Here is a 57671-nt window from a genome sequence, read left to right as displayed (position 1 = left end):
TGTTAAGCAGCCGGGTAATATCCCGCTGAAACAGATCAGTGTCCGAAATAAAGATCCCCCCCAGCTTGAGGTTGACAATCAGCGCCGCCAACAGCTCCCGCATCGCCCGAGGATCTTCCTCGATTAATTCCAGCCAGACCCGAATATTTTTAACGTGGTTCGAATCAATCAGAATCTGCCAGTCACTATTGAGACTTAATTTCCCCGGAGCGTTAAAACCCAGTCCGATCAGCGCTTTGGTAAAATAATCGATATTGGCTCGATCCCCGGTGGCAATGATTTCTTTACCCAACGTCAGCAGACAGTCCAGCACGGTATCGCCATGCTCCTGCCTGAGTTCCTGAAACTCGGCCATGATGGTGTTGATAAATTCGGTAATATCCTGGGAATCCAGTTCATCAAAAATATTGCCCAGATTCCGGTTGATATCGTAGATCAGATGGTCGTTCAGAGTTGCCATGCCCGGTAAATGCAGGAGATAATACAGATAATAGATGGTTTCGATATGAGTCGGAAATTTTTCTGAAAAACTGCGGAAATAGTTGGCGATGTCATTGAAGAACAGCTGCTCCTTAAGTTCCGGCCAATGAATCGCCTGTTGGCGACGGGTTCTGAGAGCTTCAAAAAATACCTGCCCAATGGCCTCAATATCGGTTGCCTGTAAATGGGGGAACAATTTCTGCCGGGAGTTAAACCAAACCTCGGCCTGAGAGCTTTGCTCCCAGAAATCAATGCACTGATCCAGAAGATGTGCAACGATCGCTTCCAGAATTTCAGCAAATTCAGGCTCTGCTGCCACCTTATTGAGATAAATTTTGAACACACCGGAATTCTTGACATAAAGCAGTTCATGCTGAGCCATATCCTCCTTAAGGACATCGATACATAAAAAAATAACCGCTTTGGGATACGCATCAAAACTGGCCAGCCGATCCATAAAACGGATCAGAACCTGGCTGAGCAGCGTCCGCTGGCTGTCTTTGAGTTTGGATCGCAGCACTGAGCGGATTATCTCCACCAGAACGGTGAAAGCCTGTTCTGACTCCGGTAGATCATGATAGAGCCAGATATCACCCAGACAAATGGTCTGCAGCGACTCGATGACATAGCGATTATTACGATATTTATGATTGAGCTCGATTAAAAATTCCTGGGTCCGTTTATGAATCCCCCAGTACTCTTTTGATAATTCACCGAACCACTGCTGTTGCTCCGGGATTTCAATATGGGTTTCCCGGGTCTGATTAAGATTGGCCTCTAAGGCCTTTGAAGAAAACACGTTAGCCATTTTATTATCCCCCTGATTCAATCTATTTGGGTAAATGTCGGCTTTACCTTTTCCTCAGTATAGCATAATCACTCACCGAATTGAAACCGTTTTCGCAGCCAATCCTATTTATTTACTACGTCAAACACCTCCGAATCGGCTTTGATTCGGAGGCGTTTGGTAAAATCATCGTTCGTCGAGCGCAACGTGAGTTATTTTTGTTGGGCTGGTTAAATAATTACCTTAACCGTATTTCGGCCCGCTTCATGACTCACGTCAAGCGATTTTGCATAGGTGTTGATGATCGCCAGGGATAGTTCATTTTCATTGCTCTGCGCCAGATCATAGGCATCCCCGGAAAAACTGGCCTGGATGGTCACCTCACCGCTTAAATCCGAATACTCAACTAAAAGTGTGACACTGGCTCTGGGAAAGGCCCGCAATAGAATGGCCAGCACCAGTTCTTCACAAACCAGCTGGACATTCATAATCTGCCGATCGGAAAACATCTGTTTTTTAAGGAAGCTTTCGATTTTGGCATTAAGTTCATAAAGATCAAAGCCGCTGCCTGCCGCCGTATATTCAAAGGCTGAAATCTTCCGGATAAAGGCCCGGGTCTTGGGCTTCTGTGGATGGTCAAAAATTTCTGCCGGTGCTCCGTCTTCGTAAATGCCCTGCTCATCCATATAGAAGACCCGGCTGGAAACATCCCGGGCAAACTTCATCTCATGGGTTACAATCATCATTGTCATCCCGGTTGATGCCAGCTTGCGGATCACCCCCAGCACTTCGCTGACCATGGTCGGATCCAGGGCCGAGGTGGGCTCATCAAAGAGCACCACCTCGGGTTTCATCGCCAGGGTTCGGGCGATCGCCGCCCGCTGTTTCTGGCCGCCGGATAATTCGTCCGGAAAGGCCAGCGCTTTTGACCGCAGCCCGACCATTTCCAGATAGGCCAGCCCTTCTTCATAAGCTTGCTGACGCGGGATTTTGAGTAGATTAACCGGCCCCAGCATCAAATTTTCGATGATCATCAGGTGGGAAAAGAGGTTAAAGGACTGAAAAACCATCCCCATTTTCTGGCGTAATTTTGCTACATCGGCATTTTTATCGAGAATATTCTGCCCTTCAATATAAATTTCTCCGGCAGTCGGCTTTTCAAGCAGATTAATGCACCGCAAAAAAGTCGACTTACCACAGCCCGACGGCCCGATAATCGAGATCACCTCGCCTTTTTTAATCTCGGTGTTGATATCCTTTAGCACCTGTAGCTGACCATAGCTTTTCGACAGATCTTTTATTTCAATCATTTTTGCACCTCAACAACTTCTGCGTCAATCTCAACAACGCCTTTGACTACCCGTTTCCGGCGTTTGGGGTCAATCTGTACTTCAATCTTTCCCAGTAACAAAATAAACAGGTAGGTGATGACAAAATAGATCGCCGCCGTTACCACCAGTGGAAAAAACGCTTCAAAGGTCCGGCTTCGGATAATATCGGTCATCTTGGTCAAATCCTGGATAGCAATATAACCGACCACCGAGGTCATTTTTACCATACTGATAAATTCGCCTTTAAAAATCGGCAGAATGTGCCGTAGCGCCTGGGGCAGGGTGACTTTAAAAAAGCTGGCCACTCTGGTAAACCCCAGTGCGTAGGCAGCCTCCAACTGCCCTTTATCGGTGGCGTCAATGGCGGTTCTGAAAATTTCTGCCGAATAGGCGGCAAAATTAATCGAAAACCCAACCACCGCAATCAGTACCGGATGGATGTCCACCGAAGCAAAAATAATATAGTAAAGGATCATCAACGTCAAAACAATCGGCACGCCCTGAATCAGCCGAATATAAACGACCGCCAAGCCTGAAATCAGGCCCACCCGGGAACGACGCATCGCACAGATGAGGGCCCCTAATAAACTACCAAAGAGCAATGACAACAGCGAAATGACAATCGTCGTTGAAAGTCCCTCCAAAATCAGTTGATACCGGTCTTCAACAACAAAGGTCTTGTTAAAGCTCTCCCCCAATGACGCTATCATACCAGCCCATTGTTGTCCTCCTGTCGAAGCAGCCACTGCCTGATTTCTGACAATCGCCACAGCCTGATCAGACTTTAGTGGTGTCAAAAAACGAATCGATGCAGCCCGTTCCGGAGTATACGCAAGATAGAAGGCCAGATCAATTTTTCCTGACGTGATACTAGGAATGATCGCTGAAAAATCCATTGGCTTTATCTCCACGTTCATTCCCATCCTGGCAGCCAGACTACGTGCCAGATCAACTTCAAGACCAACCAGTTCGTTATCCTTATAATAGGAATACGGATAATCGTCGCCTAAAACTCCGGCTATCAGGGTTCCTTTCTCGCCAGTCAGATCAACCGGCGTCAGCACTTTTTGGTCTTCGTTTTCGCCCATCCATTTTTCGGTCATCGCTTTTAAACTGCCATCATCGATCATTGTTTTAACCGTGGCATCAAGGGCATCGCCGAGCTGGGTATTGGTCTTACTGACTCCGATTGATGACGAGATATCCGCATAAGGCGGCAATGCAATCAGATCAGGGTTCTGCTCAATAATTTCGGCAACCTTTGACTGACTTGTCAGCAGCGCATCGATTTTTTTTGATTTTAGCGCTTCAAGCATCGACGAAAAATCATTGAATTCATATTCATCAGCCTGATAAAGTGGTCGAAAATTGTCAATATGAACCATCCCGGTAATAAAACCAACCCGCTTGCCATTCAGCTCCTCATTGGTTTTAATGGATTGATCAACCATTGACGCTGCCGCCATATCTTTTCTGATCAAAGCACTGTTGTGCAAGACCACATAGGCATCCGTGTAGAGCACCTCTTGCCCCCGCTCATCAGTCTTAAAGAAGTCAGAAATAATCACATCGCCCTTCCCGCTTTGGAGGGCTGGAATCATCGCCTGATAATCCATGGTAATGATTTCATAATCGAGATTGGCATAACTGGCAAAGCGTTTCATAAATTCAATATCAAAGCCGGTCAGTTGGCCATTTTCATAATAGTTCATCGGTTCGGTTAAACCATTGGTAATAATCGTGATTTTTTTCTCCGGATTTAGGGGCTTGGGTATATCCGGCATTTCCCCACCGGTGTTATTTATCCACCGTTTCACCATCGCTGCTGCCGTACCATCGGCCTGATATTGTTTAATAAAAGCATTGAGCTGCTCATTCATGGCCATATCATCTAGTCGGACAACGGCGGCAATCTCGATATTCCCCAGCTCTTCGTCAAGCTTGACCAGATCCGGGTTGCTTAACAAAATCCGATCAACCCCAGAGCTATCATAAATCACAGCGGTCACCTTGCCGCTTTTAAGCGCCGCCACCCCATCCATAAACTGAGTAAAGTAAGAAATATCAGCGTTGGGCATCAGTTCTTTAGCCACCTCTTCCGGCGGGGTTCCCTCCGGTACGCCAATGGTATAACCAGATTTATTCAAATCGCTACTACTACTGATCAATGTCTGGCTGCTCTGAGAGCCTTCAGTTGCCGCCTGCCGATCCGCTTTGACAACAAAAACCTGGGGATTGGGAAAATAACCGGCGGTAAAATCGACCTTCTCCGATCGCTCCGGGGTGTTATACATAGCCGCAACCACATCACTATTTCCCGATTGGAGACTGTCAATCATCGCTTTAAAGTCCATATCCTGAAATTCGACCTGCATCCCCAGTTCATATGCGATGCGGCTCAGTAATTCCACATTCATCCCGGTTAGCTCCCCATCCTGAACAAAGCAGCGGGGCTCAGTCAGGGATGTGACGGCTACCCGCAATACCGGGCCGCTGACATTTTTGGGCACGTCAACAATTTCATAGTCGCCGCCCGCTTCCGGAAACCAGTGACCTTTAATTTCCTCCATGGTGCCATCGCTTAAATAACGGTTTAACACCGCATTAAGTTTCTGGTTAAGCTCCGTATTCTCTTTTTTAAGGGCCATTGCTGTCACTTCATCAGTCAGTGCTTCTGGTAACACCATGGTTCCTTCGTTACTCTTTACAAAATTTCGCGCTGTTGCATAATCCATGATGGCATAATCAATTTTTCCCGCCATCAAGGCCGCTGACTCATCCACGTAATTGTTGAAGCGGTTGATTTCGGCCTCGGGGTATTTTTCTGGTGCCAGTGATTCGCTCACGGTTCCAATCAGCGTTCCAATTTTGGCCGTTTCCACCGGTGGAAGGGGCGTCACCGTCTGACTGCATCCGGCCAGCAATACTATCATTACGACGCATAAGCCTATAAAAATGCGTTTCATCAATCGCCTCCATTTTTCATTATTATTAGTTTCAAAGAAATCCCAGTGCTTTTTTCGGCCTAAATCGACCAGCTCTCGTATTTAGTTCTTATCTGCTCTTCATCTCAAAACAAGAGCCTGATTTAGGATACCAGTTTTTTAATGGTTAAAATGTTTTTGTTTTCTTCAAAACGATAGTCTACGGCATCCATACTTTTTTTAACCATCAGCACCCCTAGACCGCCAATTTGCCGTTCTTCGGCGGTTAAGGTAATATCCGGATCGGGATTTTCCAGGGGGTTAAAGGGATCGCCCTGATCAATAAACTGAATTTCCACCAAGGGCGGTTCCCCATAATTATCAACTTGAATGATGACGTTGCCGTCATCCGGAGCATAGGCATAGTTGGCAATGTTCACAAAAATTTCTTCCGCAGCCAAATCAATCTGAAAGATCATTTTCATACTGGCCCCAGCCGTCTCCAATTCGGTATCGATAAATTCAAGCACCTCCGGCAACTTATCTGTCGATGCATTTACAGTTAATTTCTTCATCTTATCTGATCTCCTTTACTGTTGTTCAACAAATCCACCAAAACGCCCAGAACTTCAATCGTCTTGATGGAATGGAATCCAAGCCTTTGATAAAAGTAGTTATTATCTTTTATGTTGCTGTTTTCAAGATAGATGGGACAATCCCTGAATTTTTCAATCGCATAGTCCATCAGGGCCCGCCCCGCCCCCCGATAGACTGAACCGATCATGAAGAGATAGTGATGTTCCTGATTATAATGGTAGCGTTCGGTAATCAGGGTTTCATTCCTCAGCCGGATCATGCTTTTTAACTGAATCAGTAATAAAAATTTGATTATTTGACCAATCATTCCACTGACAAAAACACTGCGGACACTAAAAAAAGGTTTTCCTTTATGATTCCAAATTGATGCCCCAACGATTTTTTCGTCAACAACCGCCACATGGATTTCGCCATTGCGATTATAGTACTCCACCATCAGTCTGATATAGCGGCATAAATCTTTCTCATTCTGAAAAACTGCCAGGTACAAGGGATCACCCTTAAAGGCCTGACCCAAGACTACCGCAACCTCTTCGAGACGATGTTGATCCAGCTTTTTATCGCTTATTGTGATCATAACTGCCCCAAAACGAGCTCTTGATCGAGTTCAAAAAGAGTCGTCTGATTTCTTGTCCAGATTGCTTGGCCGCCTAAATTTGACATACTTTTGCATCCTTCATTTGTTATTGCAAAACAAAACACCCGCTCAATTGGGAAGCCCTGATTCTGCTTTTGCTTAAGATAATCCCAGAGTTGATCATGCAACTGCTTCGAGATGCCCTGATGCCGGAAAATCTCATCCACCGCCAGATCCAGGATCAGGATGTAATTACCCCTTCCTTTCTCCAGCGGTACTACCTCATTTTCATTCAGATTGTCGTCGATATATTCCTGATTCGACACCGCCCGCTGATAGACAGATTCATCGACCCCAAAAAAACTGATAAAACCCGCCAGAACCTCACCGCTATATGCTACAATAATCCCCTCCGGAAACTTTATAAAGCGCTTTAGTGCCATCCCCTGATTGGTTAAAATGTCATCCCCATAAATTTTGCAATCCAGATCAAGAATCGCCTGAAATGCTTCTATTGACAATTCCTGCCCCACTTTAATGGTAATCTCCATCTGCTACGCCTCAAGCTTGAAGCCCAGCATGGTAATGTCGTCAAATTGCGGTTCCTGATCGGCAAACTCATCCACATCCTCAAGAATGTCAGCGCACAGCGCTTTAATATCATGCTCTTTTTTTGCCGCCACCAATGTTTGTAGCCGTTCCAGTCCATAAAACTCTTTTTTGGTATTATTCGCTTCAGGAATTCCATCGGTGTAGAGGTAAATAATATCCCCTTTTTCAATTTTTGATTCATTCATCTTATACTTGGCCGTTTCAATCCCGGCACAAACAAAGCCTTTTTTGCCAGTCAGCATTTCAACCTGACCATCTTTTTTCCAGATTATGGCCGGATCATGACCGGCATCACACCACTGGAACACCCCAGTCTTAACATTGATAATGGCAATCAGCAGGGTCACAAACATACCCTGTTCGTTGTTATTACACAGGGTGACATTGGCTTCTGTCATGACTTCATCAACTGGCAGACGCCGGAGCACCAGATCTTTCACCGTGGCTTTGGCCATGGCCATAAACAGTGCCGCCGGTACCCCTTTGCCGGAAACATCACCGATGGTAATACAGAAATGGTCATCATCGACAAAAAAGAAATCATAAAAGTCGCCGCCGACGTCCTTGGCCGCCCGCATTGAGGCATACAGGGTAAACTCGTTCCGGTCGGGATAGTCAAAGTTCCGGGGCAGCATCCCTTCCTGAATCAGGGTGGCAATTCGCAACTCCGTTTCGATTCGCTCCCGCTCCGAAGTGACACTGGTCAGCTCTTTAATATAACGGATAATGTCACTGGTCATTTTGTTAAAGGCTTCAGCCAGAATTTCGATTTCATCCCCAGTTTTAACATCGATATTCAAGGCCACTATCTCACTTAAGTTTTCATCAACATTGGTGTTAACAAAATCTGTAGCGTTATCCACAATCACCTGTAAGGGATCAATAATCGACTTATTGAGAAACAGCAGATAAATGGTGATGAACAAAAGTAAGATCAGGGCCGCAATGGATGACACCAGAATGATGTATTTAAAAAGGGTTGCGTTGATTTCCTTCATGGACATATCGGCCCCGACTACTAAAACCGGATTACCCTCACTGTCTTTTAATACATTAAAGGCCGAAATCAGATAGCCAAACTCACTTTCATTGGTGATGACCACTTTGGGCGCATCCGGATCGGTAAACAATCGATTGGCGGCGTCAATATCTTCCTGGGGATAATAGTCCGTTCCCAGAAAATCACCAAGCCCAAAATGACCGGCCATCCCGGGCGTGGTTCCCTGACCAAACACCTTAAATCCTTCTGCGGTTGGTACATAGGCATAAAGATATTCCAGATGATTCTGTTCCTGCAATGTCTGAAATTCTTTAATCAATAGCTCATAGTCGGCATCAGGCTGTCCCGTTTCATAGTACTGATTGACCTTGTCCACCGGTACAAAAACAGATGCCGTTTTGACGAGTGAGGTGATATTTTCTTCATAACGCTTAAACATTGAGTCCCGATAACTGAAATAGGAAATCAACACAATCACCAGCGAAAGCACCAGTGCCAAAATCATACTGGCTGAGGCGAACTTTGTTTTTAGGCTGATGCGACGAATATTCTTTTGATCTTTCATTCTTGCCACCTTTTTTATAGAATAATAAGTAAATTGTTAAATACCAGCGTCCGATTATAGGCAAAGGATTTTGCTTTCTTGCGGACAATCGATACCCCCAAATAATCCAGGGCTTCATCGGGTTTTTCCGATTCTTCAAAGGGATTATAGCTGGTGCTGTCATCCCGGAGCCTGATGTAGATGTCCTCCTCAAACAGGGCAATTTTTATATGTATATAATGGGGTTTCCCGTCATTGAAGCCGAAATTAATGATATTAGCTGCCAGCTCTTCAATGGTCAGATTGATAAAGTAAGCATTTTTGCTGTCGATATCCAGGCGTTCACAAAAAGCTTCGATCTCTAGCACACATTTTTCCAGCTCCTTTATATCCGCCGAAAGGGTGGTTTCATAAAGATTGTCTTTACTGATTACCGGCTCCCGAAACAGTAAAATATTTCGGTACCCCCCTTGTTTTTTGAGCACCAGGGCCGCAAAAAGCAGGATCACCATGGTCACGGTTTCTGCTGCCACCATCGCCAGTGCTGTCCCGACGACGCCAAACGCCGGAATTAACCAGGCGCAAAAGGCAACCAGCAGCAAAAACCCCCGTAAAAAATAAATAATCCCTGCCAGCGTCGGCCGCTTAATGGTCTGATAAAAATGGGCCATGACGCAGTTAAAACAGGTCTGCACCACCCCCAAAGCAAAGATCCGGATGGTCTGGGCTACCAGCGGCAGGTTATCGGTCACCCCAAACATCGCCGCAATCGGTTCAGCCAAAATTAGTAACAACAGGGCACATAAGCTACTAAGTAAAACCGCTGTCTTTAAGGACAGGCTCATGGTGTCATAAACCCCTTCAGTATCCTTTTCCCCGGCAAAGGTTGCCACCAGCGGCGCCAGGGCCAGTGATATCCCATCAAAGATCGCATAGGCAAACAAGGAAACATTAAACAGAATATTATAGACTGCCAGTCCCCCTACCCCAACCGTTGCACTGAGCAAATTGTTGATGACGACCAGGGTGATACCCTGATAAATAAAGGCCGAGGCGATTCCAAAACCGCCGTGAAAAAGCAGATAGCCAACTTTGGGACTCAGGGAAGTCTGCCCGAATTTAAGATGATTATGCTTTTTTAAAAAATGCATGCCATAAACGGCAATCGCACATAACTGTCCGATTACCATCGCCAGAGCGCCACCAAATACGCCCATATTCAGCCCAAAAATAAAGATAAGGTCCAGTACCAGATTGACGATCACCGAGACGCTAATACCCAAAGTGGACAAAAACGGATCAGCATCACTGCGAATCAAGAGAGAGATTACCGGCGCCAAAATGAATATCGGTGCGGTGATGACAATCGGCCACATATAGTCCCTGGCTGCATCAATTTCGGCCCCGCCGGTGAGACCAATGATGGTCGGAAGAAAGAGACTTCCCAACACGGCAATGGCCAGACCAACGATAGCAGCAAAAAATAATGCCTGGGTAAAATAGGCTCTGACCCCATCTTTATCCTCGGCGCCGATGGCCTCAGCTACTTTCAGAGAGCCACCAACACCAAAGGCATAACCGAACAGATTATAAACCATGTAGATCGGCATTGATACCGCCAGCACCGATAGTCCAACTTCTCCAAAAGCGTTCCCCAGAATAATGGCATCCACAAAGGTACCCAGCACCACTCCCGCTGAGGAAAGAATACTGTTGATGACAAATACGCGAAAAGCCTTGTTAACAAAATGTTGATTATTCATGATGCCCTCTCTCATTGCTTCCTTTTTTAGCCAGGATAGCCACACCCACTGGTTGCCGTTAAATGATCGACACGTCATTTTTGGTGATTAAATATATGATTGACTACAAACAAAATTGCCTGAACAGAATAAAGTTATACGAGGCTATTATAGCATATAAACGACTTTGATTGTCGAACATTTCTTTACTTCTGCTGTAAATTTTCTTACTCTTTGAATATTATACGCCATCACTAATGCTTATTTTTATAAGCCACTAAAATCACTGAATTCTTTATTTTTATTTTATATTTACCGGGTATCATTAATACGACTCACTTTTTCGATTATTTAATATTTACAAACGATGCGGAGGTCGAACATGCCCAAACAAATACTGGTCGCTGATGATGACAGCGATATTGCAGCAATCATTGCCGAGGTTCTGACGGACGAAGGCTATCTCGTCCACACTGCCAGTAATGGACTGGAAGTTCTGGATAAAATAAATACTCATGAAATCAGCCTGTTGATTTTAGATATTATGATGCCTGAAATGGATGGTCTGGAAGTTTTGACGCAGCTAAAAAAAGAGAGCAATATTCCGGTCATGATCCTCAGTGCCAAGGGCCGGGATATTGATAAGGTCATCGGTCTTCAAATCGGGGCCGACGATTACATGGCCAAACCTTTTTCCCTGGATGAATTGGTAGCCCGAGTTTCTGCCCATCTTCGCCGGGAACACCGTCGCGAAAAAATCAACGAAATAATCCGTCTGAGTACTATTGAACTGAACAAATCCACCTTTCAGGTTTTTGTCAAAGGAACCCCAAAGGATTTTTCCACCAAGGAATTTCTGATTCTCAGCTACCTGATCGAAAACAAAGGTCAGGTTCTGACCCGGGAACAGATTTATGAAGCCGTCTGGAAAGATGCCTACGGCGGTGATATGACAACTGTCACAGTTCACATTAAAAATATCCGTTCAAAGCTGGGATGCGAAAGCAATCTTTTGGAAACCGTCTGGGGTGTCGGTTATCGTATGACAGGAGGTCACTGATGTCGATCCGCTTAAAACTCTCACTTTCCTTTATTTTGCTGTTTTTACTGGTCGTTGGTCTACTGTTGGCAAGCTTTTTCTTTTTTTATCGCGGCGACTATCGGGATGGTCTGGTGGCCGATCGGGAACATTATGAAGCCCTGGCCGCTGATCTCGTAAAGCAAGCGGCTTCACTTGAGGAAGCAGACATTATTGCACTCCTGGCCGCCCAGACTGAAAACGGGGATCAGATGCTGCTTCTTGATTCCAATAATCAGTTAATCTGGTCCAGTGGTGAGGCGCCGCTCAGTACCCGGCTCAGTGTCAAAGACTTTGTCATCCGTGATGATAAAGTACGCTACGCCCTACGGATCAATTATAATTTTCACAGCCGCAATCAGGTTATTGAAGACTACATTTTTCAGTATCTCTGGCTGATTATTCTTTTAATCATTGCCTTATTTATGTCCATTGCCTATTTCCTTCACCGCTCCATTACTTACCCGCTTTCGGTGCTTCATGACCGGATGATTCAGGATCCTTTGCAGATCAAAATTCAGGCACGACATTACCGCAATGACGAGATCGGCGAACTGGAAAAGCGCTACGATGACATGCTGGTTCGCTTACAATCCTCAGACCGGGAACAGCAGACCATGCTGGCGGCCATATCTCATGACTTACGAACCCCACTCACCTCAATTGCCAGCTATACCGATCGACTCGCATCGGGAAAAATTACTAATGCTGAAAAAATAAACCACTATTACGCTGTTATCCACCAGAAATCCGAGGATATTCGACTGCTGATTGATCAATTTCAGGAAGCCGCCCAAATTATTCATCACGATCACACCATGAACTTTGAGGTAGTAACGGCGGCTCGTTTCTGGCAATCCCTCCTGAATCCCTATCTGTCAGACTGGGATGATGTGGATGCCAGTATGGACTATAACAGTCACCTTTCCGACACTGCCCAAATTCAGGTCAACAAACCGGCCCTCCAGCGGGTGATCGGCAATATTCTTTGCAATGCCGTTAAATATGGGGGCCATCCACTTTTTGTTGATGTTCATCTGTTTCAAACAAAACACTGGCTAGTCCTAAAAATAGAGAATAACGGGCAACCGGTACCTGGTGAACAACTGCCACTGCTTTTTGATCGATTTTACCGGATAGAAGCCTCCCGCTCCAAGGAAAAAGGGGGTAGCGGCTTAGGCTTGTACATCTGCCGGGAACTGATTACCCGGCATGGCGGCAGCATCCGGGCTTACCAGCCTACCCGGTATGATTTTGGCATTGAAATCCAACTGCCGCTGATTAGTTCTTAATTTTTCTTTATTGTTTCCATATTTTTATTTTATTTCCCAGTCATAAAATGGATTGTGTCAGGAACACCCGGCATAATCCATTTTTTATAGTCGTTTTTTTAAGCGACCGGGAAAGGAATCATTAATGATGAATGAAACAATGATTGAATTCAAAGGAATCACCAAAGAATACACCATGGGCGAAGTTAAAATAGCAGCGCTGGCTGGTGTCGATTTTACCGTAAACCGGGGCGAGTTTGCCATTATCGCCGGTCCCAGCGGTGCCGGTAAAAGCACGATTTTAAACATTCTGGGGGGTATGGATTCGCCCACTGGGGGTGAATTCACCGTCAACAAACAGCCCCTTCACTGCTACGGAAAAAAAGACCTGATTACTTACCGTCGTCAGGAGGTCGGCTTTGTTTTTCAGTTTTACAATCTGATCCAAAATCTGACCGCACTGGAAAATGTTGAACTGGCCGTAGAAATTTGCAAGAATCCTTTTAAGCCTCTGGAGGTATTAAAACAGGTCGGTCTGGAAAACCGGATGATCAATTTTCCTTCCCAACTTTCCGGCGGCGAACAGCAACGAGTTTCGATTGCCCGGGCGCTGGCTAAAAACCCCACTCTACTCCTCTGTGATGAGCCCACCGGAGCGTTGGACTACAATACTGGCCGATCAGTGCTGAAGCTGCTTCAGGATACCTGCCATCGTACCGGCATGACGGTGGTACTGATCACCCATAACCTGGCGATTGCCCCCATGGGTGATCGGATTATTAAAATCAAAAATGGCTGTGTCGAAAGTATGTCTGTCAACGCCACCCCCCTTCCAGTGGAAGATATTGCGTGGTAAGGAGAAAAGCAATGGGAAATACCATTATTAAAAACGCCTTTAAGGAAGTCCGTTCGTCCTTCTCACGATTTTTAGCCATCTTACTGGTCATCATGATCGGCTCCGCTTTTTATACTGGTTTGAAATCGGTGGGTCCTGATCTTGAGGCTTCCGCCGATCGATATTTTGAAGCAACTCACTTCATGGACTTTCGTTTGCTGTCATCTATCGGATTTAATGATGCCGATCTGGCCGCAGTCCGGAACAGTTCCGGCGTGGAAGATACCCAACCAATTTATACCATCGATGCGTTTTTGTCATATGGGCAGCAGACCAATGTTGCCCATGTAATTTCAATTCCAGATTCGACCGGGGCCATCAACGATCTTCACCTGGTGGAAGGCCGGTTGCCTCAACAATCGAATGAATGCATCATTGATAAACAGCGCTCCGAAGCCGGTCCAAAAATCGGCGACACCATAACGCTCTCGTCAGGAACCGAAACACCCATCAATACAAGTCTTAGTCAAACTGTCTACCATGTGGTCGGCCTCGCCGAAAGCCCCTCCTATCTGACCAAAGACCGGGGCATTACTAAATTGGGGACGGGTAAAATAAATGGCCTGGTGTTTTTGCCCGCAGCTAATTTTACGCTGCCTGCTTACACTGAAATATTGGTAACCGCTGCCGGAACGTCGGGCATTTCGACCTTTTCTGAGGAATATATCGAAATAACCACGCCACTGGAAGAATCGCTTAATACCGTCGCCAGCCAACGCGTCGAAATCCGCCAGCAGGAACTAAAGGCCGATGCCGAAGCTCAGCTGGCCGCACAAAAAACAGCCTTTGCCGCCGCGAATGGCATCGCTGATCCCAGTCTTCTGGATTCCTCCCCGGAATTTTTAGAAGCTCAAAAATCAATAAATGAGCTGGCGGCACCCCAATGGCATGTCCTCAACCGAGAATCCAATTCGGGTTATCTGGATTATCAAAATACCATTGAAAGTACCAATGGCATCGCCAGTATTCTGCCGCTGTTCTTTTTTGGTATTGCCACCTTGGTCTGTCTGACCACTATGACCCGAATGGTGGAAGAACAACGCACCCAGATTGGAACCCTCAAAGCGCTCGGTTACAGTAATGCTGCCATTGCCTTTAAATATCTTTTGTATGCGGCGACGGCCAGCGTTTTAGGCAGCCTCCTGGGCTGGGCCATTGGTTTTATGCTCATTCCCCAGGTCATCTTTAACGCTTATCGGGTACTTTATACTTTACCCGAAATGACTCCGGCTTTTCATGTTTCAATTGCGGCATTATCGGCGCTTTTTGCCATCTCAGTCACCACTGTCGCCACCTTTTTAAGCTGCCTGACCATCCTTCGCTCTGCCCCTGCGGAACTGATGCTGCCCAGTGCCCCACCACCGGGCAAACGCATTTTTCTGGAAAACGTTGACTTTATCTGGAAAAAGCTTCAATTTAGTCAAAAAATCACCTTTCGAAATCTTTTCCGTTACAAAAAGCGCTTCTGGATGACGGTACTGGGTGTGGCCTGTTGCACTGCCATGCTGGTTGCCGGGCTGGGCTTACGGGACTCCATTGCTACCCAGGTCGCCGAAAAACAGTTTGGTGATATCATGCGCTACGACGTCTCCCTGCAATTAAAAGAAAATTTGACGATGGAACAAAAATCAGCTCTGGTCACTACCCTGGCAAACACTAACCTCTCTACGTATCTGGATAATACCGTTAATAACATCTCGGTGCAAGGTAGCACCGACAATTCAGACCCTATCGACAGCCTGCTGATGGTGCCCGCCGATCCGGCCGCTTTATCCAACTATTTTATGTTGCGCAGTTATGATACCGGAGAGCCCTTAGTTTTATCCGATCACGGGGTGATTTTGACCCAGAAACTTGCTAAAAACCTTGATGTCACCACCGGCGATACCATTGTGATTAATGAAGATGAAACGACTACCCAGCTTGTGCTGGTGGAAGGAATTGCCGAGAATTACCTTCAGCATTATGTTTTTCTATCTCCGAGCTACTACCAAACCATTTATGGTGAGCTGCCTCAGCCCAACCAGGTTCTGGGCCTACTTGATTCGACCCTGTCACAGGAAGATCTGGCCGCTACCCTAATGGCCACAGCGGGTGTTTCCGCCGTTCGCTTCACTTCTGATAATGAACAGGATTTTCAAAACACTCTGGGAAGTATCAATTATCTGATTTGGGTCATTATCATCGCTGCAGCGCTACTGGCGCTGGTGGTGCAATACACCCTGACAACCATCAACATCAGTGAGCGGTTCCGGGAGATCGCTACCATTAAGGTATTGGGCTTTTATGACCGTGAAGTGTCTGCCTACATTACCCGGGAAAGCTATCTGCTCACACTATTCGGAATTCTTCCCGGCCTGATTGGTGGGATCTTTTTGCATGGTTATATTCTGGATGCTGCCGAGGTTGGCAATGTAATGTATGTTGAGTCCATCCTTGCTCAAAGCTTTATCCTCAGTATTTTGCTGACTTTTATGTTTACCTGGCTGGTGAATCTAATCATGATTGGCACCCTTAAAAAAATTAATATGGTGGAGGCATTAAAAAGCAATGAATAGAAAAGAGAAACCCGCTAAAAGAAAAAACAACAGTGTCAGAAAAAAGATTTTGATTCTTATCGGCAGTATTCTGCTTTGTATCGTGATTGCCGGAGTTTCCTGTTTTATATTCAGGGCTTCCGATTCGTCAAACTTACCCGATCCATCAGATCTCAGCTCCTCTGAAATTTCAACCCCAACCACAGGCGTTGAAACGCCCTTTACTCAGACACTTGATCAACTGATACAAACCTCGAATCGGATCACTGGTCTGAAAATTAATCAGACACTACTTTCACTCTCAGGATTGAATCAAGCCGTTACAACCATTATGGATAATCAAAAGCAGATTATCGCCCGGTGTCATGAACTCAGTGAAACGACCGCGGATATCCCTGAATCTGATGAAAACATGACCCTGTTTTCTGAAATTAATCAACTCAATAAAAACTTGGATTCCAATTGTGATCAGATCCTGGAGGCCAAAAAACAACGAGACCTAACTGCTTTGGAAGCGCTTTTGAGTGACACTGCCAACCTGCAGAATGGGATTATTGACGCACTGGAGCAGGTCTCTTAAGATAACTTTTAGCGATATCTATATTCATGTTCCTTAATGAATTCTTAATCAAGAATCATTTCAAGATACCCTTAAGCATTTCCCTGTATAGTATGAATAAGCAAAGCATCATCAAACACTTAACTATTCTAACCTTTCATGAAAGCAACGGCCCGTTGAAAAGCCGTTGTTTTTATTTTTTGAACATTTATCCCCTTCCAAGCTTTGTTATTGCGCAATTTTTTGCCAACCAACTTTATCAATCGAGTTCTACCATCGTATTCTTCTTAAATTCCTTTGACAAAACCAATTCATAGCGATAAACTGAAAACAGTAGCCTTTGTATTTGGCACTGAATCGGTATTTGCAAAATAATTGAGGTCCTTAAATCGACTAAATATTTTTATATAGGGAGAAATTCTAATGGGAAAGTTGTTTTATCAAGGCCACGGTAGTTACCGTCTTGTTTCAGATCAGGGGATTGTAATCTATGTTGATCCATTTGCCGGATCAGGCTACGATCTACCAGCCGATATTGTTTTGATCACCCACGAACATCCTGACCATAATGATTTGTCTCTATTACGCCAAAATCAGGGATGCGTTGTCATCAGACCGGAAACGATCCTGATTAATGGCGTTTATGGTACCCGCTCACTTCATGAAATTGTTATCCAGGCCGTGCCTGCCTATAACTCCGGACATGATAAAAACAAGTGCGTGGGTTATCTGATCGTCCTTGATGGCATTAAAATCTACGCTTCCGGTGATACATCCACCACCGCCTATATGCAAGACGTTTTATCCAAAGAAGCCATTGACTACGCCCTGCTACCAATTGACGGCTTTTACAATATGGATCCTCAGGAAGCATCTGCATGTGCGGCTGTCATCGGAGCCATCCATAGCATCCCCATCCATATGAAACCGGGGTCTTTGTTTGATCGTAAGCTCGCCGAAACCTTTGTTGCCAGAGGTCGCCTGATTCTTGAACCCAATGACGAAATAAAACTGTAAATTTTTAAGGAGGTAGTGCAATCAAACCGATCATTAGAGAACGATCCTTTTATAAACTAGTGGCTACCATTGCCATTCCCATCACCCTACAAAGCCTGATCACCATTGGTGTGAACATGACCGATACGATGATGGTGGGCGCTCTGGGCGAGGTGCCATTGTCTGGTGCCGCTCTGGCCAATCAATTCATTATGGTTTTTCAAATCTGCTGCATGGGCATTGGCATGGGTGCTTCGGTGCTCACCTCCCGTTTCTGGGGAATGAAAAACCATGCTGCCTTAAAAAAATCGATTACCATCATGTTACGGATCTGCCTTGGTTTTGCGCTAATCTTTTCGCTTGTAACCTTTTTTGCGCCTGAAACGATCATGCGTATTTATACAACTGATGCAAAAATTATCCAAGAAGGTGTGCGCTATTTTAAATGGGCGGTTCCCTGTTATCTGCTCTTAGGTCTGTCACTGACATCCACCATTGTGCTACGCAGTGTCGGGCAGGTGCGACTCCCCTTAATTTCGTCGATTTGTGCATTTATTATCAATATTTTCTTCAACTATTTGTTTATCTTCGGGAATTTAGGAGCCCCCCAGATGGGTATTGAGGGTTCTGCCCTATCCACCCTAATTGCCCGATTTTTCGAATTCTCATTTATTTGCGGTTATTTATTTTTTGTTGATAAAAAAATAAACTACCGGCTCAGGCATCTCTTTATGCGCTGCCGGGATATCCTTAAAGAATACGTCGAGATTGCTATTCCGGTTCTGGTCAGCGATATTTTACTGGCCCTTGGCAATAATGCGGTGGCGATGGTGATCGGCCGGTTGGGCGTCAGTTTCGTCTCGGCCAATGCCATCACCCTGGTGCTGCAACAACTCAGCACGGTATTTATTCAGGGCATTGCCAACGCCAGTGCCATCATAACCGGCCACACCCTGGGTCGCGGTGATGAAGAAGCCGCCCAGCAACAGGGAATCACCTTTTTATATCTGGGCATTGCGGTTGGCATCGGTGGCGCCATCCTTATCTGGATCACCAGCAAACCGATGATTGGTCTTTACACGCTGACCCCAGAAACCCAACAAATTGCGTCTCAGCTGATGTTTGCCATCGGTTTTATTGTGATCTTTCAGTCTGCCAACAGCATCCTGACCAAGGGGGTTCTGCGCGGCGGCGGAGACACCCGGTTTTTAATGGTAGCAGATATTATTTTCTTATGGGTGGCCTCAGTGCCACTGGGCGCCTTGGCCGGTTTGGTCTGGCACCTACCCGCCTTTTGGATCTATACGCTGCTTAAAATTGATCAGGTGATCAAAGCGATCTGGTGTATTTATCGATTGAAGAGCCGAAAATGGATTAAAAAAATTGCTGCTGCTCCTATCAGTCAAAATCATTAAAAACTCCCCAATATATTAATAGTCATTTCATCACAAAAGTGATAAAATAAAACAATTATCGATTGGCGATCTATACTTATAATGGTTTTAATAAACTAAATAATCCCTATCAGAAATGGAGGTAACCATCTTGCGAATTACCAGAGACGACTATCATGGCCGAACAAAAATAACGAAAAAAGAAAAAAAAGAACCGCTTAAAGAGGCACCCGCTGAATCTCCAGCGCCGTTAGAAGCCCCAACATCTGCAGACGCGCCTTTAAGCACCTCGACAAATCTTCCCCAGCCAAATAAAAACAAGGTCGATTTATCGGTAAAGTTATCAGATACTGAAATTAAAAAGCAGTTATCGATTTTGGCCGAAGAAACCATGCACCAATTATCAGAAGAAAATAAAACTCTCAGGGATGTTGAAGATATCTATCTTATTTTTAAAGGTCAGATGATGGTCATTAACAAGTGCCGCTTACTCACTGTCAGCGAACAGCAGGAACAGAACGCCCAGGTTTATGCCTGTTATTATAAAAAGAAATTTGAGCTGACAAAACTGGAAATGAAAAAAAAGATGGGCTGATTTTTTTCAGTTTTGCCAACCAATATTATCGAGAATTCGTATCTGAAAAGAAACAAAAACCATGGAGCATGATTGGCTCCATGGTTTTTTGTTGTAGGTCTTTCTTATCGATCTGGAATCGTTTCGGTTATTAAATAGCTTGTCATGGATATGGACCCCAATGTGCGTGAATCATTAAAAACGGTGATTGTCCTATCTCTATCTGATGCGCCTAACCCCGGGTAAATTCATTATTTTCAACTGCATTCATGGGCGAACCATGACTAACAAACACTACCGGCATTTTGGTATCCATTTTATTTTCCTCCAACACGTTCAAACTATATCCAAACCTAAACAGAACCGAATCTATCGTTTTGATTATATCACTATTTAATGTTTTTCATTGGTAATTTAAAATTTAATAAGAAAAACCTCTGGCATTCTGAAAACCTATATTTCCGTTGCTACTTTTGAGGGCATCACTGACAATTGTTTTTTAAACAAGATTCGGAACGTAAAACGGACAAATGGACCAACATAGAACAGCTGGATACAAAGCGCAAAGGGGAAATTTTGAACCAACTTAGGCAACCATAACAGAGGAATCTCACTAACAAAACCATGGTACAGAATTGAAACATATAGTGTCATAATCGGAGCCATCAAACAAACCGTACATCCAGCCATGGCGATGGTAATAAAAATCGCTTTATCAATATCTGGTTTGAACCAGCTCAGCACCTTTTTCTGAACAATCGGCCCTACAATGTCCCTTTGGGCGATAAATGCTCCTACGACCTCTGGCCACATCCCCAATAAAGCATTGAGAAATGTCACATAGCTAAATCCAAATTCTAATACCATGTTGTATACAGACATGCAGTACACCATCGTCACTACCATAATTATGGTAAATATAAGCTCTTGAAACTTTGTTTTCGGCATAATTCTCTCCTTTTCAAAATAAGTTTTAGAACGCAAAAAAACGAGCCGCGTGATCAACTGGCTTTACATGATCATTCACTACTCGTTGCATAGAAATTATATCATTTATTATCTAAACGTGTCAACTTTGGCCGTCTCAAATTTCTGAAAACTAATAACTGTCGGCTTTATTTTTTCAACAAAAAAACTCGCAGCAAATAAGGACATATGTCCTATTGCCGCGAGATTTTAAACTATTTTACTCAGATACTGCTTGAAGTCAGCCGTTTACCTAAATCTCGGCAGGCTTCCAGGCCTTCTTCATCCGGTGTATCATTGATTTTCAAACCATCATCCACCAGATTAGCTCCCGTTTTCTTCATTCGTTCTTCCCATTCATCCATCCATTGCCCATCGCCCCAATCGTAGGATCCAAACAGCGCTAACGGTTTTCCTTCAAGGTTTTCTTTTTCCAATTCCGTAACAAAGGGTTCCATTTCCTGTTCTTCCAGTTCTTCGGCCCCCATGGAAGGGCAACCCAGCGCAATGGCATCACTACTTAACACTTCTTCGATACTGGCTTTATCGACGCTGACAATCTTGACCTCCGCACCGCCTGCCTCTGCTCCGGCGGCAACTGCTTCAGCCATTTCCTGAGTATTTCCGGTTCCACTCCAATAAACAATTGACACTTTTTTCATTATAAATTCTCCTGATCTGAATAATTTTTGTTAAATTATTTTTAATTTAACAGACATTATTTGTGATCATTTCCAGGGTTTCTTTCCATTTTAGCGTCATCCCGTCCTCCACTTTTTATGTCAGGGATCACCAATACACAAAGAAAGTTGGCCCCTGCATTTGTTAGTTTTTTCTAACATATTAGCAGCAATTTTTACTCCTGTCAATCCTTTTAAGTATTCTTTAATCACCTGGATTGGTCGGATTTTTAAAAATTGACAAAAACCAAGCGCAAAAGCAAAACTGATTTCACACTGAACCATTACTGGTACGAGAATTCTAATTATTCTTTACTACGCCTCACGAGGCGGCCAACTCAAGCAGGGTATCCCCGGTAATCCGATAAACCGTCCATTCATCCATGGCTTTCGCCCCTAGCGAAAGGTAAAAGTCGATACTTGGCTGATTCCAATCCAGACACCACCATTCCAGACGACCACAGCCCCGTTTCACAGCTATTTTGGCAAGCTGCGTAAGAATTGCTTTGCCATAGCCAAGTCCACGGTAGTTCGGCAGTACATACAAATCCTCCAGATATAGTCCAGCCTGGCCCAGAAAGGTTGAAAAATTATGAAAGAATAAGGCGAAACCAATTTCTACTCCATTCAACTCCGCAAAAATGACCTCAGCCGTTTTCTTTTCAAACAGCCATTCCGTTAAGCCTGCTTCGGTGGCCACAACCTGATCCAGCATTTTTTCATAGCTGGCCAACTCCTTGATAAAATAAAGAATCAAACCTACATCCTCTTTTTCTGCCTCTCTAAAGGTTAGCTCTGAGTTTAATTCACTTTTCATTTTCTGTTCCTTTCATAAAATGGTCATCAAAAAATCCGAAATCGTACTTAGTGACACTTCCGGAAATACATTTATTCCAAACCGTTCTTATCTACTTTCTCTACCTGTTATTCAGGTTGTATTATACTACAAATATTTTACAGTAACATCAATTTTCCGACTTTGGGAGGACATAAAAAGAGGTGTTATAAGCGAAGTAATCCTCCGTCACTATAACACCCCATGCTTTATCCAACTAATTTATTTAAACCCCAAAGTGCATCCCCGGCCATCCATTGTTGACAAATCTTTACACCTTCTGCTGCATTGGCGGTATATCCGTCAGCACCAATTTGTTGGCCGATTTCTGCAGTCACGGGATGTCCACCAACAATTATTTTGGCCGTGACCCCTGCTGCTCTTAAGGCGGTGATGGTCGCTTCCATCGAGTCAATCGACATCGTTAGAATCCCACTCAACCCAATGATTGCAGGTCTGCAATCTTTGGCTTTCTGCACAAAATATTCAGGATCAACATCAATTCCCAAATCGACAACCTTAAAGCCAGCCGCTTCTGACATTATTTTAAAAATATTTTTTCCGATATCATGCAGATCGCCATAAACGGTTCCCAAAACAATCGTTCCCGACACCTTGGCTTCAGTCTCCCTTAAAATTGGCTTTAGCCGATTAACGGCTTCTGTTAATAATTCCCCTGCAAAAATTAAATCCGCAACAAAGTACTCCCCTTTTTCGAAAAGCGCTCCGACCAAGCCCATACCACTCTGACAAGCTGTGACAGCTTCGCGAACTTCTAGTTCAGAGGGATTCTCCGCAATAAAATCATCGAGTAAATCCATCACCCTTTCTTCATCCAAATCGCCAACTGTCCGTGTTAAAATTCTTAAATCCAGCACTCCAATAACCTTCCTTACTGCGTTTTATGCCTAATTTAGCTTTCATCAATTAAAGAGGTGATCGCATTGATAACTTTAATGTATAGCAATAAGCATGCCAACTTTTTAATATTAAAAAGTTCAACAAAATGACGATTTCATCGCGATTCTAAAAATTCACTCTGCCGATTCGATTGCCACAAGTGAAAACCTGCTTTCTTTTTTTTCATTCCTGAAAACAAAAAACAAACCGATTTTAACACTTAATCAGTGAAATCGGTTTGCTTTGCTTGTTGTAGTCTTTCTTGATCTGATCACTTATTTATGATTGTGAGTCATTATACTTTTTTGACAAATTCGGATTTTAAAGACATTGCTCCGAACCCATCAATTTTGCAGTCAATGTTATGATCGCCGTCAACCAGCCGGATATTTTTCACCTTGGTTCCCTTTTTGAGATCCTGGGAGCTGCCTTTCACTTTAAGGTCTTTGATCAGGATGACGGTATCACCATGATTTAAAACATTTCCGTTAGCATCCTTAACGGTGAGTTCGTCTTCGCTGGTTGATGTCAGGGTCCATTCATGGGCACATTCCGGACAGATCAACAGTTCTCCATCGGCATAGGTATATTCAGAATTACATTTCGGGCAATTTGGTAAATTTTCCACGCTTTATTCTCCATTCATTATCTTTTTATGGTTTGAGCTTTTCATGTTATCATACTCTCCGACAATTGACAAGTAAGCCAGATCGCCGATCTGAACTATGATCTGCTTTGTTTGGCGGTTGTTTTTTGAATTTCTGGTTAATCATAATGCTGGGTAGCTTGCGTCATCCGCGCCATCGGGATCCGTATTACTGCCCGTGTTCCGCCGCCCGGCATTCTGTTTATTTCCAGGCCATGACCGTACAACCGCACTAACCGCATATTGATATTTTTTAAGGCCACCCCTGTGCTGTCACTGCCGTTTTGGCACTTTTCAAAAACATCCTCGGGAATACCAACACCATTGTCGATAACACTGATGATCACAAAATCCGCACGGCGGTGGGCTGAAATTTTAAGAGTTCCGCCATTTTTTTGCGCTGACAAACCGTGCTGCACGGCGTTTTCAACCAAAGGCTGAATCACCAGTGGCGGCAGCAGACATTTTATCTGGTCTTCAATATCATAAATAATATTTAGTCGTTGGCCATACCGAGCTTTCTCGATAAATAGATAGGCTTCCACCAGTTCTAGTTCCTTTTGGAGAGTAACAAGCTTATCCCGATTTTTAAAATCAAAGCTGCCCCGCAGGAAGGCACTGAGATTTGCCAGTAAATCCCGGGTCATCTGGGGTTCATCCAGGGAAAAAGCGGCAATGGTATTGAGGGCATTATAAAGAAAATGCGGTTTGATCTGCGCCTGTAAAAAGGCAATCTCCGATCGCAATAATTCTTCGGTGGAACGATGCAGCGCCTCTTTTGTGGCGATCAGGTTCGTAAACAACTGCACGTTTCGAAGCGAAATTGAAAACTGAGCAGCCAGCAATTGCAGAATCTCAACCTGGCTGTCAGTAAAAACCGCTTTGGCCAAATTGTTTTCAAGATATAAGATGCCGGTGATCAACCCCTGATTTTTAATGGGTAAACCAATCAGGGATTTCGTTTGGTTTTTTTGAATATAGGCATCTTGTTGGAACTCCCCTTGTCCACTCGCATCGCTTAGCACCACCGCTTCGCCGGTATGAATACAGAAATTAATCACCGCCTGGGGTAGCATCTTGGCAGCTTGCTTGAGGGCAACCGACTGTAAAACGTTTATATCGTTCTCGCCTTCTAAAAACGTTGCATCGATCTTCCAGCCCTGTTCATCCTTTAAGAGTAGCATGGCTTTTTGAGCTCCGGAATTCTCCACCACAATTTTCATGATTTTTCTTAATAAATCGGGAAGTTCGACTTCTTTTGTAACCGCCTGATAGGCACTGGTAATGGCAATCAAGTCGATGGGGGGACGGCCAGCTTTTCCGCCAGCGCCATTTCATTGCTGGCAAGCTTGAGCACCCCTTCGTATTTCTTTGCCAGCTGCCTGACTTTTGCCCTTGCCCCCCACCGCTGATAGCCCCGGAAGGCTTCGGTCATAAAAAACCCGGCCTGCCGCTTCATGCCGTGCGCTAAAAACATTTTGGCGGCCAGTTCATTGACCAGCGCTTCATCCCGAAGAAAGCCGTTTCGGGCCGCCGTTTCGGCGGCCAATTCGTAGTATTGAAGCGCCTGATCCTTTTTCTCTTCAATCCGGGCCAGTTCAGCCTGCAGCAAATATTGCAGATGTTGAAAGTTTTCCGGACAATAGCTTGACCAGGCCTTTACATATTTGTATTCACGCTTTAGTCGCTGGATTGCCTTTTTCCGTACTTCCCCCTTCATCCCAGCGAGGTTAGCTGCGACTACCAGAAAGTTGCAGATGCGACACTCCACCACATAGGGGGTTCCGGCATGATATTTCAGATATTTATCGGATACTGCCAGATAGTCCAGGGCTTTTGCATAATCATCATATAAATAATGAATATACATCTTTTCTTTATAATAAACCCCGAGGCCGGATAACGAATTTGATTCCCGCAAATTTTTAAGACATTGCTCTTCACTGCCGATGATTCCCATACCGCCATTTTGTTCCTGGGTCTGTTGGGATACTCCCAGCGAGAATTGATGATCCGTTAAACCCAGGTAGTTGAGCCTGCGATTAATAAACATAAACGACATGCTGTAACCGTACTGGTTGTTGGTCTGTTTGATTAACGACACCTGTTCCATCGCTTTTTGGGTTAATTCGGTCAAATCCCGATTCGCCTTGAAGGCATACATAAAGGTTCCGGCTAAAACCACCTGATAATGATCGCCATACCGCAAAGCATCTTCCATAGCTTTTTTAAACCACTGATCCACATCCTGAAAAGATTCACTCCAGGCATAGCCTAAAAAGCCGTAGGCAAATAAAACCCCAGCCCGATACTTGGCCCGGTCTTCCGTTTCAACCAGCTTAAGCGCCAATTTGTGGAATTGATAGGAGCCCTTCAAATCCCCCATTACCGCCAGCAACACCCCATAGCCGGAATAAATCGAAGCTGCTTCCTGGCTGTTTCCATATTGAAGGGTCAGACTCAAACTCTTTAAGGTTGAGAACAGAAACAGGTTAACATTGCCGCCGTTATAGGTCACACTGTTTAACTCACTCATAATCCGGATCATCAGTTTGACGCGATCATTTTGCAGCGGCGGCGCATATAAGAGTTGCTCGGTATTTTTCCCCAGCAGCCGGCCCTTGACCAGCGCCAATTCTCTTATAATCAGATGAAAGCCCGGTTTAAAGGGCAAGCGAATTCCCAGTAGCCGTAAACCAAGAACCCCATAGTTGATCACCTGATCCAATTGTCCTAGATACCGATATAAAACACTCTGCATCAACCTTATTTCAGCCTGGTCAATGGCCGTTTTGGCATGCTTCATCAGCATCTCAATCTGAGCTTCGGCCAATGGGTATTCTTTATTTAAATAGGCGCATTCCGCATAGGTCTTTATCAGCTCAAAAGTAAGCGGATAGTCCGCTTCCCAGGGGTTATCCGGCAACAGACTGATTGCCGTTTCAATGTACTGCCGGGCCAGCGAAAAGGAGGTGGCGGTTTTGGCCTTTTGGGCAGCCCACAAATTTAATCGCAACACCATTAAGCGTTCCTGCGTGTCATTAATCAAGTCCAGCCCTTCATTTAAATGACAGACGATTTGAATCGCCTGATCCGCTACCTGCTCCGGCGGCAAGCTCTGCCAGATCTTGTTACCAATTTTTAAATGCAGCTGCTTTTTGCTTTCCGGTGGAATCAGGGCTTCACAAGCTTGCTGAATTCGGTCGTGGGCAAATCTGAAGGTCTGCCCCGCCTCTCCCAGATAAAATTCGTAGTAATTATTTTCCGGGATAATAATTTCCCGATCAATGGCTTCCCCCAGCTGATTAAGGATCGCCTGCTCATCCAGATTCAAAACCGCCATCAACAGCTTTACATCAAATGCTGCGCCAATTAAAGCCCCTGCCTTTAATAAGTCCTGGGTCTTTGGTGGCAATTTTAGAATTTGCCCAATCATAAAGTCAACAATATTATCACTGATGGCACACTTCTCGATTTCGTCCTCGTCCCATTCCCACTGATGGTTGTCCTCATTGTAATAAATGTACTGGCTGGTATGCAGGTGCAGTAGTAGATTTCGGACAAAAAAGGGGTTTCCCTGAGTTTTCTTGTGAATGACCCTGGCCAGCACGTCTGCTTGATCGGGATGGCAATGGACGGTATCGCTAATAATCCGGGCAACATTCCCCTGATCCAGCGGCTTGACAATGATTGTCGCCGCCTGATCCGATTTTTTTAATTCCTCAAGGCAACGATACAAGGGATGATTTTGCTGAATTTCATGATCCCGATAACCAATGATCACCATCAAGCTGTTCATATCATCAAGGGTCAGCAGATATTTGATCAATTCGACGGAAGACTGATCACACCACTGAAAATCATCTAAGAATACCGCCAATGGTTGTTCTTTTTTTGCGAAGGTTTTAATAAAATTGCCGAAGGTCGTTAAAAAACGGTTGCGGTTCTCGGTTGGCTCCAGTTCTTCCACTGCATCCTGATCGCCGATGATCAACCGCAGTTCCGGAACCAGGTCAACGATCAATTGACCATTATTATTTAGTGCTTTTAGCAACCGTTTTTTCCACTCTTCCAACATCAAATCCGATTCCTGCAACAGGATTCGGACTAATTCTCTGGTCATCTGGGTAAAAACATAATAGGGGGTATTGACCTGCAAGGGCTCCGCTTTTCCGCTGGCAAAATAAACGTTCCGTTCCGCTGCGGGCCGAAAAAGCTCTTTTATCATCGCCGTTTTTCCCACACCGGCAGCACCGCCTACCAGCAGGATTTGTGAAACCCTTACCGAAGCCTGCTCAGCGAGCTGCCGGATTATGGCCCTTTCTTTTTCCCGGCCATAGAGTTTTTGCGGCAGCCCAAATTTATTTGACCAATCATCCCGTCCCAGCGCAAACTCTTCAGCCCTCCCGGACGCACTGATTGCCTCTATGGCTCGCTTCAGATCGCTGATTATTCCGGTAGCACTTTGATAACGCCGTTCCGGTTCCTTTTCCATTAATTTCAGGATGATCTTTGACACCGCCCTGGGGATAGCCGGATTAAGATAATCGGGCGCCACCAGTTTTCTGGCAATGTGACAATGCGTCAACTCCAGCATACTATCCGCCGTAAATGGTTTTTGCCCGGTGATTAATTCATACATCGTCACCCCGAGGGAATAATAGTTTGAACGATAGTCGACGGTTCGGCTTATTCGTCCCGTCTGTTCTGGTGAAATATAGGCAAACCGGTCTAAATCAAGAAATTCTTTTCTGGAGATTGTTATTTTTTTAGGCATCTGCATCGTTGTCATATCATTATGATCCACCGCTGGTTTTGCCATAAAAATATCGGGACTCACAAAAGCAAGAATCTGATTTTTTTATGAATGTCTTCAATCGCTTTGATCATTTCAACAAATAACTTTAAAACGGCTGATAATGTATCCTTTGAAAGCGGTTGCTTGCCGCTTCTGATGCTTTTCAATAGTTGGCTGTCAAAATTTGCCAATCCCTGACGGTTCAGCTGACTAAAGCCAGGCTTTTGCTCCTGCATGTATCTTGCCCCCATAATTTTTACTTCTTTGACATTCCCTCTTTAAGCTTGTTCAAATGCTGAGTAAGGATTTGAAATCAATGTTTTCATATCAATATTTTCCCATGATTCGGCTTCTTTTTTAACATTCTGATAATGGGCAAGCGCCGCTTTTTTATTATTCAGCAAAAAATAAACCGCAATGATTTTTACATGAATCGAGGCATTAAAGGGAAAATTCTTGGCCAATTTCTTTAAATAAAGCAAGGCCGACTCAAATTTCTGTTTTAGAACCTCGGTTTCAACAATCTTTTCCATCAGCTCCAGATAACAAAGTTCCAATTCAGCCTGTCTTCCTGCTGCCCATAGATATCCATTATGCATTAAATAACCTTCCTGATACAACTCAATGGCCCGTTTTTGCTCTTCCAGATTGAATAGGCTGGCTTTAAATTGTTTATATAAGTCCAAAAATTCATCATAATCCCAATGATCCGGCCGCCATGTCAGGGCGCACTTGCCGCCATCTTTGCGGCTGCTATAAATGGCATTATGCAATCCAAAATGATCCAGATCCTTGCGCAATTGGTAAAGCGTTGTATAAAAAATAGATTGCGCCCGTTCGGTATCCCGATCATACCAGAGTTCTTCCATGATGTTTTCTTTGGAAACAGCATGGCCCTGTTGATGAATTAAAAAAGCCAAGAGTTCTTCCGCCTTGGCCGTCCGAAATTGCATCGTTTCGCCCTGCTCCGAAACCACCGAAAATCGTCCGAATGAACGAACTGACACATAACAATGCTTTTGGGGGCGACCTTGTTCTGCCCGTCTTTTTTTATAGCGCATCAAGGTTTTGTTGATTCGATCTGCGGTTAAGGGCTTTAAGATATAATCAAAGGCTTCAATTTCAAAGGCATCGACCGCATAGCTGTCGTAGGCGGTAACAAAGACAATTGCCACCTCTGGTTTGATTTCGTTGATTCGCCCGGCCAGTTCAAGCCCCAGCATCCCCGGCATTTTTATATCCAGAAAGATCAAATCGACATCAAGCATCGGTAAGGCTTCCATCAGCTCATCCTGATCGGAATAAGAGCCGCATACGTTTACCCCGTCACATGTTTTTAAAACACTTTCGGCTATTTTTAGAGCTGGTAGCTCATCATCTACAATTATTACTCGAATCATTGGTCCATTCTCCCTTAATGTGTTCTTTGTTAATCATATCATATTTTTTAGTTTTTATGTGATGGCGTCGCAAAAACTAGTCTAAAACCGCTACATATAAATGGCATTGAAGGTGATCCGTTTCAGTGTTTCAAACCAATCGATTGGCCTCGCTTAACAGGGCTGGTCGTCATAAAAAACCACTTGATTTCGGCCCGCTTTTTTTGCTCCATATAAAGCTTCGTCAGCCTTTTGATAGAGGGTCGCAAACGAACAGTCCGGCAATTTCTGATTGGTTACCACGCCGATGCTGATGGTAACCCTTTCTTCAAGAATATCGGCGGTTTCTTTTTGAACCATCATAAGAATGTGCTGGATAATCGCCTGGGTTCGTTTTTTGCCACAATCCATCAAGGTCAAGCTGAACTCATCACCGCCAATGCGGCCGATCAAATCATCTTTACGAATGCACTGCTTGATGGCCTCCACGACTTTCAGAATCACGACATCCCCGACAGGATGGCCGTAACGATCATTGACCGCCTTGAATTTATCGATATCGATGACCATAAATGCCGCCTGAACCGAGCTGGCCGCATTGACATAGTCAATATAGGCATGCTTGTTGAGGATCTGAATATGACGATCCATCTCCGCCTGACGTTTCAGCATCAGCTTTTCAAGTCTGAAATTAGTCACATTGCGGATAACCGATACACTACCGGAATAATGATTGCGGTCACTGATAAAATGATGCTGATCAATTTCGTAATATAAGCTGTCGCCTGAATCATTTTCCAGTTCGATTTCAAGCGTCCCGTTTTTGCGCTCATCCAGAGCCTTTTGCCATAAGGGCTGGGCCTGCAAAAAGGCAGTATATTCGCTATAATCATAGCGATTCCGGTTTTGAAGCGCAGATTTTTTGTGACCCGGTGGAGCCTCTTTTTCGGTCAGCTGCCCAAAAAATCGTTCTGCCGACTGATTCACTTCAACAATCTCTCCCGCTGCCGATAAAACCACAATCCCATCCGGCAGGGAATTGATAATCCAATCCTTTGCCAGCGGAGCAATCTTTAAAAAATCATACCGATAAACACTGTAGGCAATAAACAGGTTGGGAATTAAAAAGATCACCGACATCGGAAACACTTCCTCGTATCCGGTCATCAGGTAATTTTTAACAATTAACAGCACCAAAGCCAGGGTAAATCCAATCAGAATGTAAAAAACCTGTTTCTGTCCGCTTTTAACAATCCGGATTTGAAACAGCATCAGAATAACGATGGAAGCAAACATCAGAGCAAAACGCAACAACACAAACATGTTTCCTAAAAATGTCAGTTCGACAACCAGATCCCATTGCCCATTTATTTCTACAAACTCCACCGATTTCCGGATCAGGTCGTGGCTCGGATTGGTAAAGGTCAAAACAATCCCAGCCAAACTGAGAAAGGCTGCCAGCCACACCAAATATTTCAGAAAGCGGTTTTTATTTTCGGTATATTCAATCACAAACCAGAGATTCGCCAGCGGAATGAATGCCATCCCTATCTGAATAAAATTTCGCCAGAAGACCTTTTCTTCATAGCTTTGGGTAAACATGCTGATGGTGGAACCTGCCACCCATAACAAAAGCAGGGCCATCGAGCATAAAAATGGCAACCCGCCTTTTTCGCTGCGATGCCGGTAACTGACAAAGACTAAAAAAAGTGTTACCAGTATCGTCGCAATATTAATGATTAAGACTGTCTGTTTCATATCTTCTTATCACTTCCTGAATTGGCTTCTATTTTGAAGGTTTTTTATGTATTGAATAAAAAAAGGGGGAATCCCCCTTTTGAGTTTGTCGCCTGCCAATATTTCAATCAGGCAATATCAGCCAACCTCCGGCGCACCGGCAAACTGACTCTCATACATCTGTCGATAGAAGGTTTCACCGGCCAACAGCCCTTTGTGGGTTCCTTTTTCAATGATGTCGCCGTCTTTCATCACCAGAATCATATCCGCTGATTTTATTGTCGACAGACGATGGGCAATGACAAAGCTGGTTTTTCCCTCCATGATTTTAGCCATGGCATTCTGGATTGCCACTTCGGTTCGGGTATCGACGCTGGACGTCGCCTCATCCAGAATCAATAGGGTCGGATTAACCAGCATCACCCGGGCAATCGTCAACAGCTGCATTTCTCCCTAGGACAGGCTGCCATCTTCACCAGCAATCACGGTATCATATCCTTGTGGCAGGGTCCGGATAAAATGATCACACCGGGATGCCGTAGCTGCTGCGACAATCTCCTCCCGGGTGGCATCCATTTTGCCGTAGGCGATATTTTCAGCAATGGTTCCGTTAAACAACCAGGTATCCTGGAGAACCATTCCCACGATCTTTCGCAACTGGCTTTTTGACAGCTCCTGAATATCGGTATCATCAATCAGAATACGCCCGCCATTTAATTCATAAAACCGCATCAGTAGATTAACCAGTGTCGTTTTTCCGGCCCCGGTTGGACCGACAATGGCCACCATTTCATTGGGTTTCACCGACAAACTGACGCCCTTCATCAGCATTTTTTCGGGGATATAACCAAACTGTACCTCCTCAAAGGTCACTGCTCCCCGGGTTTTGGGCAATTCTTGCAGCGTGGAGTGATCTGGCCGCTCTTCTTCCTCATCCAATACATCGAAGACCCGCTCCGCTGATGCCATCGCAGACTGGAAGGAATTAAGAAAATAGGAGGCTTGGGTAATCGGCTCGGAAATCTGGTTGACATACTGCAAAAACGCCTGGACAATCCCAATGGTCATGGTATTATTGACAACCAGAATCCCGCCGACAATCGCCGTCATGACAAAACCCAGCTGGGTTAGAAAGCGAATCACCGGATAAATGGCAAACATCACAAACTGGGCTTTTTTATTGGCTTCATATTGGCGCTGGCTGATGGCTTTAACTGTTCCCCGCACTGCTTCCTGACGATTAAAGGTTTTGATGATCAGATTCCCGGTGTACAGCTCTTCGATTTGACTGTTTAATTCCCCTAACGCCGACTGATTATCCAGAGCCACCTTGAAATTCTTAGCTGAAATCCATTTAGTAACGACTACACTGATAGACATGGCCAACAGAATCAACACCGTTAAAAAAACATTGAGCGACAACATCACCACGATACTGACTGCAATATTGACCGTACCATTAATAAACTGGAGTAACCCGGTTTTTAATACTTCTGCCACCCGATCCAGATCATTGGTGGTTCTGCTTAAAAGATCGCCGGTCTGGTGGGAATCATAGTAGCGCAGCGGCAGCCTGGTTATTTTTTCACTGATTTTCTGGCGCAGGGAAAGTACCAGCTTTTCACCCACACTGGCCATGGTATACTCTTGCACAAACGAGAAACAGGCACTAAGTAAATAGGCCGCTGCCAGCAGCATCAATGGCACACCAATAATTTCTGCCAACTCGGAAAAGCCTCCGCCGGGGCCGTTTACCCTTAAGTTGTCAATCAGAGCATCGATGGCCCATCCCATAATCAGTGGGGTCACAGCAAACAAGCCAATACTTAGCAGTGTTGACAAAATAATCAATACTACAGCAACTTTTTGCTCTAAAAGCAAAGCGATTAGTCGCTTAATGGTTTTTCTGGTATTTTGGGGTGCATCCGCCATTTCCGGGTCTAACCCTGATCGATCTTGTGTATTTTTTTCATCCATGACTTAACCCTCCCTTTTAACCTGAGAATCTGCAATTTCCCGATAGAGACTACAGTCTCTCAGAAGCTCTTCGTGACGGCCAATTCCCGCAATGCTTCCGTTATCCAGCACAATGATCTGATCCGCATCCATGATACTGCTGATGCGCTGAGCCACCACTATCAGACAGGCATCTTTCATCGCCAGTTTCAGTTCACTTCGCAGCGCCGCATCGGTTTGATAATCGAGTGCTGAAAAGCTGTCATCAAAAATATAAATGGGTGCTTTTTTTACCAGCGCCCGGGCAATACACAGACGTTGCTTTTGTCCGCCTGAGAAATTGCTGCCACCCTGGGCCACCGGACTCTGATATCCAGCTTCCAGCGTTGTAATAAAGGCCTCTGCCTGAGCAATTTTAACCGCCTGCCGTAAATCCGCATCAGTGGCATCGGGCTTACCGGTGCGCAAATTTTCAGCAATGGTGCCACTAAACAAAAATGCTTTCTGAGGAACATAACTGATGGACTCCCGCAGATCGTGCTGGGTCATTCTTCGGATATCATTTCCCGCCACCAGAATCTGACCTTCCTGAATGTCATAAAGGCGCAGCATTAATGCCGCAATGGTACTTTTACCGGAACCCGTCCCCCCGATAATGGCCGTGGTTTTTCCGGCTTCACAACAGAAGCTGAGGTTTCTCAAAACCGGTTCTTCCGCCCCCTGATAAGAAAAACTGACGTCATTAAAGACGATTAGCTTGCTGCCCTTTACGCTTGGCGATGCTACTGCTTCCCGATCATCGGCTATCTCAGGCGCTGTATCCAACACCTCGCTGATCCGTTCCAGACAGGCAATCATCCGGGGTACCATCACAATAACCATCGCCGACATCATTAAGAACATCAGAATAATCACGGTATATTGCATCACTGCCATAATGCTGCCGATCTGAGTGGTGGCCTGCAACACCAGATATCCACCAAACCACACCACCGCCACCATGGTAATCCCCATAATTGCCCACACCATGGGATTAAACATTGCAAAAATCCGATTGAGGTGAATCACATTGTCGGCATAGGCCACAAAGGTATCATCTGAGCGTTTCTGTTCATAGCTGGTATTATCAAAAGCCCGGATCACCCGCACCCCGACAACCGATTCCCGAACAATCCGATTCACCCGATCGACCCGGGTCTGGATGGTTCGGGAAACCGGGCTGGCTTTTTTAAAAAGAACCAGAATCAGAATCATAAAAATTACCATTGCCGCCAAAGGAATATAAACCAGCTCCATGCTGACCATCCCCGTCATCACCACAGCATCGCTTATACAACCATGCTGGTGAAGGCGCTGGTTCCGCTTATTATGTTTCGCTACTTGCAGCCCCATGCGGTTTAAGCTCGGCCAAACAACACTCCATAAATTTTATAATCAGAAGCTTTCCGTATCCAATCGGCCATCTTTAATCTGATGCAATTTTACCATTACCAGTCTGGCCAACGGCTGGGCAATCAACGCTTCCACGGCAAATGAAATCGCATAATTTCGAGGCCATTTATAAAAAAACGAGCTAATTGGCTCCATGCTCACTTGCCGACTGCCGATCCAGGTACCGATGACTGTCAGAAAGATTGACATCAGGAAAACACTGCATAAAATATTCGCCAACATATGGGCAGAAAAACTGTCCTCTCTTGCGACAATCTTGCTGGTTAGCCAACTGGCCGGTTTGTAGGTCATTAACACCAATGCAATCACGGTTATCCAGATCAGCGGCATAATTCTAATCGCCTGGGCCCACACATCCATCCGAAAGCCAACTTCAAAACAGGTAATCAGCGGCGCAATGATGTTCACCGAGATGACTGAGATCACCGCCATAAACAAGGCAAACTCTTTTTTGCTTCGTGGCAATTTCATGTAAAAATCCATAAGCCATTTCCTCATTTCTAAAATTTTGAAATTCCGGCATAAAAAAAAGCGCAAGACCAAAGTTGATCTTACGCTGAACCATTATACGCGCTAAAATTTCAATGCTTGTATTATACCCGAAGTAAAAACATTTTGAAAGTGAATTTTTTAAATTCGATCAGCCTGTTACAATACCCTGTTTTTAGCGACCAACTGCTCTTTCAAACGCTGCCAGATGACTTTTAGAAGCCCGCATTAGCGATTCAAAGACAGTTCGTACATTTTGGGGCAGGTCTTCAGCCAAAAAGCGCTGATACATATCAATGTTCATGATTTCTGCATCAACTCCGACCTGATAGCTGGTTTTTAGCGAATCGGGAAGGACTACATCCGCAGCGGCATCATTTACCGGGACAGCAAACCCTGACGCTTCAAACAACGGCAATAAGGCGCTGATATGCTTTTCCTCAGCTTTCACGATATTTTTATACGGCTTTACCGAACCATAAACGCTGATAATTTTTGCATATTCGGCCTGGGCAGCATATTCATCCTGAATGGCATAGGTCAACATTTCTTCCAGGGTGTAGCTGTCATCTGCCAGAGCCGCCGCTGATCCTTTTGGCACCTCTGCAGCCATAACATTGGCGGTAGCGAATAAAATCGACAAGACAAGGGCAGTAATTGACAGTAATTTAGCTTGTTTTTTCATACGACTCAACTCCTTAATCGTTTTTTTCTATAGAAACATTTTAAGTCGATTCTGTGTCAAATCGATGTCAAAACGACTAATTTTGAAATTATCTTAAGCTTTCGTTCGTTTCGGCCTTGGATGAAACGATTGAAAAATTCACTTGCACCATGGAACATATCCGGCCTGGCCCATGACCTCCCATTCTGGAGTGATGACATCAGACATACTTATTTATCTAATCGACAACCGGGGGCCCTACCGGATCATCACGACGATCATCCAATTCGAATTGATAAACTAGCCCCGATATTCCCAGTTCCAGTCGCCATGATAGATCATCCGTTTGTTCATCCCGCCATCAATGGTAATGGTTTCTCCGGTAATAAAGCTTTGCCCGATCAGAAAGAATACCATTTGAGAGATGTCGCTGGGATTTCCCACCTTACCAGCCGGGATCGCTGCCTTATCGGTTTGGCTGTGATCCTCCCGACCGTTTACTTCAATCCACCCCGGGGCAATGCAATTGACGCGTACCGCCGGCCCCAGTGAGATCGCCAAGGCATGCGTCAGGGCGACAATCCCGCCCTTGGCACTGGCATAGCTTTCGGTATCCGGCTCTGATTGAAAGGCCCGGGACGAGGCAATGTTGATGATATGACCCTGGTTTTTTATGAGCTGATCCCGGCACAGGCGGCTCAGTTCATAGGGTGCTTTAAGGCCCACTGAGAGGACATAGTCAAACATTTCATAGCTTAAATCGGACAAAATCCCTTTGTTTCCCTGACAGGCATTATTAACAAGCACATCAATTCGCCCAAGCTTCTTCATGGCAAAATCCACAAATGCTTTCAGACTTTTGGGATTGGCCACATCGCCATAAAAGTAAAACAGCTTGGCGTACTGGGCTTCAAATTCCCGGGACAAGGCTTCATCAAAATCCATAAAACAGACCTGATCCCCCGCCTCAAGAAAATCCAGACAAATCTGTTTTCCAATTCCATGTCCACCCCCGGTAACAAGAATTCCTCTATTCATCGCAAACCCCTTTCGATTCCTATATTTTTTTATTATATCACAACCCATAAAAATGTAATCCGTGGTTGATTACGTTCATGATTTACAATTGATCATAGACCACATCGGTTACCGGCTCCAGCCACTCATTGCTGGCACCTTCCTGGGGGACGGATAGCGACAGATGGGCAAATGCCGATACGTGTTCCAGTTCGTATTTTTCCATTTAATTTTCCTCTCGCTGAGTGTTTAAATGACTAAGCTTCATAAACTTCTTTGGCCAGAGCAAAGGTGGCCCAGGCATTGGGCCAGCCGACATAAAAGGCCAGGTGGGTAATCATTTCCGCCATTTCCTCGGCACTGACACCGTGATTTTGGGCATTGAGTATATGATACTTAAGAGAATTATCAAAAATCCCCTTGGTCATCAAAGCGGTTACGGTAATCATGCTGCGATCCCGTGCCGATAATTGATCCTCCCGGGACCAGACCTCGCCAAAGAGGACATCATCATTCAGTTCTGCAAATTTAGGAGCGAATTCGCCGAGGGCATCCCGGCCTGCTGTTTTTTTTTCATCACTCCACCCCCAGTTGATTAACCCATTCGACCATCTCATCCTTTGACATTCTTGTGTTAAGCAGCCCGCCCTCTTTGATAATCGTTGTTGCTGACATACTGCCTTTCAAGTTTTCAATAGTCTTGCCAAAGCCGCTGCCCCCGGAGGTGGCAAACAGCACAACGGTTTTGCCGGAGAAGTCGTAACTCTCCAGAAACGTGTTGATCAAATGCGGGGCCACATACCACCAGATGGGAAACCCGATGAAAATAACGTCATAACTTTCCACATCCGCATTTTTATCCGCCAGCTCCGGTCGTGAGGCCAGATCGTTCATCTCCCGGCTACTGCGACTCTTTTTGTCATTCCAGTTTAAATCAGCTGATGTATAAGAAACAGCCGGTTTAATTTGATATAGATCTGCCTTGACAGCCTCTGCCAATGTCTTGGCAACCTGTTCCGTTGCGCCGCTGGCTGAAAAATAGGCGACTAATTTTTTGCTCATGCCAAAATTCCTCCTAACAATATTTTTTTAACTATTTTGTAACCGCATCACCAGGCCGGATCTTCGTCAAGCATCTTCTGGAAATCTTTCAGGGCTGCGGGAATGTCGATATTCTGGGGACAGACCTGTTTACACTGGCCGCATTCAATGCAGGCACTCGGACGTTTGTCCTCAGCCATTCCGGCAATGGCCATAGGCGCAATAAAGCCCGGCTGGAACTTGTGGTCATTGTAATGATGCAACAGGGTGGGGATATCCAACTCCTGGGGACATTCCGCACAGCAGTATTTACAGCCCGTGCAGGGCAGCATCGTCAGCATACCATCTCTTATTTCTTCGACTACGGCCAATTCTTTTTCGTTCAGCGGTTTTGAGTCCTCAAAGGTTTTTAAATTGTCTTGTAGCTGTTCCCGGTTTGACATTCCGGATAAAATCATCTTGATGCCGGAGAGGCCCTGTAAAAAACGGAAAGCCCAGGCGGCTGTGCTTTCATTTGGTCGCAGTTCACGGAGCTTATTGGTGTTTTCTTCTGAAAAACTGGCCAGAGCTCCACCCCGCACCGGTTCCATCACCCAGATCGGGATGTTTTTGGCGACCAGCATTTCATAAATTTCATTGGCCTTCTGCAATTTCCAGTCCAGATAATTGAGCTGAATCTGGCAGAATTCCATGTGTTCACCATAGCGTTCCAGAAAACGCTCAATGGTAGGTTTCAGACCATGGGTCGAAAAACCCAGATGCTTGATCCTGCCGTTTTTCTTCTGCTCAATCAGGTACTCAACAATGCCCCAGCGCTCATCAAAATACACCTCGATGTTTCGTTCGTAGACATTGTGGATCAGATAAAAATCAAAATAATCAACACCACATTTCTCCAACTGTTCCTCAAACTGCGCTTTTGCATCCCAGCTTTCCCGAACCTCATAGCCGGGGAATTTGCTGGCCAGGTAAAAACTGTCCCGGGGATAATTTTTAAGTATTTCTCCCATCGCCCGTTCCGAGTCTCCACCGTGATAGCCATAGGCGGTATCAAAGTAGTTTACCCCATTTTTAATCGCAACATCGACCATCTGAGCCGCTTCTTCCTGATTAACCGGGGCAAAAAAGCCTTCTCCGATGGTGGGCAGGCGCATGCCACCAAAACCCAGCGCCGACAATTTTTCATTTTTAAAATCCTGATAAATCATATTTTCCTCCAATTTCTAAATCGCAAACTTTTTTTATCGCTTTATTGTTGATGATGAATCGATTAACCCCTCGTAACTGATGGTTCTGTTTTTACTGGATTTTCAGTTTGTTATACGCTTCATCAGTCACCGGTTCCAGCCATTCATTGCTAGCCCCTTCAACTAAAACCGATAAGGAAAGATGCGCAAAGGCTTCGTCGCTCACGGCTCCATGCCAATGCTTAATTTCCGGTGCAATGTAAACCACTTCGCCACTGTTTAAAAGCCGGGCATCCTTTCCCGCTTCCTGATACCAGCCACGGCCGCCAATACAAATCAGGATCTGGCCTGCGCCATGATGGATGTGCCAATTGTTGCGACACCCTGGTTCAAAGGTGACATTATAAATCCCCACCTCTTTGTCATTTAAGAGACTTAGATAGCTTTTACCAATAAAATAGGGGGCAAACGCCAGATTTTCCTCACCTAATGCGAAATCGGATACCTTTTCCAGTGCTTCTTTTTCCATAATCTCGCTCCTTTTTTGCTTTCATTTTTCATTATTTCCATGAAATTTGGGACAGTTCTTTTATGATTTCGTTATTTATTTCTGATTTACTTCAATCATTTTGATGCTCTTGGCCGGGACCCCGCCGACAATCACTTTAGCCGGGACATCTCTGTTAACCACCGCCCCTGCGGCGACAATGGCCCCGTCACCAATGGTAACCCCGGGAAGTACTGTTGCCTGGGCACCGATCCAGACATTGTTTCCAATTCGAATCGGCGCTGGATACATATCACTGCGTTTTTGCGGATTACTATCATGGTTGAGGGTAGCCAACACCACATTATGGCCAATCAGAACTCCGTCACCAATAAAGATGCCGCCCTGATCCTGAAAACGGCAACCTGAATTGATAAACACATTTTTACCGACGTGAATATTTTTACCACAATCGGTAGAAAATGGCGGAAACAACCCAAAAGTTTCATCCACTGGTTTACCTGTCAGTCTGGAAAATATTTCTCGAATTTCTTCCGGCGGATGATAACTGCCATTGAGCTCGGTTGTCAGTTTCAGAGCTTCCTGGGAGATGGCATGCATCATCAAATGGACTTTCGAGCCACCTTTAACTACTTCTCCCTGATTTAAGTGTTCTAAAAATTCATCAATATCCATTTATTCTCTTTAATCCTCCTATACTTTATCATTTGATCATCCCTGTTATTTTCCAAAAACAGTTACAGCCTGTTTCATTTTCTCAATTATCGGCACGCCAAAGGGACAGTTTACGATGCATTGACCACATGCGATGCATTCGCTGGCGTGGTGGTTAAGCAGCGCATAATGATCTTTAAGGGTCTCCGGCACCGCTTCCTGAATCAAGGCCAGATCCAGATATTTATTCACAGCGGCGATGTCAATTTTTTTGAGTAGGGGGCACAATGGCCGCAATACATGCAATGTCCCCGGAATGAAGCATCTGGGGCATTTGCCAATATCTCACTATAGTCTTTCTCTGCATCACTTGCGGTTGCATAAGCCACCGTCGCCTGGATCTGTTCCTGACTGGATACCCCCACCATCACCGCGGCTACCGCCGGACGGGTTAACGCATAATGGAGGCATTTCACCGGTGTCAGCGCCTGTCCAAAGAGCGATTCTTCCTGACTGAATAACACCCCGGCAGCATGCGTTTAATGGTCCGCTTTAAGCCGATGCTTTCCATCTGAATCCGCCGGATCCCGATGGTGGTGGTTTCCTCAAAAATAATCTGTTCCAAGGTTTCGATATCTGCTTCGCTACAGATCACATTGAGGAGATAGGCGGGTCGGTTCTTCTTCATATAAACCGGGATATAATGGACATCTCTGGCCCCAGCTTCAAATAATCGCTCCATCACAAAGCCCAGGATCTCACCGCCGCAGTCATCGATATTGGTTTCCAGTTTATAGATATCGCCGTTTTTCTTTGATTTGTCAGTGATCAGCATCGCCCGCAGCAGGCTGGGTCGATCATAGGTCCGTTTGCCAGCTCCGATGCCGGTTTTTTCAATCGCAAACTGCCTGGGCAACTGGTCACAGGTTTTGATGGCGGCCACAATGGCTGCCCCGGTTGGGGTAATTAGCTCCCCTTCCGTGCTGGTAATATGTAAATTCAACTGGTGACTGGCGGCGATATGGGTTACGGCCAGCACCGGAATCGGGATGGTTCCATGCTGACAGCGGACAAATCCCCGGCCTTCATAAACTTCCGGCACAATCACCGCCCGGATGTCCAGATTGTCCAAACAAACGGCCACTGCCACAATATCCACAATCGAATCCACCGCACCCACCTCGTGAAAATGAACCCGCTCCCGGTCCACCCCATGGGCTTTGGCTTCGGCATCGGCAATAATCGAGAAGATCCGGATGGCCAGTGCTTTGGCATGATCGGTGATTTGAGCCTGGTTGATAATCTCAACAATTTCCGGTAAACCCCGATGATCATGGGAATGGTTCTTTTTTTCCTGATGCGGATGATAATGTCCTGGTTCTGTTAGGTGATGATGGGTGTGCTTTTCGCCCTGATGGTGGTGATCATCACCATGCAGATAGGCCATATCGTGATCATGGTTGTCCTGATCCAGAATGACCTGAAAATCACAGACATCCAGCCCCGCCTTTTTCACCCGGCTGATGACGGTCTCAAACCCGGTGATGGGCAAGCTTTTTAAAGCCTTTTTCAATAGCTGCTGATCGGCCCCCAGATCAAGCAGCGCTGCCACTGTCATATCGCCGCTGATGCCGGAATAACATTCCAGGTATAAGGTTTGGCTCATGATCGTACCCCTAAGCGGTTAATCTGGGTGGCCGTATAGCCAGCACCATAGCCATTGTCGATGTTCACCACCGAGATCCCGTTGGCACAGGAGTTGATCATCGTCAACAGCGCCGAAATACCACCTAGGCTGGCGCCATAGCCAACAGAGGTGGGCACCCCGATAACCGGCTTATCCACCAGTCCGCCGATGACACTGGCCAGGGCGCCCTCCATCCCAGCCACTGCAATCACGCAGTTGGCGCTCTGGATCACCTCAAGCTGCGAAAGAATCCGGTGAATCCCGGCAACCCCTACATCATAAAGCCGTTCCACATGTGAGCCAAAATACTCAGCAGTCTGGGCAGCCTCTTCGGCCACCGGAATATCAGCGGTACCCGCCGAACAAACGGCAATTTTTCCGACCCGTTGCTTACCCGGTTTTTCGATTTTGATAATTCGGGAGATCTCGTCGTAAACAACTTCCGGAAAGGTCGCTTTGATCATTTCGTACTGTTGCGGATTAGCCCGGGTTCCCATCACCTCACCGTCTTCTTCGTAGAGTTTTTTAAAGATAGACAGTAAATGGGAATTTGCTTTACCGCTGCAAAAAATCACCTCAGCAAAGCCGGATCGCACCTTTCTGTGGGTATCCAGTTTGGCATAACCCATTTCTTCAAAGGGTTGCCGACGAAAAAAAAGCTCAGCTTCCTCAATTGTTAGATCCCCGTTTTGTACTTTTTTTAATATTTCCTGTGTTTTCATTTTTCCTCGTCTTATCACTTCTTTTTATTTTTTCTTTAATATATATTCTTTTTTAATTCGCTTTCATCACCTTGATACCATTAACCCTATCACCTGGAGTCCACTTCAAGTCAAGTGCCTTTATCTATTCCTTAAAAAAATCTCCGTTCTTTTAAGAAACAGAGATTTCTTTCCGCTTATTTAATTCAGTTAAACATCCTTTTCTTTATCCCAGGACAGCACCCCGGTCACTTCGGCTTTTTCATAGATATCAATTTTGTAATTCAGCCGTTCCAGTGTCTTTTGCATATCATCCATTTTTTCCTGAAGTTTTTTTCGTTCATCTGTCAACAGTTCTTTCCGGGCGGAAATGGTTTCATCACCCTGCTGGGTCAGGGCACAGTATTCAATCAGGGCTTCAATGGGAATCCCCGCGGAGCGCATGCATTTTGCCAGTTCAATCCAGGCACAGGATACCTCATCATAATCGCGAACGCCGCTCTTGGTCCGTTTCACCGGCGGGATCAGGCCAATCCGCTCATAGTACCGCAGCGTATCCGGGGATAAATCATATTTTTTGCTGACTTCAGTAATGGTCATCACATATCACCTCGAATTTTCAAATTCTCTTATATATCATTTTAATGTTTTTATCTTATCTTAACCATATCACTTGGAGTCCACTCCAAGTCAAGCAAAATACTTTATTTCTTAAAAAAAATCTCCGTCCAATTAAGGCGGAGATTTTTAGCTTCAACTTTATTCTAAGGCGGCTCTGACATTTTTCAGTTCCTCAATGATGGCAATGTTCTGGGGACAGTGTTCTTCACATTTGCCACATTCCACACAATTGGAGGCTTTGGCATCTTGGGGAAACATCGTCTGGTATAGACCTTTGGCTTTGGGGAGGGAATCAAATAGATAGGCATTATTATAAAGTGCAAAATGTCCGGGAATATCGACCCCGGATGGACAAGGCATACAATACCGGCAATTTGTACAGTTGACTTTCATCTTTTCGGTGATTGTTTTCCTGGCAAAATCCACTAACGCCAGTTCTTCATTGGTTAGTGAATGGGCTGCCCCGGCATTGGCCGTATTGACATTATCAACCACCTGCTCCATCGTCGTCATGCCACTGAGCACCACCGAAACCTCAGGATGATCCATCACCCACCGCAGCGCCCACTGGGCCGGAGTTCTTTTGATTGGCGCATTCTCCCAGGCGGTTAAAACGTCCTGGGGTAATTTATCAACCAGGGCCCCTCCTCTGAGCGGTTCCATAATGGTGATCCCCAAACCTTTAGCGGCCGCATATTTCAGCCCCTTTTTACCAGCCTGATAATTTTCATCCAGATAGTTATATTGAATCTGACAGAACGACCAATCATAGCTGTCGACAATTTCGATAAATAAATCAAAGTCATCATGAAAGGAAAAACCGGCATATTTGATTTTGCCGTCTTTGATGGCCTGATCCAGAAATTCAAGAACGCCCAGACCTTTCAGATTTTGCCAGAAACCGCGATTAAGACCATGCAGCAGGTAGAAGTCAATGGTATCCGTTTCCAGCCGTTTCAGCTGTTCAGCCAATAATCGCTCCATATCCGCCCGGGACTGAATCAGCCATGACGGCAGCTTTGTGGCAATTTTAACCCGCTCCCGATAGCCGCCCTTTAAGGCCCGGGCCACAAAGGGTTCACTCGCACCGCCTTGGTCAAAGCCGGTGCCATGATACGGATAGGCGGTATCAATGTAATTCACGCCATGATCAATGGCATAATGAAGCATGGTGATGGCCTTCTCATCATCAATCTTATTTTGAACCCCATCGATAACCGGTAACCGCATGCAACCAAATCCTAAAACTGAAACCTCTTCATTTGTTTTTCCGAATTTTCGATACAGCATCATTCAATCTCCCTTGTATTAAATTCAAACAATCTGATTATTGATCTACTCTTATTATAATCCCGTCCGAACTTTAGTCCAAGTCAATTTTTAACAAATCTACATTTTTTACTATTTTTTTTGCACCTGATTCTTAACAATCACGAACGTGCGATCTCCTCAACCACAGATTTCAACCATCGATAACCTCAACATCACCAGATCATCACAATACCCTGTTATAGTAATCCCATCACAAATAAAATTGAAAGGAATTTTAACCATGATAAAAAATAAAAAACTGCTCCTGACCCTGCTGGTTACAGCCACTATCAGCGGTCTTTTGCTGACCGGCTGTACTTCAACCACGGCAGAAACTAAAACGGCCACCACCAATGAGGCCGCCGCATTTGAGGATAACGCCAGTTACGGCGAGGTAACCGCCGTCAGCGGTAGCACCATCACCTTAGCACTGGGCACCATGAATATGGGCAATGGTCAGACGCCACCGGATCAGGGGCAGGCCCCAACCGCAAACAGTAATGCGGGAACCCCGCCAGAAAAACCGGCTGATGATCAGACCACGCCCCCAGCTGATGGCAGCACAACAGCTCCCAGCGAGGACACGACCGGAACCATGCCAGAATTTTTAACCCTCACCGGTGAAACCGCCACGATTGAATTAACCGATGCCATCACCCTGACGCAAATGAGCAATCAGAAGCCCGATCAGCAAACAGCTGGAAGTACCACCGCTACCGCGGCTGATATCACTGTTGGCAGTATCTTGAGAATCATCTATCAGACGGACTCCACTGAAATAGAGTCCATCGAAATCATGATGACCCAGCCCGATGCTGCAGCCACTACCAACACGGCCCTTTAATCTTCTCTGAACGATCCTTTAAAAAACGCCTGATTTTCACTAAGAAAATCAGACGTTTTTTTACTCAGGTCCCAAGCCCTGTTAACCCATTTTCTCCAGGCCACTTGGGTTAACTGAGGGCCAGTCTTGATTTTTGTTCTTTCTTGTCAGCATACATCTCTTCATCGGCAATCTGCAGCAGGGCATCAATGTCCTGTCCATCCTCAGGATTTAAGGAAGTCCCAATACTTAAGGTTAGTTTCTCAGAAAGGTCTGCCAGCGAAAACTCACTGGCAAAACTTTTTGCCAAGCGTTCTTTGGCTTGCCTAAGCTCCTGGCGATCTTTGATGTCCGGCAGGATCATCAAAAATTCATCGCCGCCCAGTCGGAAGGCCGCTTCATTGGCCCGAACATTTTTCTGCAAAATCCGGGCAGTCTCAATCAAAACCAGATCGCCGGTGTTGTGTCCATAGGTATCATTGATTTTTTTGAAATGATTCAAATCCATACTCATCAGCCCCACCTGGCGATTGTTTCGTTGGGCCGCAGCCAACACCATGGTCTGATACTCATTTAAATAATGACGGTTAAAAAGTCCGGTCAGGGAATCGTGACTGGACATAATTCGCAATTGATAATTGATTTTCAATGCACGGAAAGTCAGCCTCCCGGCCCCGACGGCCATTAGAACCGCCAGCATAACGGCAATCCCTAAAATCAGCTGATTATTTTCCCAGCCGCCCTGAGGTGAAACAGCTACCTTCCAGTCAATAAAACCCGGATCGATGTCAAAGGTTAAGGACGACTCGCCAACAACAGAGGTATCCCCGTAAAATGGCTGCTCCGGATTCTGATTATTAAAGAGAGCGACATTTAATCCGGCCTTGTCGGCATAGCTATTGATTTCTTCGATAATCTGGTCGCCTTTAAGAACAATGCTGATCTGCCCCCAATATCCACTGTCTTGACGGACGATTGGCAGCCGGATAATAAAACCGGTTCCCTCCTGAACCAGATCGACTGGCCCCTGAAAGATTGGTACCTGGTCATTCTTTACCTTGAGAACCAGGTCTTTCTGACTTTCAACCTTGGCCAGGTCAACACCAATGGCGGCGCTATTGCCTTCTTTAGGATAATTCCAGATAATGGTTGTATCCTGAATTACTCCAATATTTCTGATCTGATTTTCATTTTTGGATAGGAGATTATCCAGATAGGTATAAGCTGCCGTCTCATCGAGACCGGGATTTGTCTGGATATAAGCCTCAAAGCCCTGAACCAGGGTTTTATTGGTAAAAACCAGATGTTCCAACTGACTTTTGAAATTTATAAATTTATCGGTGGTTTTTAACATCTCCTGCTGTTTGAGGTTATGCATAAACATGCCAATGATCAGTAAAAAAACGGTCAGCAGAAAAAGGGCTACTGTAATTGAAACAAGGATTGCCAGATTCTTTTTAAAATAGTTGCTATTCTGATCCATCTTTTTCTCCTGTTGCTGCATCAATGTTTTCTGACTTTAGTTTATCATCAAAACCGCATAAAGACCACTAATTAATCCCTGCTTCTGCTATAATTATCGACCGTTTATTCTGAATTTTTAGTCCTGGGGATTGATCCAAACGATCACGCAGCGTCTTTCACTTCGCCCATTAATGTTCATTAGCTGCCATCACCTTATTGATCATCCCCATGGCAATAAACGAATTGACTTTATAAAGAAACTTCATCACGTTGCAATCTTTACCAATATATGCCCGCAGCTTTTTCTTCTCCATGGTCTTGATGATCAATTCCGCCGCTTTTTCCGGGGTTAACACCATCTTAGCCTTGCTGCTGTCGGTTGATTCATTGCTTGCCAGGCTGGAATTTTTCTTGATATCTGTCGCAATCCCGCCGGGAATCACCACCGAGACTTTGACATTTGTATCTTTTAATTCGGACGACAACCCTTCGGTCAGTAGTTTTACGGCTGCTTTGGAGGCGCCATAGACACTTTGCCCCGGTACCGGTAAAAAGCCGCCCATACTGGAAACATTGACAATATGGGCTTCCGGACGACTCATTAAATGCGGCAAAAAGGCTTTAACCATGTAGAGGGTGCCGTAGAAATTGATAGCCATGACCCGTTCGATTCGCGCCATTTCCAAGTCATTCAGCTCAACAAAGGGCTGAATAATCCCGGCATTGTTGATGATCCCATCAATCTTCCCATATTTTTCAATGGCATTTTTGGCAAATGCAAAGACAGCCTCCTTATTGGAAATGTCAACCACTTCGGTAAAGAGTCGGGGATTTTTCCCGGCCATCTGCACTGTTTCGTCCAATGCTTCGGGATTAATATCGACCGCCACGACCATGGCCCCTTTGCTTAAAAGCTGTAATACCAATTCTCTGCCAACACCATTTCCGCCACCCGTTACAACAATATTTTTTGCATTTACGTTCATTATTTTCTCCTTTTTTTCCTAAAAAATTTTTGATTTTTTATCGGCTTATTACCGGTTCTCTTGTTAATTTCTTGTGATAGCCTTATCATACGCCGCAACTATTTCATAACGTTAATATTTTGTTAAGTTCGTGTTAAAGTGACTATTTTCATATTTTTTGCACAAAAAAACACCGAAAAAGTCGGTGTTCACTTAAAAACCAGATGGAGGGTTGCTACTCCCATCCGTCCACGCTTCCATATTCCGCCGTTTTAAGCACTGCTCTGACAAGGCAGCCACATAAAAAAGCCAGACATTCAAATTCCAGAAATTCCGGTGCACTTTCATCAAATAGGGTTTGAATTTCAACTGGAAAATCATCATCGGCTTCCCAATAGATAAACTTAACCGGGATTTTAGGCAACACTTCCAACAGCCAGCTGCGACTATAGGAATCTCTGGAAAGCTCCGGTTCTCCGCCTAATTTTATAATGGTTTTGTCCAATTTATCAACGTCATTGCCAAAAGCTTTAATCAGCGGTGCGTCCATCATGTTGGCTTTTCCGGTGTCGCCACTTGAAAAAATAGTGGTCATCCGAAAAAGGTGTTTGAACAAATAAACCGGATCACCGGTACCCTGAGACAACACATAATGGATCAGGATGGAGCGATTATTAATATTGACCGGTTTCCCATCAGCTGGTATGACACCGGTATTGGTAATGAGATAATCGCGTTTTAAAAAATTGATGGTTATCTGCCCATCAGAATCAATGGGCAGGTTAAAACGGGCGGCGCTTTCCGCCAGGTTACACTCAGCCAACTTGGGCAATAAGGCTTCGTAAATAATATCGTAAGAGCTCGGCCTTGAGTACCGCTTATTCATTAAACAACACCAGGCTAAAATAGGTCACCGTATTGGCCCCATTATTGTATCGGATATTTAAGGCCGGGGCCATCTGCATCACCATAATCCCATAACTTTCGGTGGCCGGATACATTCGGTCAGGAAAGCGGCAGGGAGTATCGGGGTAAGTGCATTTTTTACAGACGGTGCATCCTTCCGTCGATAGCATCAAGGCATCTTTATCAAAGCTACGAAAAACCGCAGCCACCCGATCCGTCAAAGCCTCATGCTCGATCAGAGCCTGCATCCATCCTTTCATATCAAAACTGCTGGCTACTGCGGTGGCCGTGGTAAAGAGCATCGCCTTTTCATAGCCATAACATTTTTCCTTGCAGCTCTCCACACTCCCCACTGCTGGCGGGCAGGCCCAGGATTTATTATACATACCGCAGCTATTGCCTTCACAGAGATCCCGGACTTCTTTTGAAAAAATAATTTCATCGGGTTTTAAAAAAGCATATTCCAGAATCGGCAGTTTGGCCAGCTCTTTTTCAATTTCAGTTTGCTTATTCATTGCTACCTTCCTTACATTTTTTGTTTTTCCAACTTCACCTTTTAGTGTATCTACACGATATTGTTAAAAAAATCAAGGTTCTAAAACCTCAATTTTTAATAACAGCTCCTGGAGAATTTTTGTATCTTCCAATCCCAACTGTTCTTCAATTCTTTCCTGAGCCTGTTGCCAGTAAACATGGGCCAGTTCAATTTTTTCTTTACCAGCTGCCGTTAAACAGAGCTGTCGGTTTCGTGTTCCCGGCTGTGCAATATCATGGATCAACCCCTGCTGTTCAAGAGGCTTTAAATTGCGAACCAAGGTGGTCCGATCCAGCCGGATTTCAGCGGCCAACGCACTGACACTCACCGGTTCAATTGCCCGGATGTGTTTTAAAATTGAAAACTGACTGACACTGAGCTGGCTTGGAGCCAGGTAATGGTCGTAGATTTCGGTTATCGCCAGTGAGGCCCGCCGCAGATTGAGACAATTGCATACTGACGATTTTTTGTTTTGGTTTTCTGTTTTCATGTGATCACCTTTTTTTAGTGTATATACACGATTAGTATGCATGAGTTTTGTTCCTTTGTAAAGTTGATTTGAATAATAATTTATTCAAATCAACTAAAAGATTGTTTAAATAATTTTACCCCTTCATCATGATAAAATCTTTCAATCGAATAACTGACTGGCCTTTTCACAGGCTTCATAAATCACATCGAAATTGCTTTCAATCATCGGATTCACCTGTTCAGTGCTTTTCTTGACATTTTTTTTATAAAGGAAATAGGGTAATCCACAACCGATAAATCCCGGAATGGCCAGAACAACACACAGCGGAGTCATGGCAGCCAGGTAGGCAAAGGTTGCTCCGGCCATAAACACCGTCCCAACTATTCCCGCCCCCAGGGCTAATGCCATTGCTTTGGTATTTTTGGCACGTTCTAGCTTTTCAATATTGTTAAATGCTCTTTTAGCACTTAACCTTAACATTTTGTTCACCAAAAATGCCGCCAATAAAAATTCTCTCACTTTTTAGGTAAGAGATTTATCAATTCAATATTAATTTTTATAATTTTAACGTTACCGTAAATGTTGTCCCCTTACCCAGCTCACTTTCAACTACAATGGTTCCCCCAATCAGTTCCACCACCCGCTTAACCAGGGCCAGACCCAGTCCGTTGCCTTCCTCAGCATGGGAGGTGTCGCCCTGATAGAAGCGGTCGAAAATCCGACGGCTGGTTTCGTCACGCATCCCGCAGCCGTTATCACTGACCCTGACAATGGCCAAACCAGCTGCGTTTCGCAACTCAATTTTTACCAGGCTACCTTCTGGGGTAAACTTGATGGCATTGGTCAAGAGATTATTCCAGACAATTTCCAACAAACTTTCGTCGCTGGCAATGGACACTTCATCCAGGTCGGCATCAAATTCAATGTTCTTTTCATCAAACTTTTCTTCCAGCGCCAGCATGCAGCAACGCAGCTGTTCATCCAGGTAATAGGTCTCAGTCTGAATGATCTCCTGGTTTTCCAGCTTGTTGAGCTTTAAAATATTGGTCACCAAGGTGGATAGTTTTTTTGATGCCTCGACAATGGTATCAATATATTCCTGTTTTTCATCCTGGGGCAAGGCTTCTTTTCTGAGCGCTGAGGCATAGCTTTGGATAATCGCCAATGGTGTTTTCATTTCATGGGATACGTTGGCGATGAAATCGCTCTTTAAGGTTTCAATGGTGGCCAATTCCTCGACCATCTTGTTAAAATCATCAATCAGCACTTCCAGCTCATCCTTTTTATTGTCCTTGCGCTGAGAATGAACGTGAACAGTAAAGTCGCCAGCCGCCACTTTTCGGGCGGCCTGACCGATTTCGGTCAACGGCCGTTGAAATCCGGTATACATAATAAAACGGGTGCCCAGGCTGACAATCAGTCCCATAAATAGGGCATAGGACATCCCCACCAGCGCCATGATCCAGGGATTGGCCTGGTCCAGCATCTGCCGATTAAAAATCAGCACTTGCCCGGCACTGCAGATTAATACCACCCCAAAGATGATTAAAAATTCTTTCCAGAAAGACCGCCTGGCATTGATCCGTTTATCTTTCTGCTCCCGATAACAAATTTTCATCCTTTAATCACCGCCTTGTAGCCCAATCCCCGGACAGTTACAATCTCCACATCCGTACAGTCTGAAAGTTTGTCCCGCAGTTTAGTGATCGACACATCCACGGTTCGGGGGCTGCTTTCGCTGTCATAGCCCCAAAATTCATCCATCAGCTGGGTCCGGGTAAAGGTTCGTTTGGGGTAAGATAGCAACTTAAACAGAATATTAAATTCTTTTACCGTTAATGGCAATTCGGCGGCGTTGAGATAGGCAGTGGTTTCCTCTTCGTTTAAGACGAGCGAGCCCACCGTAAGTTTTCGCTCATTGCGGATATCAGCCCGGCGTAGCAAGGCTGCCACCCGCAAAAGCAGTTCATCCATTTCAATCGGTTTGACCATATAATCATCAATGCCCAGGCTGTAACCCTTTTGCTTGGCTCCCATATCATCCCGGGCGGTCATAAACAGAATCGGGATGGCTTTATCCTGTTTTCTGATTTCTGCGGCAAATTCAAAACCATCCATTTCCGGCATCATGATATCCGAAACAATCAGGTTCACCGATTCTTCCAGAATCCGGTCAAAGGCCTCGGTGCCGTTTTTACAACTGATGGCATGGTAGCCGTTATCATTTAAAAATGAACAGACAATATAATTCAGTTTGACATCATCCTCGACGACTAAGATATTGATCATTATTCTTTCTCCTAAACTTGAGTAGCGGAAGCCATTATATCCTTCTGCTGTTAAAGATTTGTTAAAGTTTACCTGATAAAATTAAAATACGCCCAGTTCATTCCTCGTCAACCGGACGCATGGTGCTGGATGCGCTGCTAGGCTTCCAGCCGTTTTTCATAGATCCTGTTCTGATTTTTCCCTTCGCTTTTAGCCAGATAAAGTGCCTGATCCGCCTTTTCAAAAAACTCACTGGTTGACCAGCCGCTGTCAGTGTATTCTGCGATCCCACAGCTAAAAGTGATTCTTTCACCCGCAGCAAAATTAAAATCATGCGTGCTGAATTCCTGATGCATTTGGTCGAGCAACCCAACCACCGTTCCAATGGGATAACCACTAAACAACACCACAAATTCCTCCCCGCCATAACGGAAGACATTTTCATTTCCCGGGGTATTCCGCTTGAGAATATCTGCCAGGGTAATCAGCACCTCATCCCCTTTGCGATGACCATAGGTATCATTAACCTTTTTAAAGTCATCCAGATCAATCACCGCCATAATCAGTGGCTTTCTGGACTCAGCGTCCTGATAAACCGCCTGGCCCAGTACATCTACCATCGCCCGGCGATTTAAAAGTCCGGTGAGGGGTTCGGTTTTTGCTTCCTGAATCAGTTCCATCTGCTTTAAATAACTGTCATGGATACTCTGGGCCTGTTCGCTGGTGTAACGTGTCAGCACCGTTGCTACTAAATAGGCACAAAAGATCATGATCCCCGCCACCACACAATCCAGAAAGATTACTTCAACCGCCCTGTCCGCCTCAAACCGGGCGATCAGAAAAGCCAAAATCAACGAACCGTAGCTCAGCCCGAAAATAAGACGGGTCAAGTTGATATCCAGGAAAATAACGGTAATAAATACTGCAATACAGGGCACACACAAAATTGCCGGAAAGGTATAGTGAAAACACTGCACACAGGCACAAATCAGAAAAAAGAGTAAGGCAACCGTGTAATTTTTGGCCTTCTCACTTGTTTTTTCAGATTTCAGGATAAAATAGGCTCCCACTATAAAGATAAGATTCAAAAACGTAGGCAAGGCCAGATAAAATATAAGATAGCGGATAATGACTGGGCTAAAGGGTTGATCATGTTTATTAAATACAAAGATAAAAAATTCCGCAACAAAAATAATGACCCCGATATAAATGCAGGTGCGAAACAGAACCTGTCGCCATTTTTCATGAAGTTCATGGTTGATTGTTATTAATTGGCGCATTTATATCCCTCGCTTCCACAAAATAAACTTTTTGTCCTAATTCATTTAAATAAATACTACTTTTAATTTGATCGATTTATGCTAAATTATATCATAAATACTAAATTTTGTTAAACTCCGGCTAGCCATTGTGCTAATTCTTTTTCTTTAGTATAATAAAGGCAGAATTGTTAGCCTTGTTTTCGTTTCCAATTATAAAGCTTGCTTGATAATTCAAAACGCTGGCTGATTTTTATCTAGTGGTTTAATCTGATACTGTGGAAGGAGGTTGATCATGTGAATATACTTTTTGAGAAATTCAAAGAAGTTCTGGTTTCGGTTCTGCCAATCACCTTGATTGTCGTCATCTTAAGTTTTACCCTTGTTCCCATTGACACCCCTATCATGCTGCGTTTTTTGCTGGGGGCGTTTTTGATTGTTGTCGGTTTGACAATTTTTCTCTTCGGCGTAGATCTGGGTATTACCCCTATCGGTAATCTGATGGGAACCCATATCGCCAAAAGCAATAAGGTTTCAATCGTCATTCTTTCTGGTTTGATACTTGGTTTTTTCATCTCGGTGGCGGAGCCGGACCTCCATATTCTGGCCGGTCAGGTGGCGCTTGTTTCTGCCAATGTCATCACTAAAACCGAAATCATCCTCTGTGTTTCCGTCGGGATTGCGCTGCTGCTGACAGTTGGTTTTTTACGTATTATTTATAACAAATTCCTAAGCCTGCTCCTGACGCTCATCTATGGCGTCATTCTGATTATTTCTTTCTTTACTTCCCAGGAATTTCTGGCCATTTCTTTTGATGCCTCTGGAGCCACTACCGGGGCACTGACGGTTCCCTTTATTCTGGCACTCGCTCTGGGAATTTCATCATTAAAGAAGGGTAAAGCCTCAGAAGATGACAGTTTTGGTCTGGTTGGCATTGCCTCGACCGGTGCCATCCTGGCGGTAATGATTATGAGTGTTTTAAAGGGTACCAAAGAAATCAGCGGCAGTCTTGACAGTAGCCTTTCTGCCTCAACTGCCGTAATCCTGCCTTTTATCAATAAACTGCCGACGGTTCTTTACGAGGTGGTGCTGGCTCTGCTGCCGATTGTTATCATCTTTATTGTTTTTCAGATGATCTCCTTTAAATTAAAAAAGAAACCGCTCAAACGCATTATCAAGGGTTTAGTTTATACCCTGATTGGTCTGGTGCTTTTTTTAACCGGTGTCAACGCCGGATTTATGGACGTAGGAACCCTGGTCGGTTATACTATTGCCAGCATCGACAATAAAGCGGTGCTGATCGCCATTGGGGCACTCTTGGGTCTGGTAGTTATTCTGGCTGAGCCAGCAGTTTATGTATTGACCAAGCAAATTGAAGATGTCACCAGCGGCTACTTAAAGCGAAAGGTCGTTCTGGTTGCCTTATCGCTGGGGGTATCGCTGGCGGTGGGCTTGTCGATGTTGCGGATTATTGTTCCTGAAATTAAACTCTGGCATTATCTGCTGCCCGGCTATATCCTGGCAGTGGTTTTAAGCTATCTGGTGCCCAAACTGTTTGTCGGGATGTCTTTTGATTCCGGCGGAGTTTCTTCCGGCCCAATGACAGCGACCTTTATCCTTGCTTTTGCCCAGGGTGCGGCCGAATCCATCGAAGGCGCCAATGTGCTAGTCGATGGTTTTGGACTGATTGCCATGGTTGCCCTGATGCCGATTATTGCCCTGGAAATTCTGGGCCTGATCTTTAAAATTAAAACAGTTAAAGGAGGACTCTCCGAAAATGAGTACTCATGAAAATTTAATCACAAAAAAGAACTATGAAATCCTGGCCGTCATTGTCAATTTCGGGGTTGGTTCCAAGATCCTGCAGCTGGGTAAAAAATGCGGGATTTCCGGTGGAACGATCTTTTTGGGAAAGGGCACCCAGCATTGCCTGGTCAATGATTTTCTGGACATTTGTGATGAACGCGTCGAAGTGGTTCTGATGATTGCCCAGACCGGAAAAATTGAAACAGCTGCTGAGGAAATCAGCCGTAAATTCAAATTTGCCAAAGCCCATCACGGGATTGCCTTTACAGCTGAGTTAAATAATTTTTTAGGCGTTCGAAATTGTTCCTATGATAAAATACATGAAGACAAAGGAGTCAATAAAACAATGTATGAGGCAATATTTGTGATTGTCGATCGCGGCAATGCGGAAACGGTTGTCAGCGCAGCTGAGGCCGCCGGTGCTAACGGCGGAACCATTATTAATGCCCGGGGCTCGGGTGTTCATGAATACGCAAAACTCTTTGCCATGGATATTGAACCGGAAAAAGAAGTCGTGATGATGATTTTGGAAACAGAAAAGACGGAAACGGTTGTCAATGCCATCCAGGATGCTACTGAAATGGACAAGCCGGGAAATGGAATTATCTTCACGATCGGCATCAACCGAACCTATGGCTTATACCAAAATAATCATTGAGACAGACCCTCGGCTGATGATTGAAAACTTTTTTTATCGACTTTTTCTGAAATGTCAAACAGCATCGTGTGTATTAGGCAAACACACGATGCTGTTTTTAGTTTGATGTTTTAATCGCTTATCCTAACGGCTAAGCCCACAATTTTTCAACCTGTTCTTTTTCCTCAAATAAGGTACACCCACCATGATGTCCGACCCGTTCGGCCAGCTCTCGGAGATCTGCAAAATATTGGGAGCGGAGTACCGCTTCCACCGAATCACTGGCCAGGTTCTGTTTGGCGTGGGGTGAAAAGGGACAGGGCTCGGCATCACCCGTGGGATTGATATGAAAAAATCCCCGCCCGGAAGCCAGGCAGCCGCCCATTTCCTCCTCATCACCGGGGAAGGACAAGACCACCATCCGTCGGAAGGATTTTCGAAGCTCCAGACAAATCACCTGGAGTTGCTTTATTTCACTTTGCATAAGCACCAGATCCTCAGTTCCGGCTTCAGCCGGAACATATTCCACATACAGGGTCACCCCACAACCTTTCTTCTCCAGTGCTTCAACAAAATCATTTCTGGTCACCAACTCCAAATTTTCCCGGGTAACCGTAATGGCTGCTCCAAACAGGATTTTACGCGTTTTCAAGGCGACCATGGCCGCTTCAATCTGCGCATGGGTTCCGATTCCCCGGCGGGTATCAGTTTCTTTGGCATTTCCTTCGATACTGAGAATCGGGATCAGATTGCGATGGCTGTCCAGAAACTCAATGGTCTGCTGATCCAGCATTGTGCCATTGGTAAAAATCGGGAAAATCACATTTGGGTTAGCCCCGGCCAGATCCAGGATATCCCGGCGTAAAAAGGGTTCCCCGCCAGCCAGCAAAATAAAGGCAACGCCCAATCTTGCCGCCTGATCAAAGATATGTCCCCATTGCCCGGCATCCATATCCCTTTTTCCGCTACTGGTACCGCAGCTACCGCCTGCCCGGGCATAACAGCCAGCGCAGTGAAGATTACATTGGGAAGCGATACTGGCAATCAGAAACGGCGGTACGTGGAGCCCTTCTTTCTCCTGTTTCTTGCGATGGGCCCTACTTTTAGCCAACTCCGGCAGCAGTCCCATTAAAAAGGCCCGGCCTTTAGCATTATTCAGATAGAACCGACCAGCGGTTGTCATTATTTGGGCAATGCCCTGATCCATCATTTTATTTAGATTCATTAACATTCCTCATTTCGTATTTGATAAATGGCAGCGAACTGCTCGATATGGGCCATCAACAATTCCAGTGCTTCAGCTTCTTTTTCCGGTAGCTGGTCATATTGGCATAAAAGGGTATAAAAGGGTCCGTAAAATTGTAAGGCAATAATCTGGGGTGGCCCGTCTCTAAAGCTTCCCTGTTTGA

At 45.0% G+C, this 57671-nt stretch carries 56 protein-coding genes and 2 pseudogenes (2 of these 58 cut by a window edge); 11 read left to right on the top strand and 47 right to left on the bottom strand.

From position 1 onward, the window contains the following. The 8 genes and pseudogenes from ACWI_RS07420 to ACWI_RS07385 form a co-directional block, all read right to left on the bottom strand. Positions 1-1288: the start of a PEP/pyruvate-binding domain-containing protein gene (locus ACWI_RS07420; RefSeq protein ID WP_070370797.1), read on the bottom strand. The gene continues 2801 nt to the left of window position 1, outside the view; 1288 of the gene's 4089 nt are visible here — the first part of the coding sequence; the start codon lies at positions 1286-1288; its stop codon lies beyond the left edge, outside the window. Positions 1289-1860: 572 nt separating this feature from the next. Then, positions 1861-2577: pseudogene (locus ACWI_RS07415) on the bottom strand (amino acid ABC transporter ATP-binding protein); the annotation flags it as partial. Further along, positions 2574-5564, bottom strand: a complete 2991-nt coding sequence (locus ACWI_RS07410; RefSeq protein WP_070370795.1) for an ABC transporter permease subunit — start codon at positions 5562-5564, stop codon at positions 2574-2576. The gene ACWI_RS07410 and the pseudogene ACWI_RS07415, both read right to left, overlap by 4 nt. Before the next feature lie 122 nt (positions 5565-5686). Then, a complete protein-coding gene (locus ACWI_RS07405; protein WP_070370794.1) occupies positions 5687-6097 on the bottom strand; it encodes an ATP-binding protein in 411 nt (136 codons plus the stop codon). Then, positions 6094-6696 carry an N-acetyltransferase gene (locus ACWI_RS07400; protein ID WP_070370793.1) on the bottom strand — a complete coding sequence of 201 codons (603 nt, stop codon included), beginning with the start codon at positions 6694-6696 and terminating at the stop codon, positions 6094-6096. Before ACWI_RS07400 ends, ACWI_RS07405 begins: the two co-directional genes overlap by 4 nt. Beyond that, complete coding sequence (locus ACWI_RS07395) at positions 6693-7247, bottom strand: GNAT family N-acetyltransferase (protein WP_070370792.1); 555 nt, start codon at positions 7245-7247, stop codon at positions 6693-6695. Before ACWI_RS07395 ends, ACWI_RS07400 begins: the two co-directional genes overlap by 4 nt. Positions 7248-7250: 3 nt before the next feature. Further along, the gene (locus ACWI_RS07390) at positions 7251-8873 is read right to left on the bottom strand and encodes a SpoIIE family protein phosphatase (protein ID WP_070370791.1); all 1623 of its coding nucleotides are present in this window, start codon (positions 8871-8873) and stop codon (positions 7251-7253) included. 14 nt (positions 8874-8887) lie between these two features. Beyond that, positions 8888-10615 carry an MATE family efflux transporter gene (locus ACWI_RS07385; RefSeq protein ID WP_070370790.1) on the bottom strand — a complete coding sequence of 576 codons (1728 nt, stop codon included), beginning with the start codon at positions 10613-10615 and terminating at the stop codon, positions 8888-8890. 361 nt (positions 10616-10976) lie between these two features. On the opposite strand from ACWI_RS07385, the gene ACWI_RS07380 reads away from it, so the two are divergent. From ACWI_RS07380 to ACWI_RS07345, 8 genes are all read left to right on the top strand, one after another. After that, a complete protein-coding gene (locus ACWI_RS07380; protein ID WP_070370789.1) occupies positions 10977-11654 on the top strand; it encodes a response regulator transcription factor in 678 nt (225 codons plus the stop codon). Next, positions 11654-12964, top strand: a complete 1311-nt coding sequence (locus ACWI_RS07375; protein WP_070370788.1) for a sensor histidine kinase — start codon at positions 11654-11656, stop codon at positions 12962-12964. Before ACWI_RS07380 ends, ACWI_RS07375 begins: the two co-directional genes overlap by 1 nt. A gap of 127 nt (positions 12965-13091) precedes the next feature. After that, on the top strand, positions 13092-13799 hold the full coding sequence (locus ACWI_RS07370; protein ID WP_070371029.1) for an ABC transporter ATP-binding protein: 708 nt from the start codon (positions 13092-13094) through the stop codon (positions 13797-13799). A gap of 11 nt (positions 13800-13810) precedes the next feature. Beyond that, positions 13811-16396 (top strand): ABC transporter permease, encoded by a 2586-nt coding sequence (locus tag ACWI_RS07365; protein ID WP_070370787.1) that lies wholly within the window; start codon positions 13811-13813, stop codon positions 16394-16396. Then, positions 16389-16955, top strand: a complete 567-nt coding sequence (locus ACWI_RS07360) for a hypothetical protein (RefSeq protein ID WP_070370786.1) — start codon at positions 16389-16391, stop codon at positions 16953-16955. Before ACWI_RS07365 ends, ACWI_RS07360 begins: the two co-directional genes overlap by 8 nt. Positions 16956-17357: 402 nt before the next feature. Then, positions 17358-17951: an MBL fold metallo-hydrolase gene (locus tag ACWI_RS07355; RefSeq protein WP_070370785.1), complete on the top strand. Its 594-nt coding sequence runs from the start codon at positions 17358-17360 to the stop codon at positions 17949-17951. Positions 17952-18010: 59 nt separating this feature from the next. Continuing rightward, positions 18011-19345 carry an MATE family efflux transporter gene (locus ACWI_RS07350; protein ID WP_242871593.1) on the top strand — a complete coding sequence of 445 codons (1335 nt, stop codon included), beginning with the start codon at positions 18011-18013 and terminating at the stop codon, positions 19343-19345. 130 nt (positions 19346-19475) lie between these two features. Next, the gene (locus ACWI_RS07345; RefSeq protein ID WP_070370783.1) at positions 19476-19919 is read left to right on the top strand and encodes a hypothetical protein; all 444 of its coding nucleotides are present in this window, start codon (positions 19476-19478) and stop codon (positions 19917-19919) included. 432 nt (positions 19920-20351) lie between these two features. Here ACWI_RS07345 and ACWI_RS07340 read toward each other — a convergent pair whose 3' ends face one another. The 28 genes and pseudogenes from ACWI_RS07340 to ACWI_RS07215 all read right to left on the bottom strand — a co-directional run bounded on the left by ACWI_RS07340 (position 20352) and on the right by ACWI_RS07215 (position 45106). After that, positions 20352-20846: a DUF2798 domain-containing protein gene (locus ACWI_RS07340; protein ID WP_070370782.1), complete on the bottom strand. Its 495-nt coding sequence runs from the start codon at positions 20844-20846 to the stop codon at positions 20352-20354. A gap of 242 nt (positions 20847-21088) precedes the next feature. Next, positions 21089-21526: a flavodoxin gene (locus tag ACWI_RS07335; RefSeq protein WP_070370781.1), complete on the bottom strand. Its 438-nt coding sequence runs from the start codon at positions 21524-21526 to the stop codon at positions 21089-21091. 340 nt (positions 21527-21866) lie between these two features. Continuing rightward, positions 21867-22361, bottom strand: coding sequence for a GNAT family N-acetyltransferase (locus ACWI_RS07330; RefSeq protein WP_070370780.1), 495 nt, complete (start codon positions 22359-22361; stop codon positions 21867-21869). Between the two features lie 227 nt (positions 22362-22588). Next, complete coding sequence (locus ACWI_RS07325) at positions 22589-23257, bottom strand: cobalamin B12-binding domain-containing protein (RefSeq protein ID WP_070370779.1); 669 nt, start codon at positions 23255-23257, stop codon at positions 22589-22591. A 317-nt stretch (positions 23258-23574) separates the two neighbouring features. Further along, positions 23575-23907 (bottom strand): zinc ribbon domain-containing protein YjdM, encoded by a 333-nt coding sequence (locus ACWI_RS07320; RefSeq protein WP_070370778.1) that lies wholly within the window; start codon positions 23905-23907, stop codon positions 23575-23577. Between the two features lie 137 nt (positions 23908-24044). Beyond that, entirely contained in the window at positions 24045-25220 is a 1176-nt protein-coding gene (locus ACWI_RS07315) for a histidine kinase (protein WP_070370777.1), read from the bottom strand. Beyond that, positions 25217-28747: an ATP-binding protein gene (locus ACWI_RS07310; RefSeq protein WP_139142333.1), complete on the bottom strand. Its 3531-nt coding sequence runs from the start codon at positions 28745-28747 to the stop codon at positions 25217-25219. Before ACWI_RS07310 ends, ACWI_RS07315 begins: the two co-directional genes overlap by 4 nt. 14 nt (positions 28748-28761) lie before the next feature. Then, complete coding sequence (locus tag ACWI_RS07305; protein WP_139142332.1) at positions 28762-28974, bottom strand: hypothetical protein; 213 nt, start codon at positions 28972-28974, stop codon at positions 28762-28764. A 27-nt stretch (positions 28975-29001) separates the two neighbouring features. Continuing rightward, positions 29002-30123, bottom strand: coding sequence for a response regulator (locus ACWI_RS07300; RefSeq protein WP_070370774.1), 1122 nt, complete (start codon positions 30121-30123; stop codon positions 29002-29004). A gap of 153 nt (positions 30124-30276) precedes the next feature. Next, entirely contained in the window at positions 30277-31860 is a 1584-nt protein-coding gene (locus ACWI_RS07295) for a histidine kinase N-terminal 7TM domain-containing diguanylate cyclase (RefSeq protein ID WP_070370773.1), read from the bottom strand. Positions 31861-31977: 117 nt separating this feature from the next. Next, a complete protein-coding gene (locus ACWI_RS19350; RefSeq protein ID WP_242871592.1) occupies positions 31978-32286 on the bottom strand; it encodes a hypothetical protein in 309 nt (102 codons plus the stop codon). Between the two features lie 6 nt (positions 32287-32292). Then, complete coding sequence (locus tag ACWI_RS07290; protein WP_242871591.1) at positions 32293-33816, bottom strand: ABC transporter ATP-binding protein; 1524 nt, start codon at positions 33814-33816, stop codon at positions 32293-32295. Between the two features lie 3 nt (positions 33817-33819). Next, entirely contained in the window at positions 33820-35187 is a 1368-nt protein-coding gene (locus ACWI_RS07285) for an ABC transporter ATP-binding protein (protein ID WP_084633559.1), read from the bottom strand. Positions 35188-35229: 42 nt separating this feature from the next. Continuing rightward, positions 35230-35730, bottom strand: coding sequence for a DUF2798 domain-containing protein (locus ACWI_RS07280; protein WP_070370771.1), 501 nt, complete (start codon positions 35728-35730; stop codon positions 35230-35232). A gap of 181 nt (positions 35731-35911) precedes the next feature. Beyond that, on the bottom strand, positions 35912-36421 hold the full coding sequence (locus ACWI_RS07275) for a ferritin-like domain-containing protein (RefSeq protein ID WP_070370770.1): 510 nt from the start codon (positions 36419-36421) through the stop codon (positions 35912-35914). A gap of 279 nt (positions 36422-36700) precedes the next feature. Next, positions 36701-37438 (bottom strand): SDR family oxidoreductase, encoded by a 738-nt coding sequence (locus tag ACWI_RS07270; RefSeq protein WP_070370769.1) that lies wholly within the window; start codon positions 37436-37438, stop codon positions 36701-36703. Positions 37439-37520: 82 nt separating this feature from the next. After that, positions 37521-37613: pseudogene (locus ACWI_RS18785) on the bottom strand (cupin domain-containing protein); the annotation flags it as partial. Between the two features lie 61 nt (positions 37614-37674). Beyond that, on the bottom strand, positions 37675-38034 hold the full coding sequence (locus tag ACWI_RS07265; protein WP_070370768.1) for a carboxymuconolactone decarboxylase family protein: 360 nt from the start codon (positions 38032-38034) through the stop codon (positions 37675-37677). Next, positions 37994-38479 carry a flavodoxin gene (locus tag ACWI_RS07260; protein WP_070370767.1) on the bottom strand — a complete coding sequence of 162 codons (486 nt, stop codon included), beginning with the start codon at positions 38477-38479 and terminating at the stop codon, positions 37994-37996. The genes ACWI_RS07265 and ACWI_RS07260 overlap by 41 nt, the downstream gene beginning before the upstream one ends. Before the next feature lie 47 nt (positions 38480-38526). After that, positions 38527-39666 carry an aldo/keto reductase gene (locus ACWI_RS07255; RefSeq protein ID WP_070370766.1) on the bottom strand — a complete coding sequence of 380 codons (1140 nt, stop codon included), beginning with the start codon at positions 39664-39666 and terminating at the stop codon, positions 38527-38529. Between the two features lie 91 nt (positions 39667-39757). Then, entirely contained in the window at positions 39758-40174 is a 417-nt protein-coding gene (locus ACWI_RS07250; RefSeq protein ID WP_070370765.1) for a cupin domain-containing protein, read from the bottom strand. 75 nt (positions 40175-40249) lie between these two features. Next, positions 40250-40828 (bottom strand): DapH/DapD/GlmU-related protein, encoded by a 579-nt coding sequence (locus ACWI_RS07245; RefSeq protein ID WP_070370764.1) that lies wholly within the window; start codon positions 40826-40828, stop codon positions 40250-40252. Between the two features lie 45 nt (positions 40829-40873). Continuing rightward, positions 40874-41059, bottom strand: a complete 186-nt coding sequence (locus ACWI_RS19345) for a 4Fe-4S binding protein (RefSeq protein WP_070370763.1) — start codon at positions 41057-41059, stop codon at positions 40874-40876. Further along, positions 41056-41331 carry an aldo-keto reductase family protein gene (locus ACWI_RS19340; RefSeq protein WP_242871590.1) on the bottom strand — a complete coding sequence of 92 codons (276 nt, stop codon included), beginning with the start codon at positions 41329-41331 and terminating at the stop codon, positions 41056-41058. Before ACWI_RS19340 ends, ACWI_RS19345 begins: the two co-directional genes overlap by 4 nt. Next, positions 41289-42473, bottom strand: a complete 1185-nt coding sequence (gene larC / locus ACWI_RS07230; RefSeq protein ID WP_175440917.1) for a nickel pincer cofactor biosynthesis protein LarC — start codon at positions 42471-42473, stop codon at positions 41289-41291. The genes ACWI_RS19340 and larC overlap by 43 nt, the downstream gene beginning before the upstream one ends. After that, the gene (gene larB, locus ACWI_RS07225) at positions 42470-43216 is read right to left on the bottom strand and encodes a nickel pincer cofactor biosynthesis protein LarB (RefSeq protein ID WP_070370761.1); all 747 of its coding nucleotides are present in this window, start codon (positions 43214-43216) and stop codon (positions 42470-42472) included. Before larB ends, larC begins: the two co-directional genes overlap by 4 nt. Positions 43217-43405: 189 nt before the next feature. Further along, positions 43406-43795, bottom strand: coding sequence for a MerR family transcriptional regulator (locus ACWI_RS07220; RefSeq protein WP_070370760.1), 390 nt, complete (start codon positions 43793-43795; stop codon positions 43406-43408). Between the two features lie 159 nt (positions 43796-43954). Continuing rightward, positions 43955-45106, bottom strand: a complete 1152-nt coding sequence (locus ACWI_RS07215) for an aldo/keto reductase (protein ID WP_070370759.1) — start codon at positions 45104-45106, stop codon at positions 43955-43957. Positions 45107-45368: 262 nt separating this feature from the next. On the opposite strand from ACWI_RS07215, the gene ACWI_RS07210 reads away from it, so the two are divergent. Then, positions 45369-45971 (top strand): hypothetical protein, encoded by a 603-nt coding sequence (locus ACWI_RS07210; protein ID WP_070370758.1) that lies wholly within the window; start codon positions 45369-45371, stop codon positions 45969-45971. A gap of 109 nt (positions 45972-46080) precedes the next feature. On the opposite strand, the gene ACWI_RS07205 is transcribed toward ACWI_RS07210, so the two are convergent. From ACWI_RS07205 to ACWI_RS07165, 9 genes are all read right to left on the bottom strand, one after another. Further along, a complete protein-coding gene (locus tag ACWI_RS07205; RefSeq protein WP_070370757.1) occupies positions 46081-47433 on the bottom strand; it encodes a diguanylate cyclase domain-containing protein in 1353 nt (450 codons plus the stop codon). A gap of 169 nt (positions 47434-47602) precedes the next feature. Then, positions 47603-48400: an SDR family NAD(P)-dependent oxidoreductase gene (locus ACWI_RS07200; protein WP_070370756.1), complete on the bottom strand. Its 798-nt coding sequence runs from the start codon at positions 48398-48400 to the stop codon at positions 47603-47605. A 214-nt stretch (positions 48401-48614) separates the two neighbouring features. Further along, positions 48615-49265 carry a DUF3786 domain-containing protein gene (locus ACWI_RS07195; protein WP_070370755.1) on the bottom strand — a complete coding sequence of 217 codons (651 nt, stop codon included), beginning with the start codon at positions 49263-49265 and terminating at the stop codon, positions 48615-48617. Further along, complete coding sequence (locus ACWI_RS07190) at positions 49258-49800, bottom strand: DUF2284 domain-containing protein (RefSeq protein WP_070370754.1); 543 nt, start codon at positions 49798-49800, stop codon at positions 49258-49260. Before ACWI_RS07190 ends, ACWI_RS07195 begins: the two co-directional genes overlap by 8 nt. Positions 49801-49872: 72 nt before the next feature. Next, positions 49873-50310: a MarR family winged helix-turn-helix transcriptional regulator gene (locus ACWI_RS07185; RefSeq protein WP_070370753.1), complete on the bottom strand. Its 438-nt coding sequence runs from the start codon at positions 50308-50310 to the stop codon at positions 49873-49875. A 141-nt stretch (positions 50311-50451) separates the two neighbouring features. Beyond that, the gene (locus ACWI_RS07180) at positions 50452-50772 is read right to left on the bottom strand and encodes a hypothetical protein (RefSeq protein ID WP_139142331.1); all 321 of its coding nucleotides are present in this window, start codon (positions 50770-50772) and stop codon (positions 50452-50454) included. 76 nt (positions 50773-50848) lie between these two features. Next, positions 50849-51910: a HAMP domain-containing sensor histidine kinase gene (locus ACWI_RS07175; RefSeq protein ID WP_070370751.1), complete on the bottom strand. Its 1062-nt coding sequence runs from the start codon at positions 51908-51910 to the stop codon at positions 50849-50851. Next, the gene (locus ACWI_RS07170; RefSeq protein ID WP_070370750.1) at positions 51907-52581 is read right to left on the bottom strand and encodes a response regulator transcription factor; all 675 of its coding nucleotides are present in this window, start codon (positions 52579-52581) and stop codon (positions 51907-51909) included. Before ACWI_RS07170 ends, ACWI_RS07175 begins: the two co-directional genes overlap by 4 nt. Before the next feature lie 137 nt (positions 52582-52718). After that, entirely contained in the window at positions 52719-53840 is a 1122-nt protein-coding gene (locus tag ACWI_RS07165; RefSeq protein ID WP_070370749.1) for a GGDEF domain-containing protein, read from the bottom strand. 276 nt (positions 53841-54116) lie between these two features. On the opposite strand from ACWI_RS07165, the gene ACWI_RS07160 reads away from it, so the two are divergent. Then, positions 54117-55610, top strand: a complete 1494-nt coding sequence (locus ACWI_RS07160; protein WP_070370748.1) for a DUF1538 domain-containing protein — start codon at positions 54117-54119, stop codon at positions 55608-55610. Further along, positions 55597-56283, top strand: coding sequence for a P-II family nitrogen regulator (locus ACWI_RS07155; protein ID WP_070370747.1), 687 nt, complete (start codon positions 55597-55599; stop codon positions 56281-56283). The genes ACWI_RS07160 and ACWI_RS07155 overlap by 14 nt, the downstream gene beginning before the upstream one ends. 130 nt (positions 56284-56413) lie before the next feature. On the opposite strand, the gene ACWI_RS07150 is transcribed toward ACWI_RS07155, so the two are convergent. Together ACWI_RS07150 and ACWI_RS07145 are read right to left on the bottom strand one after the other, a co-directional pair. Continuing rightward, positions 56414-57487 (bottom strand): radical SAM/SPASM domain-containing protein, encoded by a 1074-nt coding sequence (locus ACWI_RS07150; protein WP_070370746.1) that lies wholly within the window; start codon positions 57485-57487, stop codon positions 56414-56416. After that, positions 57487-57671: the 3' portion of a TetR/AcrR family transcriptional regulator gene (locus tag ACWI_RS07145; protein WP_070370745.1), read on the bottom strand. 451 nt of this gene lie beyond the right edge of the window; 185 of the gene's 636 nt are visible here — the last part of the coding sequence; its start codon lies beyond the right edge, outside the window; it ends in the stop codon at positions 57487-57489. The genes ACWI_RS07150 and ACWI_RS07145 overlap by 1 nt, the downstream gene beginning before the upstream one ends.

The organism is Acetobacterium wieringae (assembly GCF_001766835.1).
Taxonomy (GTDB): domain Bacteria; phylum Bacillota; class Clostridia; order Eubacteriales; family Eubacteriaceae; genus Acetobacterium; species Acetobacterium wieringae.
This window is presented reverse-complemented; position numbering and strand designations above follow the sequence as displayed.

Excerpts from the sequence above, each read along its gene's own strand:
- ACWI_RS07200 (WP_070370756.1), bottom strand. The coding sequence starts at position 48,400 with ATGAACGTAAATGCAAAAAATATTGTTGTAACGGGTGGCGGAAATGGT.
- ACWI_RS07370 (WP_070371029.1), top strand. The coding sequence starts at position 13,092 with ATGAATGAAACAATGATTGAATTCAAAGGAATCACCAAAGAATACACC.
- ACWI_RS07405 (WP_070370794.1), bottom strand. The coding sequence starts at position 6,097 with ATGAAGAAATTAACTGTAAATGCATCGACAGATAAGTTGCCGGAGGTG.
- ACWI_RS19350 (WP_242871592.1), bottom strand. The coding sequence starts at position 32,286 with ATGCAGCTGTTGACGATTGCCCGGGTGATGCTGGTTAATCCGACCCTA.
- ACWI_RS07360 (WP_070370786.1), top strand. The coding sequence starts at position 16,389 with ATGAATAGAAAAGAGAAACCCGCTAAAAGAAAAAACAACAGTGTCAGA.
- ACWI_RS07270 (WP_070370769.1), bottom strand. The coding sequence starts at position 37,438 with ATGAATAGAGGAATTCTTGTTACCGGGGGTGGACATGGAATTGGAAAA.
- larC (WP_175440917.1), bottom strand. The coding sequence starts at position 42,473 with ATGAGCCAAACCTTATACCTGGAATGTTATTCCGGCATCAGCGGCGAT.
- ACWI_RS07380 (WP_070370789.1), top strand. The coding sequence starts at position 10,977 with ATGCCCAAACAAATACTGGTCGCTGATGATGACAGCGATATTGCAGCA.
- ACWI_RS07215 (WP_070370759.1), bottom strand. The coding sequence starts at position 45,106 with ATGCTGTATCGAAAATTCGGAAAAACAAATGAAGAGGTTTCAGTTTTA.
- ACWI_RS07175 (WP_070370751.1), bottom strand. The coding sequence starts at position 51,910 with ATGAAAATTTGTTATCGGGAGCAGAAAGATAAACGGATCAATGCCAGG.
- ACWI_RS07255 (WP_070370766.1), bottom strand. The coding sequence starts at position 39,666 with ATGATTTATCAGGATTTTAAAAATGAAAAATTGTCGGCGCTGGGTTTT.
- ACWI_RS07195 (WP_070370755.1), bottom strand. The coding sequence starts at position 49,265 with ATGAATAAGCGGTACTCAAGGCCGAGCTCTTACGATATTATTTACGAA.
- ACWI_RS07300 (WP_070370774.1), bottom strand. The coding sequence starts at position 30,123 with ATGATTCGAGTAATAATTGTAGATGATGAGCTACCAGCTCTAAAAATA.
- ACWI_RS07205 (WP_070370757.1), bottom strand. The coding sequence starts at position 47,433 with ATGGATCAGAATAGCAACTATTTTAAAAAGAATCTGGCAATCCTTGTT.
- ACWI_RS07310 (WP_139142333.1), bottom strand. The coding sequence starts at position 28,747 with ATGGCAAAACCAGCGGTGGATCATAATGATATGACAACGATGCAGATG.
- ACWI_RS07400 (WP_070370793.1), bottom strand. The coding sequence starts at position 6,696 with ATGATCACAATAAGCGATAAAAAGCTGGATCAACATCGTCTCGAAGAG.
- ACWI_RS07220 (WP_070370760.1), bottom strand. The coding sequence starts at position 43,795 with ATGACCATTACTGAAGTCAGCAAAAAATATGATTTATCCCCGGATACG.
- larB (WP_070370761.1), bottom strand. The coding sequence starts at position 43,216 with ATGAAAACACAGGAAATATTAAAAAAAGTACAAAACGGGGATCTAACA.
- ACWI_RS07155 (WP_070370747.1), top strand. The coding sequence starts at position 55,597 with ATGAGTACTCATGAAAATTTAATCACAAAAAAGAACTATGAAATCCTG.
- ACWI_RS07170 (WP_070370750.1), bottom strand. The coding sequence starts at position 52,581 with ATGATCAATATCTTAGTCGTCGAGGATGATGTCAAACTGAATTATATT.
- ACWI_RS07330 (WP_070370780.1), bottom strand. The coding sequence starts at position 22,361 with ATGAAAAGTGAATTAAACTCAGAGCTAACCTTTAGAGAGGCAGAAAAA.
- ACWI_RS07260 (WP_070370767.1), bottom strand. The coding sequence starts at position 38,479 with ATGAGCAAAAAATTAGTCGCCTATTTTTCAGCCAGCGGCGCAACGGAA.
- ACWI_RS07390 (WP_070370791.1), bottom strand. The coding sequence starts at position 8,873 with ATGAAAGATCAAAAGAATATTCGTCGCATCAGCCTAAAAACAAAGTTC.
- ACWI_RS07275 (WP_070370770.1), bottom strand. The coding sequence starts at position 36,421 with ATGAAAAAACAAGCTAAATTACTGTCAATTACTGCCCTTGTCTTGTCG.
- ACWI_RS07265 (WP_070370768.1), bottom strand. The coding sequence starts at position 38,034 with ATGAGATGGTCGAATGGGTTAATCAACTGGGGGTGGAGTGATGAAAAA.
- ACWI_RS07340 (WP_070370782.1), bottom strand. The coding sequence starts at position 20,846 with ATGCCGAAAACAAAGTTTCAAGAGCTTATATTTACCATAATTATGGTA.
- ACWI_RS07190 (WP_070370754.1), bottom strand. The coding sequence starts at position 49,800 with ATGAATAAGCAAACTGAAATTGAAAAAGAGCTGGCCAAACTGCCGATT.
- ACWI_RS07410 (WP_070370795.1), bottom strand. The coding sequence starts at position 5,564 with ATGAAACGCATTTTTATAGGCTTATGCGTCGTAATGATAGTATTGCTG.
- ACWI_RS07355 (WP_070370785.1), top strand. The coding sequence starts at position 17,358 with ATGGGAAAGTTGTTTTATCAAGGCCACGGTAGTTACCGTCTTGTTTCA.
- ACWI_RS07245 (WP_070370764.1), bottom strand. The coding sequence starts at position 40,828 with ATGGATATTGATGAATTTTTAGAACACTTAAATCAGGGAGAAGTAGTT.
- ACWI_RS07280 (WP_070370771.1), bottom strand. The coding sequence starts at position 35,730 with ATGGATTTTTACATGAAATTGCCACGAAGCAAAAAAGAGTTTGCCTTG.
- ACWI_RS07180 (WP_139142331.1), bottom strand. The coding sequence starts at position 50,772 with ATGTTAAGGTTAAGTGCTAAAAGAGCATTTAACAATATTGAAAAGCTA.
- ACWI_RS07165 (WP_070370749.1), bottom strand. The coding sequence starts at position 53,840 with ATGCGCCAATTAATAACAATCAACCATGAACTTCATGAAAAATGGCGA.
- ACWI_RS07250 (WP_070370765.1), bottom strand. The coding sequence starts at position 40,174 with ATGGAAAAAGAAGCACTGGAAAAGGTATCCGATTTCGCATTAGGTGAG.
- ACWI_RS07185 (WP_070370753.1), bottom strand. The coding sequence starts at position 50,310 with ATGAAAACAGAAAACCAAAACAAAAAATCGTCAGTATGCAATTGTCTC.
- ACWI_RS07365 (WP_070370787.1), top strand. The coding sequence starts at position 13,811 with ATGGGAAATACCATTATTAAAAACGCCTTTAAGGAAGTCCGTTCGTCC.
- ACWI_RS07290 (WP_242871591.1), bottom strand. The coding sequence starts at position 33,816 with ATGGATGAAAAAAATACACAAGATCGATCAGGGTTAGACCCGGAAATG.
- ACWI_RS07285 (WP_084633559.1), bottom strand. The coding sequence starts at position 35,187 with ATGGGGCTGCAAGTAGCGAAACATAATAAGCGGAACCAGCGCCTTCAC.
- ACWI_RS07385 (WP_070370790.1), bottom strand. The coding sequence starts at position 10,615 with ATGAATAATCAACATTTTGTTAACAAGGCTTTTCGCGTATTTGTCATC.
- ACWI_RS07335 (WP_070370781.1), bottom strand. The coding sequence starts at position 21,526 with ATGAAAAAAGTGTCAATTGTTTATTGGAGTGGAACCGGAAATACTCAG.
- ACWI_RS07295 (WP_070370773.1), bottom strand. The coding sequence starts at position 31,860 with ATGAAACAGACAGTCTTAATCATTAATATTGCGACGATACTGGTAACA.
- ACWI_RS07150 (WP_070370746.1), bottom strand. The coding sequence starts at position 57,487 with ATGAATCTAAATAAAATGATGGATCAGGGCATTGCCCAAATAATGACA.
- ACWI_RS07375 (WP_070370788.1), top strand. The coding sequence starts at position 11,654 with ATGTCGATCCGCTTAAAACTCTCACTTTCCTTTATTTTGCTGTTTTTA.
- ACWI_RS07305 (WP_139142332.1), bottom strand. The coding sequence starts at position 28,974 with ATGGGGGCAAGATACATGCAGGAGCAAAAGCCTGGCTTTAGTCAGCTG.
- ACWI_RS07210 (WP_070370758.1), top strand. The coding sequence starts at position 45,369 with ATGATAAAAAATAAAAAACTGCTCCTGACCCTGCTGGTTACAGCCACT.
- ACWI_RS07395 (WP_070370792.1), bottom strand. The coding sequence starts at position 7,247 with ATGGAGATTACCATTAAAGTGGGGCAGGAATTGTCAATAGAAGCATTT.